Origin of the sequence: Pseudoflavonifractor sp. (genome assembly GCF_050943825.1) — a bacterium.
GTDB lineage: Bacteria > Bacillota > Clostridia > Oscillospirales > Oscillospiraceae > Pseudoflavonifractor.
Map to the genome: position 1 here is coordinate 54361 of NZ_JBMNPX010000004.1, position 55913 is coordinate 110273.

Sequence of the window (55913 nt, forward strand, 5' to 3'; positions counted from 1 at the left end):
AACTCGGTGCGGAACAGGCCGCAGCCGTCGGCGTACTCGGCGCCGGAGAGCTCATGGTCATTGGCGGCAGCCACGTTCAGACGGACGCTGATGTGGCGGCCGTCGGTGGTGACCGGCTCGGTGGCCAAATAGGTCTTGGTCTCCAGCAGTTCGGCTTTTACCTTCTCCGCCTTGGCCCGGTAGGCCGCCAGCTCCTCTTCGCCGGAGCCGGTGATCACCTCGCCCGTCACCGCGTCCAGCACCACCTGCTCACCGGCGGTCAGCTTGGTCATGGCGTTGGGGATGCCCAGCACGGCGGGGATCTCATAGCTGCGGGCGATGATGGCGGTGTGGGAGGTAGCGCCGCCCACCTGGGTGACGATACCCAGCACGTTCTCCCGGTCCAGGGACACGGTGTCCGAGGGATAGAGGTCGTCGGCCACCACGATGACCGGCTTCTCCAGGGAGGAGAGGTTCTGCTCCTTCTCCCCCGCCCAGCAGCGCAGCAGACGGGTCTTCACGTCCCGCAGGTCGGAGGCCCGCTCACGCATCATCTCGTTCTTGCTCTTGCCCAGCACCATAATGTAGGTGCTGTATGTCTGGTCGATGGCCGCATCAGGGCTCATCAGGTCATTCTGGATCAGGTTGCGGATCTCCTCATCCATGGCCGGATCCAGCAGGATCTCCCGGTGGGCATAGATGATTGCCGCCTTGTCCGGATCTCGCTCCAGCATGCGGGCTTCCAGCTCATCCAGCTCGGCCTTGGCCCGCGCCCGGGTCTCCTCATAGGCCCGGACCGCCTGTTCCACATTGCTTTTCTCGATGTAAGTCACAACCGGAGTGGCTTTGAAGGGCTCATAGAGCAGGACCTCTCCGATCACAACACCTTTGGATACGGGTTTCCCTACCAGTCTCATGTTAAATACCTCCGGGCCGCAGCCAACTGTCCGATCTCTGGTTCTATGAAAGGGACATCTGGCAAGCCGGTTGTGCGCGGACTTACCAGATGCCCTTCAGAAGCAGCGGGTTACAAATTACTCCGTACCGTTACGAAGAGCCGTTGTATATACTACCCTATTGCTGCTCAGATGTCCAGCGTGTAGCCGGGATTGAAGAGATAGATGGCGCGGGAGCCCTTGATGGGCACGCCCTCGGGATTCAGGGTGACGCGGAAGCGGATGAGCACGGGAACACCGGGATCCATGCCGAACAGCTCGGCCTCACGGGGCTCCAGGGTGGCCACGGCCAGCTCGTCCACGCCCTTGGCGGAGATGTGGCCGAACTTCTCCATGACGGCGAAGGTGGACTTGCCGCCCTCGAACATCTCACGCTCCACGCCGGGATAGAACTTGGAGGGCATGTAGGAGAACTCCAGGCCCACGACCTTGTCGTCGGCGAAGAGGAGGCGCTCCATCACGTTGACCTCGTCGCCCTCCTCCAGCTGGAGGCGCTTGGCAACCTGGGGCCAGGCAGGACGCTTCTCGAAGGTGAGAATGCGGTTGCCGGGCTTCTGGCCGCGCTTCTTGGCCTCGCCGGTGAAGCTGTGGTTGCCGGTCACCAGGCCCCACAGATAGGGCTTGCGGACGCGGACCTGATCGCCGGCGCCGGGAACGCGCTCCAGAGCGCCCTCGTAGACCAGGTCGCCGATGCCCTCGCGGACGGTCTTCTCGTCGCCGCCGAACTTAGCCACCAGAGTGGCCACGTCGGGCATAACCTCGTTCTCCTTGTACTCTCCCTTACGGATGGCATCGTACATCTTGACAGCAAGTGCGTTCATGTGACAGCTCCCCTTTATCGTTTCATTTTAATTGATATCCGCGTTTTTTCAGTCCGTTCTGCCATTCCTTCCCCCTGAAACAACCTTCAGGGGACGGGGCCGAACCCTCGTCCCCTGAAGGTTGCCATTCCGAAGCCTGTGCTCCGGTCCGGTCAGAGGTGTGTATGGATGGCACATTGCCAACTCCGGTAGCCGGTTTCAGGCTGCTCCGCCGGTACTGGAGGGTGGCTCACACATAGGTTGGCGCCGGCCTTAGGCCTGAGCCGCTTCCACGTTCATGTACTGATCAGCATACTCCTCGGAGGCGCCGAAGAACATGAACCAGCCCTTGCGGTGGGTCTTGAAGTGCCACAGAGCAAGCACATAAACCACCACACAGACGGCCATCAGGATGAACTTCATGGCGCCGGGGGCGGAGAAGGCCTTCATAACCACATAGCAGGGAGGAATGGCGGACACGCACCAAGAGGTGATGTAAGTCGCGCCCTCGGGCAGGGTCTGACCGGCAGTCTCAGCCATCTGAGTGAAGTAGCCGGCCGTATCAGTGGCGATGTAGTGGACGATGGAGTACCAGATGGTACCGGTGATGGTAGCGTTGAGAATGTTGCCCTTGAACACGGCGACAGCGCCGATGGCCATAAAGGGCATGGCAGGAATGTCAGCCACGGGGATGATGCGGTTGCCGGGCAGGAACACGGCGGTGATGATGAGGATGGGGATGAGCAGCAGGCCGGTGGTCAGGGTAGCGGTCTCGCCGAAGTAGACGGCGGGGTCGATACCGATGTTGAAGGCCTTGCGGTTCATCTTACCGCTGCGCACCCGGGCGTTCAGGGTCTGGCTGACGGGGATGAGGCCCTTAACAAACATACCGGAGACGGTGGGATAGATAACCAGCATGGCGGCCAGGGTCAGAGCGAAGGGGAAGATCTTGGTGCCCCAGGTGACGGTGCTGCCGATCTCGCCCCAGTAGGCCACGATGCCCATGAGCAGGCCCATGATGATGCCGATCATGGCGGGCTCGCCCAGGAAGCCCAGCTTCTCCTGGATCTTCTCGGGGCTCAGCTGCACTTCCTTGATGTGCAGCTTGTTGATGATCCAGCGGAGAAGGCCGGCCAGAATTGCGATGTTGGTAACGCATACGCAGGTACAGGTCAGGCCTTCATAGCCGTAGTACTCCTGGAGAGCGGGAGCAAGGAAGTCTGCGATGAAGAGCACGATCAGGTTCATGAACAGGCAGGCCAGCAGACCGATGACGAAGCTGCCGGTGACGAACTGGACCATGATGCCCCACACCACGAAGTAGTAGTAGTTCCAGATATCGGTGGGCTGGAAGGTATCGGTAACCCTGGTGAAGAAGAGCACCAGGTTCCAGACCAGGCCAACGATGAAGTAGGTCATGCCGAGACCGTTGCTGTACACGATGGCGGCGGCGGCAGGCCAGCCGATATCCACCACGTCAAAGGTCTTGCCGATGTTGCCGGAGATCAGCACCATCACGGTGTTGAGCTGTCCCCAGAGGATGTTCAGGATCAGGTTGAATGCGGTCAGGCCGATGGCCATGAAAATTGCTGCACGGGCGCCCTTCTTCGCGGGCACACGCAGAGCCAGACTCAGGATGAAGATAACGATGGGGACCAGGATGGTTACGCCGAAAACGTCCAGGAATTGATTCTTAAATATGGTTCCGGCTTGTACTAAAAAGTCCATAGTTTACCTCCCAATTTTCCATGTTGTTACAACCGCATTGTCAGGCAGCATGGAGAGGAGTGGGCGCCGCCGGAGGCGGCAGCCCATTCCAAGTCCTGGGTTTTACCCTCCCACGACCTGCTTAATGGTGTCGAGCAGCAGCTGGGAAAACTCCTCCTTGCCCACGCCGGTAAACATGGGCAGGCCGATCAGGACGGGAGCGCCGCTCTTGTTGGTGGCCTGTGTCTTGCCGGTGGCGACGATGATGTCAGTCTCCAGGTTGGGGATCTCCGTGATCTTGTGGGGCTCGATTTTGTAGGAGATCTTCTTGGACTTGAGCAGCTTCTCAATCTCCTCCGTCACCACCGAGGTAGTGAAAATACCGCCGCCGCAGCAAACACAAATCGTAACAGTTTTTGCCATACCATACACGCTCCTTTTTTTGTTTCAGTCATGATGTCTTTTGCTCGCTGTGTGAAATGGTCTTCTGTCTGTCAGCCGATATTCAGAAGTCCTTCCAGAATACCGTCCAGCTTTTTCAGCAGTTCGGCCTTGGACTGGGCGTTCAGCAGGCTCTCGACAGCAGCCTTGTCGGAGAAGGCCGCGGCAAACTTCCGCAGCACTGCCAGCTGGCTCTTGGGGTCGATGATGCCGAAGAGGAACACGATCTGCACCGACACATCGTCTCCCGAGCGGTCCATGGATTTGAAGATAACAGGCTTTTCCATGGTAGCGATGGAGACAAAGGGCTCGTTGCAGCCGTCCGCAATGTGGGGGATGGCCAGGGGGATGGGCATCTCCAGGCCGGTGGGGAACTCCTTCTCCCGCTCCTGAATCTTCTCGATGTAGAGGTCGGTGACCAGCCCCTGGGCCTTGGCCAGGTTGGCCAGGGTATCGATGGCCTGGGCAGAGTCCTCAAAGGTCTGGTGCAGGAGAATCAGGTCCTCATTGGTTCTCATTTTCAGCTCGCTCATGATACCACTCCTCCTCTTAGTACCAGCCCACGTCGTTGACGGCCTTGACCATCATGGCCACGTTCTCCTCGGGGGAGCCGGGGCCCACCTCGCAGCCGGCCATGAACTCGAAGCGGCCGGGCATGAGGGCCTTGCCCTTCTCGATGATCTCGCAGCTGGCCTTGTAGACCTCCTCGGGGGTGCCGTTCATGATGATGGCGGGGTCCAGGTTGCCGCAGATGGCGCAGTCGGGGAAGAACTTGGCGGCGTCCTCCAGAGAGATCTCCTTGCCGACGGAGAGCATGCCCCGCTTGCCGGGCTGATGGAAGGGAACCTCCGCCCAGTAGGGCAGGTTCAGGTTGTGGTCGCCGCACATGTGCATGTACACAGCCTTGGCGCCCATCTCCAGCACCTTGGAGTTGAGCTCCTTCACGTAGGGCATGGAGAACTCCTCCAGAATCTTGGGGGAGATGAGGGCGTTGGACTCAGTGGGAGACACGGCACGGGCCAGCACACGGCCGGGGCCGAAGGTGCCGATAAAGTACTCGGCCACCTGGAGGATATGGTCGGTCATTTTCCGCAGGGCGGCATGGGCCATGTCGGGGTCGATGAGCACGCACTCCAGGAAGCTGGGCACGCCGAACAGGTTGGCGGCGTGGGTGAAGGGGGTGCCGCAGATGAAGGCGATCTCGCTGCCCTCAGCCTCCTGCATCTTGGCGAACTCCATCTCGTGGGGGATGCAGCCGGCGGTCTTCACGTCGGGCAGCTGGAGGGAGTCGATGTCAAAGTCCTCCCAGTCCTTGATGGGCCGCTCGGAGACCTCGGGACCAAAGGCGTTCTCGTCCTTCTTGTACTCGATCTTGCCGCCGAACTCACCGGCGCCGTAAGCTACGAAGGTGTAGAAGGGGCCGCCGTCGAAGCCGAAGTCCTCATAGGTCTTCTTCTGGCACTCGAAGCTGGCTCTGGGGTCGCGGTACACCGAAGCCACGGGGATACCCACGTGCTTGGCGCAGAAGGCGTAGCCCTTATGTACTACAGGGACGCGGTCCTGGGGCTGCTTGTTGTAAAGGGCTTCAATGCGTTCATGGCCGGTCATTTCAGGCTTTCTCACGCTGATGTCCCTCCTTATATTTATTCCATCCAGGGCTTCAGAACCACCTTGATGGCCTCGCCCTGCTGGATCATGCGCACGCCTTCGGGCATCTGCTCCAGAGGCAGCGCGTGGGTGATGATGCGGGTATCGATGCGGCCGGCAGCCAGCAGCTCATAGCCCTTGGCGAAATCGGCGGCGGAGTAGGAGTAGGCGCCGAAGATACGCAGGCGCTTATAGTGGATGAGGTTGCCGTCCATGGTGGTCCAGGGGTTATCCTTGGCCAGACCGCCGAACAGGCACAGGCGGCCTTCCTTGCGCAGCAGCTCCACGCCCTGCTGATGGGGCTTGGCGGAGGGGCAGGCCACGATGCACACGTCGGCGCCGCGGCCGTCGGTGATCTCCATAACCCGCTGCACCAGGTCCTCCTGGGAGGAGACGATGAAGTGGGTGCCGCCGAACTCATGGCACTTGTCCAGGCGGTCCTTGTTCAGCTCAGCCATGATGATCTTGGTGGCGCCGTGGAGCTTGGCGATCTGAGCGTGGAGGCAGCCGATGGGGCCGGAACCCACGATGACCACGGTATCGCCCATGCCCACCTTCAGGTCGTCCTGGGCCTTCACAACGGAGGCCAGCAGCTCGGCCAGGATCATGGGCTCCAGGTCGGCGTCGTCAGGCACCTTGATGATCTGGCCGCGGGCCAGCATATCGCCGGGGAATACCATGTACTGGGCGAAGCCGCCGGGGAAGCTGGTGCCGGCCACCTGGATGTTGTCGCACAGGCCGGGCATCTTGTTGACGCAGTAGTAGCACTTGCCGCAGGGGATGGCGGGGTTGGCCACGACCTTGTCGCCCACCTTCCAGCCGGTGACGTTCTTGCCTACCTTCTCAACATAGCCGGCATTCTCATGACCCAGAATGACGGGGTAGTTGATCTTGGCAGAGCCTACGGAGTAGGTGCGCACGTCAGAGCCGCACAGGCCCACGGAGTCAATCTTGATGAGCAGACCGTCGTCCGGGCACTCGGGCACCGGAATGTCCCGCATCTCCACCTGAGCCTTGCCGGTGAGATAAAGAGCCTTCATAGTGGTATTCCTCCTATTATGTAAAGTTTTTAATTGATATTCAAGTCCTTTTCCTTCCGCTGGTGTCCGATGGATTACCAGCCCCGGCGAACCGCCTCGTCCACGATCTCAGCGGCGGCGCGGGTGCCCTGACGGGTGACGCCGGCCTCATAGTAGGCCATGAAGTCCTCCAGGGTACGGATGCCGCCGGCAGCCTTGACCTGGATCTTGGGGTCGGTGTGGGCCCGCATCAGCTTCACGTCCTCCAGCTTGGCGCCGGTGGGGGTGTAGCCGGTGGAGGTCTTGACGAAGTCCACGCCGGCGGCGTTGGAGATCTCGCAGCACTTGATAATCTCCTCGGGGGTGAGGAAATAGTTCTCAAAGATAACCTTCACGATGACGTTGCGCTTGTGGCAGGCTTCCACGATGGCGTCCAGCTCGGCCTTGGCGTAGTCATACATGCCGGAGCGGACCAGGCCGATGGGAAGCACGGTGTCCAGCTCCTCGGCGCCGTCGTCGATGTTGGCCAGAGCCTCGGCCACCTTCATCTTGGTGGTGCTGTTGCCGTGGGGGAAGGCGGCGGAACCGCCAACCTTAACGCCGGTGCCCTGAAGGCGCTTGGCGCAGTAGGCCACGTCGTAGCCCTTGGCACAGACAGACGCCATCTTGTACTTGATGGCCTGGTCAATGAGCTGGTCGATATCGTCCCGGGTAAACTGAGGCTGGAGCAGGGAGATGTCCATCATCCCGGCGATCTGGGCGGCAGTAAGCTGACTCATGATGTATGTTCCTCCTTACATATGTCCGGTACTGATACTTCCTGAGAGATTCAGAATTTATTGAACCAGAACTTGGGCATCCGGCCCTCTTTGATGTAGCCGTAGACCTCGTCGCAGGCGATGGTGGCGCCGATGATGGCGGCCTGCTTGGAGGCGCCGCCCAGGTGAGGCGTGGCGGTGACGTTCTCCAGCTCGTAGAGCTTGGAGGTCGCCTTGGGAGGCTCATCCTCGAACACGTCCAGACCGGCGCCGCCCAGGCGGCCCTCCTTCAGGGCGGCGTACAGGGCGTCATAGTCCACCAGCTGGGGACGGGCGGTGTTGATGAGGATGGCGCCGGGCTTCATCAGGGCGATCTTCTCGGCGCTGATCATGCCGGCAGTCTCCTTGGTGTACTTGGTGTGGAGGGAGATGTAATCACTCTGGGAGAGAACGGTGTCCAGGTCGGTGAAGACGTAGTCGGGATACTGGGCCCGGACTGCCTCGGGGATGTAGGGATCGTAGATGAGCACCTTGCTGCCGAAGCCGTTGTGCATGATCTTGGCCACCTTGCTGCCGATGGCGCCGAAGCCCACCAGGCCCAGGGTGCCGCAGGAGCACTCATTGCCCACATGCTCGTTGGCATACAGGTCGCCGCGCCACTGGTTCTGATAGCGCAGGCAGTAGTGGCTGTAGGCGATGTTGCGGCTGACCGACATGATGAGACCCACGGCGAACTCGGCCACAGCGCCGGAGTTACGGCCGGGTGCGTAGATGACGGGAATCTTCCGCTCGGTGCAGGCGGCGGTGTTCACGTTCACCGGGCCGCCGCGGCCCAGGGCGATGACCTTCAGGTTGGGCGCGTTGTCGATAACCTTCTTGGTAATGCAGCCGGTGTGGGTCAGGATAATCTCTGCATCCTTCACCAGGTCCAGCAGTTCCTCATCAGTGCCGGAGTACTCAGCGACCTCGTCGTTGGACTCCATGGGAACCACGGGCCACTGCAGCTGGTGAGCAGCGTACTCAAAGGTCATGCCGCTGTCTGCAAAGCGCTTCTCGAATGCCTCTTTCCAAATTTCGTTGGTAATAAAACGGTCACCTAACAGCAGGACTTTCATCTTGACCACTCCTTATTCGGCTCTCATCGAGCTTGTCATTCTCTACAAAAAATTCTATGTTTTTGCCCCCTTCTTATATAGAAAAATCATGTGGTTTTTAGGATTTTTATCGTCAGTTGTCAAACTGAATAAATTATTTTACATGGCCCCATCCCCTTTTGTGCGATTTGATTTTTCCTTGCGTACCAATGGAAAGAGGCCTCTGCCGTGTCCCGGCGGAGGCCTCTTTTGTGTTTGTGTGTCCTCACCTTACAATTTTACAAAACAGGGTTTTCTGTGGCGGTAGACTACACAGTAATCCCAGCCCAGATCACGCAGAAACTGGTACCCCTCGTTCAGATGGTCTCCCACCCATTTGACCTGATGGGCGTCGGACCCAACGGTGATGAATTCTCCCCCCAGCTCCCGGTAGCGGCGGAGGATGGCCGCCGTGGGTGTGGTCCGCTCTCCCATCCCATACCTCCAGCAGGAGGTGTTGAGCTCCAGTCCCTTTCCGTCCGCCACCGCCGTGCGGAGGATCTCGTCCACCACATCGGTGTACAGGCTGTCGCTGGGCACATAGGGCGCATAGCGGTCCAGCAGGTTGAGATGGGCCAGCACATCATAGTCCTTGAACAGGGTGATGCACAGCAGCACGTGCTCATAATACTGCCTAAAAGCCTGCTCCACACTCACCCGCTTGTCCCGGGCCAGCTCGTCAAAGGTCCGCTCCCGGGTGGAGTGGAAGGACCCCAGAATAAAGTCGTAGTCGTAGTCGCGGGCGGCAGCCTCACAGAGCGCCATGGTCTCGCCGGGCAGGATCCCCATCTCCAGTCCTCTGAATACCTCCAGCCGCCCCTCATAGTCCTGGGCCAGCCGCTCCATGGCCCTGTGATAGGCCGGGGTGGGCTGGCCGGTCCGGTGGACCGGATTGGGGTAGTCCGGATGATAGTGGTCCGTAATGGCGATGCCCCGCAGCCCCTTGCGGACCGCCTCGTCCGCCACGGCCTCCATGGGCGACTGTGAGTCAGTGGAAAAATCAGTGTGCAGATGCATGTCATAGGGGCGGAACATCTCCCCTCACTCCTCTCATCTTTGTAAAAATGTACACTTTTTAGGAATATTATTTTCCCTCTCTCCCTGTCTTCGCAACCGGATTGCTTTCCGGCATTCCTTCCGTTATAATTGGGATATATCCCAGAAGGCGCGCGGCAGGTTTTCTATGTGTTGTTAGTATAACCATTTCTTTCTCCCGCGTCAAACGGAACAGGAGGCATACTGATGCAGTTTTTCATTCCTGTCATTACCATGCTGGTCCTTGCGCTGATCATCCACTTTGCCCTGGCCCGTCCTCAGAGAAAGCGGGAGGAGCGGTACGCCCTGATGGTAGCGGCCCTGAAGCCCGGCTGCAAGGTCCACGCAGGCGGCGGCATTTACGGCACGGTTCTGGAGGTGCACAAGGACAGCTTTGTTCTCTCCTCTGCCCCTGGGAAAACCAAGCTGGAGTTTGATCTCCAGGCTCTGGAGGGTCTGGACGGCTTTGATGTCCGGAGCGAGCGCAGACGTCAGAAGGACCTGCGGAAGGCGCGTTTCCAGCGCCAGAACGAGCAGCCCTCCGGCACGGATCAGCGCCCCGATCCCTACGGACTCCGTTCGCCCAAAGGTCCTCATCTCTAAGCAATTCTGCCCGGGAGGCTGTTTGCCATGTATCACGCAGAAACCTTCGGCCGCAAGGCCATGATATTTGATATGGACGGTACCCTGCTGGACTCCATGCCCGCCTGGAAGGACAACCTGTATCAGGTGGCCCTCCGCTTCGGTGTGGAGCTTCCGCCGGATTTTTACGACCTGTACAAGCTCCTCATCTCTCCCGAAGTGGCCCAGCACATGGTGGAGCATTACCACGTCAAGGGTACGGTGGAAGAGGTGTTCCAGGCCATCAACCATGGGATTGTCTCCTACTATGCCAACTCCATCTCCCCCAAGCCCTTTGCCCGCGAATTGCTGGAGGCCTACCGCGCTCAGGGGATGAAGGTGGTGCTGCTCACCGGCACCGAGCGGCCGCTCATTGATCTGGTGCTCCGCCGCCTGGACTTTTTCCAGTATTTTGACCTCACCTGCTCCTGCCGGGAGGCGGGCGGCCCCAAATCCTCCCCTGTCCCCTTCCACTATGTGCTGGACAGGCTGGGCGTCAAGCCGGAGGAAGCCGTTATGTTTGAGGACGGTATCCACGGCGTCAAGTCCGCCAATCAATGCGGCATTTTTACCGTGGGCGTCCATGACAGCATGTGGGATGATGTGGCTCAGGAGATGGCGTCCGTCGCCGGACGGTATGTCCATTCTCTGAAGGAGCTTCTGACCTGATCGAAATAAGAAAAGCGGGGACGCGGCATATGCCGCGTCCCCGCTTTTTGATAGGGCAGTGCTTCGTCCTTCTGTCGGTTATAACCTCAGGAGGGTGTTACTGCATGCCGTTCTCGTAGGCCTGGATCATCTTCTTGACCATCTGGCCGCCCACGGAGCCAGCCTCACGGGAGGTCAGGTCGCCGTTGTAACCCTGCTTCAGGTTGACGCCGACCTCAGAAGCGGCCTCCATCTTGAACTTGTTGAGAGCCTCACGGGCGCTGGGGACAACAGCCTTATTGGAACTAGTCATAGCTTGTGCATCTCCTTGTGTTTTGTTTTTGTTGGATTGGGAATCCGAACATAGCTTTGCCCCGTGAGATTTTTATATTCGCTCCTGTTCACGCCAAATTTTTGCAGTACACACGCTGTTTCAATTTATTTATAATTTAAGATGCACAGCAATTTTCTTCACAGTCATTTCAGAGAAAAATACTGTTCCCGCCGGTCTCCGCCGCCGAAGAGATTGTTGTACTGTACCTGCCGGCACTGCTCAATCAGGCTGGTATATTCATTGTTCTCCAGGTGGCTGTACGCATGGCCGCTGGTATCCGTGTACCCCACGAAGGTCATGGCGGGCAGCTGCTCCTGCACGTCCCAGAGGAAGTTATTCCACGCGGTCCCCTCCAGACCGGCACAGCGCAGCACATATAGGGCCAGGAAATTCAGGCTGGTCACCTGGGGCACCTCCTCCGGCAGGGGATAGTTGGCCCACACCACAAAGGGCACCTGGTACTTGCCCATGTACTGCTCCATGGTCATCTCCCCCTGGGTGACGCCGTAGGCCTTGTCCAGGAACGCCTGCTCCACCGAGGGCTGGTGGTCGCCGAACATGACCACAATTGTGGGCTCGTCCAGCTGGGAGAGGTACTCAATCAGGGTCTGGAAGGCATGATCCGACTTGTTGGCCAGGGTGAGGTACTGCTCCGCCATGGGGTACTTCCCCGGCTCATCGGCCACCGTCACCTCTGCCGGGTAGTCCTCCACGGTGTAGCTGCCGTGGTTCTGAATGGTGACGTTGAAGAGGAAGAGCGGTTCCCCCTCCTTCTTGTGCTCCAGCTCCCATATGATCTGCTCAAAGTCCGACTGGTCGCTCACATAGCCGTGCTCCATGGTCTGGGGCACATCCATATCGTCGCCGCACTTGAAGCTGTCAAAGCCCAGCAGAGGATAGGCCCGGTCCCGCTGCCAGGAGGTACGGGTGCCCGGGTGGAAAGCCAGGGTGCTGTACCCCTGCTCCTTCAGCAGGGAGGCCAGGGAGTAGGTGGGCTCCAGCACATACTGCTGGTAGGGGATGCTGCCCGAGGGGAGGAAGGCCATGGAGTTGCCGGTGAGGAACTCAAACTCGCTGGCACTGGTGCCTGCGCCGAACACGGAGGTATAGGCGTGGCCGAACACCGCGTTGTCCAGGCTGCTGACATAGTCCACCACGCTCTCGCTCAGCTCCAGATTGCCGAAGAACTCAAAATCCGCCCAGGACTCGTTCATGATGGCGATCACATTGGGCCGCTCCGGGGCGTCTGCGGTCCCAACCGGCCCCGACACCTGGGACATGATCTGGTCCACCCCCTCGGGCGATGTGTCCGAGGGCTTGTCCACCTCCAAAAATTCGGTGTTGCGCAGGAACGTGGCCAGACAGCCGCCGGTGCGGTAGGACCCGGCGGGGTCCCACACGTCGGTGACCACCCCCAGCTCTCCCAGACGGCTGGTTGGGAACAAGAAGTACAGGCAGGCCAGTCCGGCGCACAGCCAGCCCAGCCGTCCCTTCCAGCCTGTAAGCCGGAGTCTGGTCCGCACCTGCTTCAGGCTCAGGACACACACCAGCCCGATCGCCAGCGCACCTGCCAGACACATCTGCCAGGTGGGGACAAAGCGGTAGCTCCCCGCCACGTCAGCGGCAGTACCCAGGGCGGAAAAGTCCCAGGGCAGAATGGGCGTGCCCCGGAAGAGGTTGACAAAGTAGTTGGCCGCGCCCCACAAGCCTGCCGCGATATGGATGCCGCAGCAGCAGAGCCAGACCCGGCCTGTCAGGCCGCAGAGCGGCCAGTAGAGCAGGGCGATACAGAGGGCATTTGCCGCTGCCACAGGCAGCGGCAAGGCCCACGGCGCTGCGCCGTAGGCCAGCTGCATCAGCCACACGGCGGTGAATGGAGTAAGCAGCAGGGCCGCCAGCAGGGGCAGCCACCGGCGTCCGGCCGTGAGGACGGCATCGCCTTTTTCCTGCTCCTGCGGTATCTCATAGGTTTTCTCTTTTCTCAGCAGTTGGTTCATTTGTATCAATTCCCTCAAAAAAGGTTGCGAGGTGCTATTATAGCGCAAGAATCAGATTCTGTCAAAAGCGGTCTCCCCTGTGGGGAGACCGCTTTTGCTCTGTCACAGGTCGGATACGCTTCATGCCTGTTCCGGCAGAATGGCCGCCCCGGCCGGTTCCAGCTTCATCACCGACACCTCAAAGGCAGTGCGGGTCAGGTTCTGTCCGTTTTCCACCTTGATGTACTGCCGGCTCTGGAGCCGGCCTTCCAGGCGCACGCCGTCTCCCACGCTGAGGGAGGCGCAGCGCTGGGCCAGGGACCCCCACACGATGCAGGGCAGGTAATCCGCCCGGCCGTACCGGCGGTTTACCGCCAGCATCAGGTCGCAGATGTCCCGCCCCAATGGGGTGCGGCGAAGCACCGGCGGCTTGCACAGCACCCCGGCCAGGGACAGGTCGTTGGCGTGCTCCCCCGCCCCCGGGCGCAGGCTGCGGGCAAAGAGGGTGATGACCAGCCGGCTGCCCCGGCCGCTCTTGTTGTTGAAGGAGCGAACCTCCCCCTCAATCTCCACCTCCGCCCCGGGCGCTACCGGGCACTGCTCCAGCTGCCCAGCGGAGACCACCACATTGATCTGGTCCTCCGCGCCGGACAGCCGCTCCACCCGCAGGGGGAAGGTCCAGTAGGTGACGCCCCGGTTCTCGTGGGAGACCACAGGCGCAGCCGCCGCCTCACCCCGCAGGAAGGCATGGTTCTCGTTCCAGTCTGTCTGCATACCAATCCACACTCCCGTGTCATTTCTCAGGATGTGAGATGTATATGCAGGTTTGTCCCCCGCTATGACCATCCCCTCAGGCTCCATACTCCGCGGCAAAGGCCAGCAGCTTTTCCCGGTCCCGGGGCGCCACCTTGAGGGTATAGAGTTCGTTTCCGGCGGGCACCAGACCCTTCAGCGTCTCCAGCTCAGGGGCACGCTCCAGGTCCAGGCCGTCCACATACAGCAGCACCCGCTTGCCGGTGAAGGGGTGGGTCTCCAGGTACCGGCGCAGGGGCCGGGCAGTCTCCCCCATGTAGACGGGGCTGCCGAACACCAGCAGGTCGTAGTCCCCGGGGGCATAGGGCAGGTCCTCCGAGGGGTGGTTCACCGTCACGGCGTAGCCCATCTCCGCCAGCCGGGTGGCCAGGGCCTCTGCCTGAGGTACGTTGCGCCTGGCGTTGGAGGGCTGGTACAGAAACAGGGCCTTCCGTGCCCCCTGCCCCAGCCGCTTCTCCGCAGGACGGCGGCGGCTGTCCCGAATGCTGATGGTCAGCTTGAAGAAAATCATCAGCCCCACTGCCGCTGCGGCCAGCAGGGACAGAACGATAAACAGAATATTGAGCAGCAGTTCCATGGAAGCAATCCTCCTTTTCCAGGTGCAGTCAAAGCATAACAGAGAGATCTTATTTCTTCCATGTGGGTTTTATTAAAATAAGTTAAAGTTTTGATATGCGGATGCCCAGAATGGGCCGGGGCTTGACATTCTCCCCCGCCCTCCCTATCATGGAAACAGTAACCTCCAAAAACCCGGCAGAGATATGTCAGGGAGGCGATGTTCTTGTCTCAATCCACACAGACCCGGCTCTCCGGTCTGGACGTCCTGCGCAACGGCTCCATGCTGATGGTGGTCCTGCTCCACGTCTCCGGCGTGGGCGGCCTGCTTGCCGCACTGCCCGCCGGTTCCCTCCGCTGGTGGGCTCTCTGGGGGCTGGAGGCCCTGTGCTCCTGCGCGGTAAACTGCTACGGTCTGCTCAGCGGCTACCTGGGCGTGGGACGGAAGCACCCCCTCTCCCGGCTGGGCTCCCTCTGGCTCCAGGCCGTCTTCTATTCCGCCGTGCTCACGGTGCTGTTCGGCCTTCTGGCCCCCGGTTCCCTCCGGGTGCGGGACATGATCGCGCCCTTCTTCCCGGTGCTCAACGGCACCTACTGGTATTTCAGCGTCTACTTTGCTCTCTTCCTGCTGATGCCCTTCCTGGACAGCGCCCTCACCGCCCTGTCCCCTGCTTCCGCCAAACGGCTGGTTCTGGCGCTGATCGCTGTCTTTTCCCTGGCCGATTTCATCTCCCCGGAGGAGATTTTCTCCACCCGGGGCGGGTACAGCGTGGCCTGGCTGGCAGTGCTCTATCTGCTGGGCGGCTGTCTGCGGCTCCATCCTCCCGCCCGGCTGCCCCGGCCCTGGCTGCTGCTGGCCGGGTACGTGGGCTTCTCCCTGCTGGCCCTGGTGGGCAAGACCTTCGGCGTGTCCCAGCCCGGCACCTTCTTCAAATGGGGGACCCTCCTCTCCTACACCTCCCCCCTCATTCTTGTGGCTGCATTGTGCCTGTTTCTGGCGCTGTACCGCCTGCCCCCTCTGCCCGCTCCCGTTGCCCGAGTCGTGTCCTTCTGCGCGCCCTTGTCCTTCGGCGTGTACCTACTCCACGCCCACCCGCTGGTGTGGTCCCACCTGCTGGCGGGCCGGACCGCCTTTCTGGCCCAGTTCTCCACGCCCCTGTGCCTGGCAGGCGCTCTGGCCATCGGCTTGGCCATCTTCGCCGTGGGCATCGGCGCGGACTATGTACGCAGCCTGATTTTCCGGGCAGGCGGACGTGTCATTGACCGCCTCCGGGCAGGCCGCAGCGCACCGGTAAATTGACTTTCCCCGCCGCATCGGATAAAATATAATACCTACTTTTTGAAAAGGCGGTGACTCCGTGACCTTCCTCACGCCGCAGTTCTTCTGCTTCTTCCCCGTGACGGCGCTGGTCTTTTTCCTGCTGCCCCAGCGGGCCCGCAACCCATGGCTGCTGCTGGCCAGCTGGTTCTTCTACCTGTGCGCCAAGCCCATATACCTCACCTTCCTGCTCTTCACCATCGCGGCCTCCTATCTGACCGGGCGGCTGCTGGAACGGAAAAAGAGCAAGGGAGCGTTGGCAGCCTGCCTGGTGATACTGGGTCTGCTGCTCTTTGTGTTCAAATACCTGAACTTCGCCCTGTCCCTGGTGGGTCGGGGACTGAATCTTCTGGGCTTCTCCTTCTCCACGCCGGTGCTGGATATCCTGATGCCGGTGGGCATCTCCTTCTATCTGTTCCAGGCCATGGGGTACGTCATCGACGTGTACCGGGGCAAGGTACCGGCGGAGAAGGACCTGCTGATCTACGCCCTGTTTCTCTCCTTCTTCCCCCAGATTGTCTCCGGCCCCATCGCCCGTGCCGACCAGCTGCTGCCCCAGTTCAGGACAGAGCACCGGTTCGACTGGGACGAGTTTCGGGCCGGTCTGTTCCGGTTTTTGTGGGGCGCGTTCAAGAAGCTGGTGCTGGCCGACCGGCTGGCCGTGCTGGTGAACACCATCTTTGCCGCGCCCCAGGATTTCGGCGCCCTCCAGCTGATGGGGGCCGCCGTGGCCTTCTCCCTCCAGCTCTACTGCGACTTCTCCTCTTACTCGGACATGGCCCTGGGCGCGGCCCGTGCCATGGGCTTCTCCCTGCTGGAGAACTTCCGCACCCCCTTCTTCTCCCGCTCCATCGCGGAGTTCTGGCGGCGGTGGCACATGTCCCTGTCCCACTGGTTCCGTGACTACCTCTATATCCCCCTGGGCGGCTCCCGGAAGGGCACAGTGCGGAAGTACCTGAACGTGCTCATCGTCTTTGCCGTCAGCGGGCTTTGGCACGGCGCGGCCATGACCTTTGTGGTGTGGGGCGTGCTCAACGGCCTGTATCAGGTCATTGGAGGCGTCACCGCCCCCCTGCGGGGACGCCTCCACAGCGTCCTCCGTCTGAAGGAGGACGGCTGGCCCCTGCGGCTGTGGCAGATTTTCTGCACCTTCCTGCTGGCCACGGCGGCCTTCGTGTTCTTCAAGGCCGGGTCGGTGTCCACCGGGCTGGACATGCTCTCCGGCATGCTCCACGGCCCCCTGTGGGTCTTTACCAGCATGGGTCTGGACCGTTGGGAGCTGCTGGCGGCCCTCTTCGGCCTTGTGGTGCTGCTGGCGGTGGACCTGCGGTCGGTCAACCACGACATCACCGCCGACTACCTCTCCGCCCCCCGGCTGGTGCGGTGGCTGGTGCTGTGGTTCCTGCTCTTCTCCTGCGTGGTGCTGGGCAGCTACGGCGCCGGGTACGACGCCCAGTCCTTTATCTATGGCTTCAGCTTCTGACCGGAAGGAGGACCCGGCTTGAAATCTCGTTTTCTCCGCAGGGAACTGCCGCTGGCCGCGGTTTTCCTGCTTATCACCGCTCTGCTGCTCAACTTTGTCTCTGATGTGCTCCGCCCCGCCCACACGGATTACGGCTCCACCTGGAGCGCCTTCCGTGCCGAGCCGGAGGACAGTCTGGACGTCATCTACCTGGGCAGCTCCTACGCCTACTGCGACTTCAATCCGTCCGTCGTCTACGACAACTCCGGCCTGACGGGATACGTGATGGCAGGCTCGGAGCAGACGCTGTCCATCACCTATTGGTACCTGAAGGAGGTCTTTAAGACCCAGTCCCCCTCCGCCGTGGTGCTGGAGGCCACCTCCCTCTTCTTCGCCCGGTACCAGAACTACACCCAGCTCAACATCGACCTGATGCCCTTCTCCCCCAACAAGCTGGGGGCCATCTTCACCGCCGCCGAGCCGGACCTGCGCACCGGACTGCTCTTTGACCTGTGGTTCTACCACGGCCGCTGGTCGGAGATCCGCCCGGCCGACGTCAAGCGTGCCCTGTTCCCCATCCAGCGGGACTACCTGAAGGGCTTCACCGCCATTGACGAGGTGAAGGAGGGCGTGGGCGTAGAGCCCTATGTAGCCGACCGGGAGATCTCCGACGAGGACTACGCGGCCAACCTGTCCTGGCTGGCCAAAATCCTGGACCTGTGCGCCGAGCACGGGGCCATCCCCATCATCACCTTCAACCCCACCTACACCCGCTGCACCCAGGAGACCTACGAGCGCATCGGCCGGGAGATTCAGGCCCTGGACGAGGACGTGATCTTCTGCAACTGGAGCGAGATGTTTGAGGAGATTGGTCTGGTGCCCACCGCCCATCTCTACGACGGCGGCCACCTGAACCAGGACGGCGCGGCCATCTTCTCCGCCTGGCTGGGGGAGTACCTTACCGAAGAGGTCGGCCTGGTCCCCAGGGAACAGACCGCCGACAACACCGCCCACTGGCAGGAATCGGCACAGTGGTGGGCGGAATATCTGAACAACTAGCAGCAGGGAGGCAAAGCCAGACGGCTTTGCCTCCCTGTTTTTGTCATATTCCCTCTATCCGCTCTCCTGTCTCCCGGTCAAAGAGGTGGAGCCGGTCCAGCCGGAGAGAGACCTCCAGCCCCTCTCCCGGGCGGCCCGGGAAATCGGCCCCTGCCGCCATGGTGAAGGTATCCCCGCCCTGTGATTCCAGGAACACCAGACACTCCCGCCCCGTATTCTCCACGGCGGTGATACAGGCCGGAAAAGCCGCCGGGTCATCCGGCCGTGCGGGGCATACGTGTTCCGGACGCACACCCACGGCCAGGTCACGCCCGAAGGCTCCCTGGGGCAGCCGGATCCCCTGCCCCAGGGAGAAGGCCTGCCCGGAGAGCTCCAGCCAGGTGCAGCCCTCCTGCCAGAAGGCCCGCCCATCCCACAGGTTCATGGGCGGTGAGCCGATGAACTGGGCCACAAAGAGGTTGGCGGGCGCGTCATAGAGGGTACGAGGCGTATCCACCTGCTGGAGCACGCCGTCCCGCAGCACGGCAATGCGGGTGCCCATGGTCATGGCCTCGGTCTGGTCGTGGGTGACGTAGATGGTAGTGGTGCCCAGGCGGCGCTGGAGTGCCACAATCTCCCGGCGCATATCCACCCGCAGTTTGGCGTCCAGGTTGGAGAGGGGCTCATCCATCAGAAAGAGCTTGGGCTGGCGCACCATGGCCCGCCCAAGGGCCACCCGCTGGCGCTGTCCGCCCGAGAGGGCGCCGGGCCTGCGGTCCAGATACTCGGTCAGGCCCAAGCTCTCCGCCACCTCCTCCACCCGGCTGCGCACCGCCTCCCTGCTCCAGCGGCGCATTTTCAGCGGGAAGGCCATATTGTCCCGCACCTTCATGGTGGGGTAGAGGGCGTAGTTCTGGAACACCATGGCGATGTCCCGGGCCCTGGGCGGCACCCGGTTGATGACCCTGCCGTCCATGCGGATGGTCCCGCTGTTCACCGTCTCCAGCCCCGCGATCATCCGCAGAAGGGTGGACTTTCCGCAGCCCGACGGCCCCACGAAGATCATGAACTCCCCGTTTTCCACCGTCAGATCCACATCCCGCACCGCGTGGACGCCGCCGGGATACCACTTGTTTACCCGCTCGATGGTCAGCCCTACGCTGCCCGCTGTTTCCGCCATGGTATCTGCTCCTTTTTCAGTCTTTCATGCCGGAGGCCGAGATGCCTGCCTCCAGATAGCGCTGGCCGAAGAGGAAGATCAGCAGCGCAGGGGTTAACATAATTACAGACGCAGCCAGAGAGGCTCCGGCATTCTCCGCCGTCACCGTGGGCAGGTAGAGGGAGAGGGGCCAGAGGGTCTTATCTTGAAGAAATGTGAGGGGCTGCTCCAGGGCGTTCCAGTACTCCAGGAACCCCAGCACCACGGCGGAGAGGATACCCGGCGCACCCAGGGGCAGGCCGATGTGGAGGAAAATGGCCAGAGGCCCCGCCCCATCCAGCGCCGCCGCCTCGGTCAGAGCGGAGGGGATGGCGGCGAAAAAGCGGACCATCAGAAAGACCGGGAAGGTGGACACCGCGCCGGGCAGGATGATGGCCCAGATGGTGTTCATCAGGCCCAGGCCGTCCAGCACCAGATAGCTGGACACCATGGTGACCTGAAAGGGCATGAGCATGAGGACAATGTACAGCCCGTAGAGGGCCTTCCGGCCGGGGAACTGGAACCGTGCGAAGGCCCAGGCCGCCGGTGCGCCGATGAGCACCTGGCCCAGCACCACGGGGAACACCTGGCGGCAGGAGTTCCAGAACATGGCAAAAAACTCCGGCGTGTCCAGCAGCAGCTCCACATAGGGCTGGAGGGTGGGGTACATGGGCAGCAGGGGCCACACCGCGTTTCCCCCGGTCTCCGACAGCACGGGGGCCAGGTTCTGCTCCACCTCCTCCGCCCCCATCAGGGAGCCGGTGAGCAGCATCCACAGCGGCACCCAAACCAGACAGGCCAACAGGGCCAGTATCATGCCGATGAACCATTTTTTCACCCTTCCATCCCTCCTTCCGCCCTGCCCCAGGCCCGCTGGAGCAGGAGAATCAACAAAAATACCGTCACAGCCAGCAGCACCGCCCCGGCGCACATCTTATCCACGTCCAGGCTGACAAACCAGTTGTTGAAAAGGTGCTGGAGCATGTAGATACTCTGGTTGGGGTAGCTGCCGCCGATGAGATAGGCCTCCCGGAACACCTTGAAGGAGTTGAGCAGGGAGAGCACCGTCACCGTAAAGAAGGTGGGGGCCAGATTGGGCAGGGTGATGCGGAAGAACCGGGCCGCTGCCCCGGCGCCGTCCATCTGGGCCGACTCATAGAGCGCGGGCGGGATGGACGTAATGCCCGAGAGCCAGAGAATCATGTCGTAGCCCGTGTTCTTCCACAGATAGGTAAACACCAGCACGCCGAAGGTCAGGCTGCTGTCCAGCCAGTCGGCCCCCTCCAGCCCCACCAGGGCCAGCAGCTGGTTGAACAGGCCGTTCTCATGGAACACCACCTTCCACAGCAGCACAATGGAGGCCACCGGGATGGAAAGCGGAATGAGAAAGCTGGTCTTGAAGATACCCCGCTTGTCCTCCACCGCGTGGATCAGCAGGGCCAGCAGCAGGGAGAACACCAGCAGGATGGGGATGCACACAGCGGCAAATTTGGCCGTATTGGCCGCGGCCAGCCGGAAGGCGTCGTTCTGGAGGACAGATATATAGTTTTTCAGGCCCACAAACTGCCCGCTCATGGCGGAGAAGAAGGACCGGCGCACCACATCCCCGAAGGGCACCAGCACCAGCACCGACACCGCCAGCAGGCTGGGCAGCAAAAACAGCCAGGGCACAGCCCTGTCCTCTGCCCGCTCCCCCTGCCGCCAGGGCGGAAGCCCTTTTTTGCGCCGTCTCACAGCCTCTCCTCCTCTCCCGCTGGCAGCGCCGGGCCGGGCGGTATGATGTCCGCCGTCAGCCACCCGTCATGCCACCGCAGCCCGTAATCCGCCGCCAGCCACAGCGGCGGCAGCAGCCACCATGTCCGCCCCGGCGCTCCGCCGCCCAACCGGGCAGACAGCAGCGTCAGCACAAACACGCTCCCCGCCGCCCCCAGACAGGCCAGCAGCAGGCCGGTCCCCGTCTCCGGGCGCAGCCGTCCGGCAGGGGCCAGCAGGGCGCAGGCCGCCAGGGCCCACACCAGACACCCCAGGGCCGCCGGCCAGAGAAGCCCGTCCCGGGCGCTCATGGCGCCAGACAGTGCGGTCCACAGCTCCTCTGTCAGCTCACCGGCCAACCCGGTCCAGAAGTCAAAATCAGACCACCGGGTGGGAATCAGCCGGTCGGGAATCTCCCATGGGAAGCCCAGCACCCAAAGGGTCAGCCCGCCCGCCGCCAGCACGGGGAGCAGGCACTGGGCGAGCAGCAGCGGACTGCGGCGCAGCCGCCACAGCCGCTCCCCCAGTCTCAGCAGGAGCACCACGCCCAGGGCCAGCCCCGGCAGGGCGGCCAAGCTGTTCAGAATCCAGCCCAGCAGAGGCAGGTCGGTCACCTGTCCCACCGGGAAGCCGTTCTGGCTCAGCCAGGCCGTTGTCTCCGTCCCGCCGCCTCCGTCCTGAAATTGGAGCATCGCCCGGTCCATGGCCTGCGTGCTGCTCTCCTCCGTCTGAATCAGGGCCAATCCATCGTCTCCCTGGAACACGCCCCGGACGGCATATGTATTCCCGTTCCACTCCACGGTCTCGCCCAGCACGTCGGCGCTGCCCCAGAGAGCGGCGGCCGCCGCCTCATCCAGAGCGATGCCCTGGATATCCCCCCGGACAGGCCAGCCGCCCCGGAGGAAGGCGCCCGGCCACAGCAGATCCGCCTGACCGAACACGGTGAGCAGCCGCACCGGGGTGCTCCGCTCCCCTGTCCGGTCGGTGAGAATCTGGTTCTCCTGTTCCTGCCACAGGACAAGGTCGGGAAAGGAGGTGCTGCCGTCCTTCGCCGCCCAGCGCTCCGCCTGACAGAGATCGGCGGGGCTGACGCCGGCACCCTCCCCTGTCCAGCGGACAGCCGCCCCCTGGGTCAGCGGACCGCACTGCTGGGCAAAGCAGAGGGCCGCCATCCAGGCGCAGAGAAAGAGCAGGGCGGGAAGCCACCGGGACAGCCTCCATGTATGTCTCTTCATCGCTTCACCCTCCGGTTACGCCGTCTCGTCCAGCACCCGCACCCGGTCCTCATGGTCGATGGGTTTGCTGCTGCTCACCACCACCTGGTCCTCCGGAAGCAGGCCGTCCGCCTCCACGGCCACCCGCTCGCTGTCCTTGGCCTTGACTGTGACGGGCACCTGGGCCACCGTCTGCTCCATGCCCATAACGGTCTGCTTCTCCCGCAGCACCAGCACAAACTCCCCGTTCCGGCCGCTGCGCAGGGCCCCCAGGGGCAGGGTGGTGTTGTACTGCTCACTGCGCTTGGTGATCTCCAGCTTGGCAGATGCGCCGCCGGCCCAGCCGGTTCCCTCCAGCGCCGCCGTCACGGTCACCTGTCCCTTGTCATCCGCCCCGCTGATGGAGGTGATGGTCACCTTGGCACTCTGATTCTTGCCCTGGCTGGTAAAGGAGAGGGAGCCCTCGTCCCCCACCGCCAGCTGCTCGGCCTCCTTCTGGTCCAGGGTGCCCGTAAACTGGTACCCCAGGTCGCCCCGGGAGAGGACTGCCGCCTGCTCCCCGGCCTGAGTCACGCCGGTTTCGGTACGGATTTTCTTCACCGTGCCCCCGATGGGCGCAGTGATCCGGCCCCCGGCCTCCTGGGCGGCCCGAAGGATATCCAGGGTCTCCTGCTTCTCCCGGCGCTGGCTCACATAGCCCAGGCGCTCAATCTCCGCCTGCCGGGCAGAGGCGGCATCGGTTCTCCTGTCGTTCTCCGCCTGCTGCTGAGCGCTCTCCAGCCCCCGCTGGGCGCTCTCAAGTCCCTGCTGGGCGGTCTCAATGGCCCGCTGGGCGGTGAGCAGCTGATCCTCAGTGGCGGAGGCGGCATCTTCTGACGCCCGCTGGGCGGTCCGGAGCCCCTGCTGAGCGGCGTCCAGGGCGGACTGGGCGGTGACCACCAGGGTCTCCTCGCTCACGTCGGTACGCTTCTCCGTCTCTTCCAGCTTTTCCTCGGCCGTTTTTACCTCCGCTTCGGCCTCCTCTATCTTCTCCGCCCACTTTTCCTTGACCTTTTTCAGGTTATCCTTGGCACGCTTCACCGCATTGTAGGCAGTGGAACTGGCGTCTGCCAGGCTGTTCATGCTGGCCTCTGCCTGGTCCTTGCTGCTCTGGGCCTGGAGGAGGGCAGTGCGGGCCGCCGCAATGGCCTCCTCGTCCCCCTGGGCCAGGGCGGCATCCAGATCCGCCTGGGCCTGCTTTTCCGCCTCTACCGCCCGGTTATAGGTGTTGACAGCAGCATAATAGGAGGTGTCCGCGCTGCTCTGCTGGTCCTGAGCCGCATCCAAACTCTGCTGGGCGGCATCTTCCGCCTCAGCCGCCGACTCCTTCACCGTCTCCAGGTTGTCCTCGGCCGTCTCCAGCGCCTCCTTGGCCGCCTTGACCAACGCCTCCTTGGCCTTGACCTTTGCCTCCGCCAGATCCGCCTCCGCCTGAGCTACCTTTTCCTGCGCCTCCGTCAGGTCCTGGGCGGCCCGGTCCTCCGTCACCCCACGGCTCTCGGTCAGCCGCTGGTAGTCCTCCTGAGCCCGCTCCAGGGTGGTCTTGGCGGTCTCCAGATTGTCCTGGGCGGCGAGAACAGCGTCCGTCCCCTCTGAAGTCTGCCCCTTCGCCGCGTTGGCAATCTTCAGGTCCAGCAGGGCCAGCTCCTGTTCCAGGATCTCCACGGCCCGGGCCAGACTCTCCTGGTCCAGCTCCAGCAGGGTATCTCCCGCTTGGACTGACTGTCCCTGGACCGCCGTTATCCGGCTGACCTCCAGTCCCTCCGGCAGGTTCACCGTCAGGTCGCCCATGGCCTGGATGGCGCCGGTTATGGTGCAGCGCTGGGTCAGGATACCGCTCTTGCTCTTCTCCGTCTCCACCCGGGCCACAGTGATGCCGTAGGCCGCCCGGGACAGAAGGGTCAGCACCAGCATGAGGATAAAAAAGCCGGCCAGGGCCTTGGCCGCCTTCCGCTGAAGGTTGTGCTTCATTCTGTGCTCCGGCGGGGTCCCTGTGGCCAGCCGCGCCCGCTCTTCCTGTATCCGTTCCGCCGTGTTCCACGCCATGGGTATCCCTCCGAATTCAAATCAGTGGAATAAGCATACAAAACCATTCTCTAAACTATCTGGAAATTTCACCTCCTGTTTTAAAACATTTTGTAAACCTCTTCCTCTGTTTTTTCCCCGTCTTTTCCCCAATTGTCCCGGTGAAAGATTGACTTTCCCTGCCAAATGCTCTATCATAACTCAATGTGTGTTTTCACGATATCTCTTATAAAGATGTAAGGAGGGTTTCCTGTGAATGAGAGAGAGACCTTTGCCTCCCGTCTGGGCTTTGTGCTCATTTCGGCGGGATGCGCAATCGGTTTGGGAAACGTGTGGCGCTTCCCGTACATTGTAGGCAGATACGGCGGCGCCGCCTTTGTGCTGATCTATCTGGCGTTCCTGGTGATTCTGGGCCTGCCCATTATGGCCATGGAGTTCTCCGTGGGCCGTGCCAGCCGCCAGAGCATCGCCACCAGCTTCCACAAGCTGGAGCCCAAGGGCACTAAGTGGCACTGGTACAGCTGGTTCGGCATGGCGGGCAACTACATGCTCATGATGTTCTACACCACCGTGGCCGGCTGGATGATTCTCTACTGCATCAAGATGGCCAAGGGCGACTTTGTGGGCGCTGACACCCAGGCCGTCCAGGACATCTACTCCGGCATGCTGTCCAACCCGGGCCTCATGCTGGTGTTCATGATTCTGGTCATCCTCATCGGCATGGGCGTGTGCTCTCTGGGCCTGCAGGACGGCGTGGAGAAGATCACCAAGGTGATGATGGTGATGCTGCTGGCCATTCTGATTGTGCTGGTGGTGCGCTCCGTCACCCTGGAGAACGCCATGGCCGGCCTTGAGTTCTACCTTAAGCCCAACTTCCACAACCTGATGTACGACGCCAACGGCAACTTCATCCTGGGCGAGGCCATCTTCGCCGCCATGGGCCAGTCCTTCTTCACCCTGTCCCTGGGCATCGGCGCCATGGCCATCTTCGGCAGCTACATCGGCAAGGAGCACCGCCTCATGGGCGAGGCCATCAACGTGGGCATTCTGGACACCTTTGTGGCCTTTGTGGTGGGTCTGGTTATCTTCCCCTCCGCCTTCGCCTTCGGCATCCAGCCCGACAGCGGCCCCAACCTGATCTTCATTACCCTGCCCAACGTGTTCAACGCCATGCCTCTGGGCCGTCTGTGGGGCGCGCTGTTCTTCGTGTTCATGTCCTTCGCCGCCCTGTCCACCGTCATCGCCGTGTTCCAGAACATCATCACCTTCCCCATGGACAAGTGGGGCTGGAGCCACAAGAAGTCGGTGCTGGTGAACATGGTGGTTATCTTCATCCTCAGCCTGCCCTGCCTGCTGGGCTTCAACCTGTGGTCCGGCTTCAACCCCCTGGGCGACGGCACCGTGGTCATGGACCTGGAGGACTTCATCCTCTCCGACAACCTGCTCCCCCTGGGCAGCCTGGTGTATCTGCTCTTCTGCGTCTCCAAGCACGGCTGGGGCTGGGACAACTTCCTGGCCGAGGCGGACGCCGGCGAGGGCATCCGTTTCCCCGCCCGGTTCCGTCCCTACTTCCGCTATGTGCTGCCTCTGCTGGTGCTCATCATCTTTGTCATGGGCTACTGGAACAAGTTCGGTGCCGCTCTTATGAAGCTTCTCGGCGCCTGAGTATGCAAAAACGCCGCGCTGCAAAGCAGCGCGGCGTTCTCTTTCTTCTTTTACAGGCGCAGTCGGAGCAGGAACACAGTGCCCTGGGGCGTGGTGCGCTCCACCGACAGTTCCCCGCCATGGAGCCGGGCCAGCTCCCGGGCGATGGACAGCCCCAGGCCGAAGTGGCCCTTGCCGGTGCGGGCGGTATCCGCCCGGTAGAAGCGATCGAAGATATGGGGCAGGTGCTCCGGTCCGATACCCGGCCCTGTGTCCGCTGTCCGCAGGCAGGCCCAGCGGCCCTCCACCGTCCCCGAGAGAGTAATGGTTCCGCCCTCCGGCGTATAGGAGCAGGCGTTGTCCAGCAGCACGGAGAGAATCTGCCGCAGCCGCTGGGGGTCTCCCGTCACAGCCGGAAGGGGCTCGTCGGGTACCTCCAGCGCCAGGGTCTGCCCCTTCCGCCGGGCGATGGGATAGAAGTCCTCAGCCGTCTCCAGCAGCAGGGTATCCAGGTCCACCCGCTCCCGCCGGATTGACCAGGTGCCCGCATCCATGCCCGCCAGGGAGAGCAGATCCTCCACCAGCCGGGCCATGCGGGCGCACTCCCGCTCGATGCCGTCGGTCAGGGTGTTTACCCGCTCCGGCTCCACACGCAGGGCGGAGGCGCTGGTGCGGATCACCGCCAGAGGCGCCCGGAGCTCATGGGAGGCGGCGGCCACAAACTCCGCCTGCCGCCGCTGGCTGGCCTCAACAGGGGCCATAGCCCGGCCTGCCAGCACCCAGCACAGGCCCAGCAGGGCTGCCACACCCAGGACCACCAGTCCGGCAAAGGCCGCCCGGAGCAGCAGCACCTGCCGCTCCGCTCCCGTCATGTCCCGGAGGAGCACCAGGCTCTGCCAGCCGTCGTGGGCCGGGATGAGCACCACGGCGGCAAGATACCGGTCCCCATGGTCCCCGGCCACCTCAAAGGGCGGCGTGGAGGTGGTCTCGATGACCGAGAGGGGCCGGGCGTCCACGTCCACACCTCTGACCGTGCCCTCCTCTCGTGCCCGCTGGATCAGCGTCTCCCGGCCGGTCTCCGGCGTCCAGGCGCCGGAGAAGCGCAGGGGCGCCCCTCCGTCCCACAGGGCGATGATGAGCCGGTCGGTGGCCTCTGTCTGGGCCAGCCATTCGGTGGAGATAATCCGGTCGGCCTGAATCTTGGCCACAATGGCGTTGATATTGCTCTGAAAGGCCGACTCCCGGCTCACCCGCAGCTGCTCCTCCGCGATGGACAGAGCCACCAGAGCCATCACCAGCAGCACCGCCCCGGTCAGTCCGGCGGCCAGCAGGGTCAGCCGGCGGCGCAGCCGGAGCAGAGCCTCCTGTCTGCGGGCGGCGCCGCTCATGCGCCCTCCTCCAGCCGGTAGCCCACACCCCGGACGGTGACAATCCGGGCACCGCTGCCCACCGCCGACAGCCGGCGGCGGAGAAAGTGGATGTAGTTGTCCAGATTGCCCTCCTCCACCGGCGCGTCAGGCCCCCACACCCGGGCCAGCAGCAGCTCCCGGGTCATGGTCTGTCCGGCGTTGCGGAGGAAAATCTCCAGCAGGCGGCTCTCCCGCTTGGAGAGGGAGCAGGAGCCGCCCGGCCCCAACAGGGTGCACAGCTTGGCGTCCAGCTCCAGCCCCCACCGGCTCAGGACGCCGCCCTGCTCCCACTGGACCGGTCTGCGGGCCAGGGCCCGAATCCGTGCAAGCAGCTCCTCGGCCGCAAAGGGCTTGGTCAGATAGTCGTCCGCCCCGGCGTCCAGCCCGTCCACCCGGTCGGACACCCCGTCCAGAGCGGTGACCATCAGCACCGGCGCGGTAATGCCCGCCTTCCGCAGCCTGGAAACCAGCTCCAGGCCGTCCATGCCCGGCAGCATCCGGTCCAGAAGAATCAGATCATAGGCGTTCTGAAGGGCAAAGTGGAGCCCGTCCTCCCCGTCGTGGGCCATGTCGGCGGTGTGCCCCACCTTCTTCAGATGGATCTCCACCGCGCTGCACAGGTCGGCGTCGTCCTCTACCATGAGAATGTGCAAGGGTTTCCCCTCCTTCCTTGGTATCAGTATACCAGCCGCTTCTCTAAGAAATCTATAAGAAGCGGCCATTTCCCTGAAATTTCATTCCCCGTCCCGCTTAAAGGTTTTTTACAGAAAGCCGTGCTATGCTGGCCTCACCACAACGGAAGGAGCTGACTTATGAAACGAATCATCGCACTGGCCCTGTCTCTGACTCTGCTGCTGGGACTGGCGGCGGGCTGCGGCCAGGAGAGCGGCAGCGAGACCGCCATGGGCCGCTATATTGAGGAACAGGGCCCCGTCCTGGAGAACATGTATCTGGCAGGAGGCCTCCGGCGGCAGGAAAACGGCGACCTCTCCCTGCTGGCCCAGACCGGAGATGAGAATGGGCTGGGATACTATCGCTATGTGTTCCCCGCCGACGGCGGCGAGCCCCAGCGCACGGCTCTGGAGGGCCTGCCCGCTCTGCTGGGCGAGAATGGCTATGTACGGGCCCTGACCGAAGGGGCGGACGGCACCATCTATGTCCTCTATGCCTCCGGCACGAAGAGCTCTCTGGTGGCCCGCAGCACCGACGGGGTAACCTTTGAGCAGATTGACATTCCAGACCTGGCCGCGCCTGAGCAGACGCCCGAAGGCGGCGCTGCCGGTGCAGCCAACTCCGCTGTCCTCGATGGAGTACCCGCCGATGTCTCTGTTTCGGAGGAGGGCGGCAGTGTGGTCACCTTTGACGGCCAGAAATATGTCTCCGGCATTGTCCCCCTCTCCGACGGCTTCCTGCTGATGTTCAGCACGCCCGGGGCCTCCCGCTACTCGACGGACGGTACGCTGGTGGCCGAATACCCCGGCATGCCCATGCCGGGCAGCACCGCTGTCTGGGAGAACACCCTCATCATGCTCAATCAGGACTCCAGCGCCCTGGTGACCTATGACCTGGACACCGGCAGGCAGAGCGGCACATACAGCTACGACGGTCTGGGCTTTCTCACCGCCGTTGGGATGGACGGTGACGGCATTTTCCTGGCCGACACTTCCGGCATCTACCGCCAGTCCCTGGACGGCAAGCTGTGGGAGCGGCTGGTGGACGGCGGCCTGACCACTCTGGTCATGCCCAACGTGACCATTGCCGGTCTGACGGGCGACGGCGGCGACGGCTTCCACGCCCTGCTCTCCACCGGCGAGAACAGCTACCAGCTCATGTACTATGTCTTTGACCCCAACACCCCCACCAACCCGGATACCGAGCTGACCGTGTTCTCCCTCAAGGACAACAGCACCATCCGGCAGACCATCGGCGAGTTCCAGCGCCGCAACCCCAATGTGCGGGTCAACTTCCGGGTGGCCCTGGACGAGAACGCCTCTGCCACCACCGAGGACATTATCCGTTCGCTGAACACCGAGATTCTCAGCGGAAACGGGCCGGACATTCTGCTGCTGGACGGCCTGCCTGTGGACTCCTACATCGAAAAGGGCGTTCTGACAGACATAACCGCTCTGATTGACCGCATGGTGGCTGAGAACGGGCTCATGTCCAACCTGATGGGCGCCTATGCCAGAGACGGGAAGATTTACGGCGCTCCCGCCCGGTTTACTCTGCCCGTTATGATGGGCAAACCCGATGAGGTTGCGTCCGTCACCTCCCTGGAGGCCCTTCTGAAGCTGACCGAGGCGGGAGAGAAGGACGATCCGCCCTTCCTGCGTGCGCCCCAGACCCTGTGGGACGAGGAGGGCACCGGTATGCTGATGGAGTTCTATGACGTGAGCGCTTCCTCCTTTCTCATCCAGGACGGCGTGGATGAAGCTGCCCTGGCCGACTATTTCCGCACCGTCCTGGCCCTGGATGAGAGTGTAAAGCGCTACACGCCTCAGTCGGACGACGCCGCCTTCACCATGGTGGCATCCGTCAGCTCCAACGGCGGCTATGAAATGCTGGATATGGGCCCTTACGATCTGCAGGCGGGACGGGCACGTTTCCACGCCTCCACCCTGTCCGGCATTTACGGCCTGGAGAATATCTGCTCCAGTCTGTCCCGGAACGGCTACGGGCTGGACAGCCTCTTTGGCAGGGGCCAGTACACCCCGGTGGGCGCTGTGGGCATTCTGTCCACCAGCAGCCAGCAGGAGCTGGCCGCCAGCTTCGTGGAGATGATGCTCTCCCCCACCGTACAGGACTCCTATCTCTCCGACGGCTTCCCGGTCAACGGCAGCTCTCTGGAGAAGCTGGTGCAGGAGACTCTGACATCGGAGGACGGAAGCGTGGTCAGCGACATGGGCTTCCTGGACCTGTGCGGCACGCTGGACACCCCCATCCTCACCGACCAGGTGGTGAAGGAGGCTGTGCTGGACCAGATTCCCGGCCTGCTCAGCGGCTCCCTCACACCCGAGGATGCCGCTGCGGCTGTGGTGGAAAAGGTATCCCTCTATCTGGCGGAATAACACAAAAGCGGCCGTCCGGCAAATGCCGGACGGCCGCTTTTTATGTTCTCTTTAGGTACCCAGGCTGTCGTAATAGACCACAAGCCAGTCCAGGTTGGAGAAATCGTCGTCGCTGAGATAGTAGTAACCGTCCTCGTCGGGCTGAACCTGCACCAGGATGGAGGTCTCCTCCATGTAGCCCAGGGAGGGAATCAGGGACTCCAGCAGGTCGGCCAGGCTCTGGCCGTAGTCGGCATCATAGGTATTCACATACCAGTCTTCCCACTCGGCGTCGGTCATGGCATTGGGGTCCACGTCGGCATACTTGGCCTCAAACTCCTCGCTGAAGTCATACCAGGCGCTGTTGAGCTGGTCGATGATGTCGATGGGCTTCACTACCACCTTGACGGAGTAACTGCCGTCGTCCAGCTTGCTGGCTTCCTGAACCGTGTAGTCCGCCTTGGCAAAGATCTGCCGGTAGAGGTCGGCGAAGCGGGCGGTCAGTTCCTCGGTGGGGTACTCGATGGCCAGGCAGCTCATCAGATACTCCGCCTCGGCGGTCATCTTGCTGTCATAAGCCTCCTGGCACTCCTCTTCTGTGGAGTCGGCCACCAGGTCCAGATAGCCCTGGAATTCGCCCTTGTAAATCACGTCCATCTGGGCTTTGACATAGTCCACCGCATCCTCCTTGGTGACGCCGCCGCCGAAGAGGTCGCAGCCGGTCAGGCACAGGACAAGGGACAGAGCCAGGGTGAGCAGGGTGAGCTTGCGCAGTTTCTTCATTCTCAGTTCCTCCATTCTCTGTATATGGTGCAACTTGTCCAGAGGGAGGCTCCGGCGCTTCAGGCAGGCCGGAACACTCCGCTCTGTCAATGCGCGGGACGGGGAATGGTTTTCTTTCCAGGCTGACGGGTTTCTCAGCCGCAAAGCTCGGCAATGGCCTGGGCGAAGATCTTGCAGGAGAGCACCAGGTCGGCCACGGGGATGCGCTCATTGGGGCCGTGCATCCGTGGATCGGAGCCGGGCAGCTCACAGCCGAAGGCCACGCCGCCGGGGATATCGTGGACATAGGTGCCGCCGCCGATGGCCAGGGGCTTGGCGTCCTTCACGCCGGTGTAGTTCTCATAACAGGTGAGCAGGGTGCGGACAAAGGGGGAGTTGGCGTCGGTGTGGTGGACGGTGGTCATGTCCCCGTCGCCGGTGACGGAGATGCCGTGGGCGGCAAAGGAGGCCTCGCAGGCCTTCTTGCAGTTGTCCTCGTTGGCGCAGATGGGGAAGCGCACATCAAACTTGGCGCTGAAGCCGGTCTCGTCCAGGGTCATGAGGGCCAGGTTCAGGGTCAGGTGGCCGGACAGCTCATCCTCCTGGGCGATGCCCAGGGCCTTGCCTCTGGTGTCCCCGTGGGGGAAGAGATGGTGCATGGACTTGATGGCGGCGGTGCTACCGCAGTCGGCCAGCTGGAGGTGAGCCAGCAGAGCCAGCAGGGCGGTGATGGCGTTGTTGCCGCCGTCAGGGCTGGCGGCGTGGGCGTTCTTGCCCGCGCAGAGGATACGGGTGCCGCCCTCCTCCGCCTCCAGGGTGAAGGTGGCCTCGGTCTCATGGCTCAGGTGCTCCACGTGGGGGCCGATATCGGTCACCAGCATGCCCGCCACAAAGGCCTGGGCCTCCGGCGGCACCACGTTGGTGCGGAAGCCGCCCTTCAGCTCGGTCACCCGGGGCAGGGCCTCGGATTTGGCCCAGGTGCTGCCGAAGTCGGGGTGATAGTGGCCCTTCTCGATATTGATGACGGGGAAGTCCGCGTCAGGGGAGAAGGTGTACTTGGCGTAGGGCTCGGTGGCGTAGTAGTGGGCAATGTCCTCGGAGCCGGACTCCTCGTCGGTGCCCAGGATCATGCGGGCCGAGTGGTTCAGAGGAATGCCCAGGTCCTTCACGCACTTCATGGCAAAGAGAGCCGCCACAGCGGGGCCCTTGTCGTCGGCCACGCCCCGGCCATAGAGCACGCCGTCCTTCTCCACAGGGCCGTAGGGGTCGGTGTCCCAGCCCTTGCCCTCGCCCACCACGTCCATGTGGGCCAGAATGTGGAGAATGGTGTCCTTGTCGTTGAGCTCGGCGGTGCCCACGTAGCCGTCGTGGTTCTTGGTGGCAAAGCCCAGCTCATCGCACAGCTTCAGGGCCTCGTCCAGGGCCCGGGCGGGACCCTCGCCGAAGGGCATGCCCGGCTGGGCCTCACCCTTCACACTGCGGATGGACACCAGACGGCACACCGCCGCCACCAGCTCCTTCTGCTTGGCGGGGTCATCAAAATAGGCGCGAATCTGCTCCTCGTATTTCATCATGGAAGTTCCTCCTTGTTTCCGGCCTGGCCGGGTATCAGTCTATTTTTCCTCTTCCTCTCCGCCGCCGGTCAGCTCCCCCAGGTATTTGTACACCGTGTACCGGGACACCTGGAGCCGCCGGGCCACAAAGGGCACCGACTTGCGGTAGGAGAAGGCGTTTTTCTGTTCCAAAAGTGCGATAATTTTCATCCGGTCCTTTTTGGTCAGGGCGGACACCGGCTTACCCACAGCGCTGACGCACTCGTCAAAGATGGCGGAGAGCTGGCTGTCCCCGCCCCGCCACATGGCGCTCTGGAGGTCGGCCTCGGCGCTCATCAGGTCCACCAGAATCCGGTTGGCGTACACCAGAGAGGTGTAGTCAAAGTTGATGCCCAGGGCCAGATTGTACCCGTCCCCGATGAGGTGGAAGGTACTGCTCTTGATCTGCTGGCCGCTTGGGGTGGTGGCATACAGGTTGACAAAGTCGGTTACCAGGGCTGTCTCGTCCAGCGCCAGGTCGGTGCCCAGGATGTCCATGGTGGATCCAACCGTCCGCCCGGAGATATGTCCGTTATAGATGGACAAAATCGGGTGGGTGGGATCCCCCATGTCGTGGACCAGGGTCTCGCAGGAGCTGCCGAACATCTCCGCAATGCCCCGGGCGGTCCGGTCCAGAAATTCAAACGCCTCTTCCCGCGTCATCGGGAGTTCCTCCTTCCGGAACTTTTGGAAACGGCAGTATACCGCATTTCACAGCTAAAGTATTCATATTGTACCCCGGGCTGACAAAAAAAGCAAGGGATTTGGACGCGCTCTGCCGGGGCCGTTTGACGGAAGACACCGCAGTACAGAAACAGGCCTGGCACCCGCCGCAGATGCGGGGGCGTCAGGCCTGAATGGCTCAGCTGTTTCATGGGTAGGCATTGGAGTAGCTCTCTCCGGACTCCAGTGAAATATGCCGGGCGGCGAACAGCTCCTCTACCGTGACAAAAAGGTAGCCCTGGGCGTGGAGCTGGTCCACAATCTGAAGGGCGGCGTCCACCGAGGCGGGGAAGATGTCGTGCATGAGGACAATGGCCCCGTCCCTGGCCTGGGCCGTCACCTCCGCTACCTCCCGGGGTGTGTTCTGGTCCCGCCAGTCCTCCGGGTCAATGGACCAGATGATGATGGGGCACTCCGCCCACGCCTTTACCGAGGCGTCCGTCATGCCGTAGGGCGGCCGGAGAAGAAAATCCCGGTGCCCCAGTATGCCCGCCAGCAGGTCCCGGGTGCGGCCCACCTGGGCATCAAAGTCCGCCCGGTTCAGTCCGGTCAGCTTTATGTGGTCATAGGTGTGGATGCCCACCTGGTGCCCCTCTGCCTCCATGCGGCGGACAATGTCCTCATTGCCCTCCACCTGGGCGCCGATGAGGAAGAAGGTGACGTGTACCCCCCGCTCCGCCAGCCCGTCCAGCAGGGCGGTGGTGGTGGAGCGTCGGGGTCCGTCGTCAAAGGTGAGGGCGATGAGCTTCTGCTCCCCGTCTTCGGACAGCACGGGCACCTGGGCGGTGCTCTCCACCGTGACGGCGGCAGGCAAAGCGGCCCTCAGCGCAGCCCCCGCCGTAAGGGCCAGCGCCAGGACCGCCGCACCGCTCAAAAGAGCAAATTTTCGCCTGTACTGCCTGTTTTCCATCCCGTCCGCCGCCTTTCTGTCTGTTCAAAGACAGTATGTGCGGCGGACGGCTTTTTTTGTGATGCAATTTTTTCTTGTTTACTGTCCGTCCCTGGGGTCCGGGTCCCCCTCCAGAGAGAGGAAGTAGCGGTAGTAGGGCAGGAGGAAGCTATACCCGTCCACCAGCACCTGGGGCAGCTCCGGCGTGAAGAGCACGCCGCCGTTGGGGCACTCCCGGGAGAGCACCAGCCCTTTCCGGTTGTACCAGGGGGTCAGCAGCGGGGTAGTCTGTCCCTTGGGGCGCTTGTACTCCTCCCCTTCCAGCACAAACTCTTTCTGCTTGTTGAAGGCCCGCACCAGCTTCTCAAAGGACTTGGGGTCCCGGTCCAGCCGGGCACGGAACTTGGCCATGGTCAGGGCGCCTGCGCACCAGTAGCCCAGGCCGTAGCTCCAGGACTCGGGGGCCAGCTCAAACCAGAACACCGGCCGGCCCGTCCACTCCTCGCCGCCCGGGCGCTCCATGGACAGCCACAGGTGGTCCTTATAGGGTCCCCGGCCGTGGAGCCGCCGGGCATCCCGGTAGATGCGGGACACCTTGAGCACCAGCCCCAGGTCCCCGTGCCGCTGGGTCATCTCGTCGAACACCTGCCGCCCCAGCTCCCGCATGGGGTTGTAGAAGTGGGTGAGGTACTCCTCCTTGTGGGCCTCAAACCAGGTCTTCTCGTTGTTGAAGCGGATGCCCCACATAAAATCTATCGTCTTGTCGCTGAAGCCCTGAAACACAGGCGTTCTCCTTTCTCTTTCCGAGGATTTCAGTTTACATAATTTATATTATGACTTCTTCTCTTTCACAGCAGCAGCCACAAAGTCCCGGAACAGGGGGTGGGCCTTGTTGGGTCTGCTCTTGAATTCCGGGTGGTACTGCACTCCCACAAACCAGGGGTGGCCGGGCAGCTCCACTGTCTCTACCAGACTGCCGTCGGGAGAGAGGCCGGAGAGTACCAGCCCCTTGGCCGTCAGGGCCTCCCGGTACTGGTTGTTGAACTCGTAGCGGTGGCGGTGGCGCTCGGAGATGACCTCCTGGCCGTAGGCCCTGCGGATCTTGGTGTCTCCCTCCGTCAGGCGGCAGGGATAGGCCCCCAGGCGCATGGTGCCCCCCTTCTCGGTCACGTTCCGCTGCTCGTCCATCAGGGCGATGACCGGATAGGGGGTGGCCGGGTCCAGCTCGGCGGAGTGGGCGCCGGTGAGACCGGCTGCATGGCGTGCAAACTCCACCACCGCCATCTGCATGCCCAGGCAGATGCCCAGGAAGGGCACGTTGTTCTCCCGGGCGTACCGGATAGCGGAGATTTTGCCCTCCACACCACGGCTTCCGAAGCCGCCGGGTACCAGGATGCCGTCACAGTCACGCAGCAGGTCTGCCGCGTTCTCGTCGGTGACCTGCTCGGCGTCCACCCACTTGATGTCCACCTTCACGCCGTTTTCAATGCCGCCATGGGTGAGGGCCTCGGCCACCGACAGATAGGCGTCGTGGAGGGCCACATACTTGCCCACCAGGGCGATACGCACCGTCCCCGCCGGGCGCTTGGCCCGCTCCACCATGGCTTCCCACTCGGTCAGGTCGGGGGCGGTATCCCCCAGGCCCAGACGGCGGCAAACTGCTCTGGCCAGGCCCTCCTGCTCCAGCATGAGGGGCACCTCGTAGAGGATGGGTGCGGTTAGGTTGGGGATCACATTCTCCGGGGCGATGTTGCAGAAGAGGGCGATCTTCTCCCGCAGGTCACGGGGCACCGGGCTGTCGCTCCGTGCCAGAATCACGTCGGGCTGGATGCCCAGGCCCAGCAGCTCCTTCACCGAGTGCTGGGTGGGCTTGCTCTTCAGCTCCCCGGTGCCCGGGATGGACACGATGAGGGACACGTGGAGGTACATCACGTCCTGACGCCCCACCTCCTGGCCCACCTGGCGGATGGCCTCCAGGAAGGGCTGGGACTCGATGTCGCCCACGGTGCCGCCGATTTCGGTGATGACCACATCCACCGCTCCGGACCGGCCCACCCGGTAGATCCGGCTCTTGATCTCGTCGGTGATGTGGGGGATGACCTGGATGGTGCCCCCCAGATAGTCGCCGCTCCGCTCCCGGCTCAGCACGGTCCAGTACACCTTGCCCGAGGTGACCGAGGAGTTGACGGTGAGATTTTCGTCGGTAAAGCGCTCATAGTGGCCCAGATCCAGGTCGGTCTCGGCGCCGTCGTCGGTGACGAACACCTCGCCGTGCTGGTAGGGGTTCATGGTGCCCGGGTCCACGTTTAGGTAGGGGTCGAACTTCTGGAGGGCCACCCGCAGGCCCCGCTGCTTGAGCAGCCGTCCCAGGGACGCCGCCGCAATGCCCTTTCCCAGTCCGGAAACCACGCCGCCGGTGACAAAGATATACTTCACTGCCATATTACAATTCCTCCCATCGTTTCAGATGGGACCCCATTGTCCCGGGACGCCCTTGCCCCTGCCTTCCTATTCTGTTTTCATTCCGTACAAAAAGCAAAACAGCCCTGGTACGCTGTACCCAGGCTGTCCGGTACGTTTTATTTTACTCGCTCTTCCCCGCTCCCGTCAAGACAGAAGGTCCAATTTTCTATCAGCGTTCTGTTGACATAAAACTGCAACGGTATGAATGGCCGGCCCGCCACCCAAGGAGACGGCGTGCGCGCCGGGAGACAGGCCGATTTTTGAGGCCACAGACGCCTCCACACAGAAGCCGCTTTTCCTGGTGCCGGTCTGCTCCGGGTCAAACAGGGCGGAGGACTCCACCACAGAAGCGGCATAGACCCAGGGAAGACAGAGCATCCAGTCCTGAACCTCCCGCTGAAGGGACTGGGAGAAGTCGATATGCTGGCCGGTCTGGTCCACCAGAAGCCAGAGCTGGGGCATGGAGGAGCGTTCACACCGGTAGAGCAGCCGGGAGATCAGCGCCAGGTCGGCCTCCTGGCGCTGGAGGGCCTTCAGGCGGCGGGTGAGGGACTCCAGCTCCCGCTCCGTCTCCGCCTGCTTTTCCGCCACCATGCGGCCCAGTGCCTCAGGCGTCTCACAGGAGAAAAGCGCGAGGGTCTCGTCCAGAGAAAAGCCCAGCTCATGGTACCGGCGGATGCTGTACAGCCATTTGAGATTGCGGGCCTGATAGCGCCGGGCGGTGCCGTCCTGTTGGCGCTCCGGAACCAGAAGGCCGTGCTGCTCATAAAACCGCAGGGCCTGGGGCGTGATGCCGAAGCGCTTTGCCAGCGAGCCGATTTTATAGTACATGAAATTACAACCATCCTTCCGCGAAGACGGGAATGCGCCGCTGAAGAGGGAGAGAAGCTGAGGGGCAGCCAGAGCGCCTATGCTCTAAATTATATAGTTTCTCTCCGAAATTTCAAGGCAAAGAGGAAATAACGGAGATTCTGGATAAAATTGTATGTTGCTGGCGCTTTTGGGGAGACAGAAAGGTGAGAGCCCCATCCCGCCTGCCGCCGGGCTTTTATGAACAGGAGGATTTCCACACCCCTTAATGCTTGCGGAACAGGGGAAAAAAGGATATAATGACTCAAACGCGTTATCGCGGCAAAGGAGTGAAGCCTGATGGAGAAAATCAAGATGACCACCCCTCTGGTGGAGATGGACGGGGACGAGATGACCCGCGTCCTGTGGCAGCAGATTAAGGACGAGCTGCTGCTGCCTTATATTGACCTGAAGACCGAGTATTACGACCTGGGCCTGCCCGAGCGGGAGAAGACCCGGGATCAGGTGACCATCGATTCCGCCGAGGCCACCAAGAAGTACGGCGTGGCCGTCAAGTGCGCCACCATCACCCCCAACGCCCAGCGTGTGGAGGAGTACAAGCTCACCGAGATGTGGAAGTCCCCCAACGGCACCATCCGGGCCATTCTGGACGGCACCGTGTTCCGCGCCCCCATCATGGTCAAGGGCATCTCCCCGGTGGTCAAGACCTGGAAGGAGCCCATCACCATCGCCCGTCACGCCTACGGCGACGTGTACAAGGGCACCGAGTACCGGGTGCCCGGCCCCGGCAAGGCTGAGCTGGTGTTCACCGATGAGAGCGGCAAGGAGCAGTTCCGCCAGACCGTGTACGACTTCGAGTGCGCCGGCGTGCTCCAGGGTCAGTACAACAAGGACAGCTCCATCTCCTCCTTTGCCCGCTCCTGCTTCCAGTACGCCATCGACACCAAGCAGGACCTGTGGTTCGCTACCAAGGACACCATCTCCAAGAAGTATGACCACACCTTCAAGGACATCTTCCAGGAGATCTACGACGCCGAGTACAAGGCCAAGTTCGAGGAGCTGGGCATCGAGTACTTCTACACCCTCATCGACGACGCTGTGGCCCGCGTGGTCCGCTCCAAGGGCGGCTTCATTTGGGCCTGCAAGAACTACGACGGCGACGTGATGAGCGACATGGTGTCCACCGCCTTCGGCTCCCTGGCCATGATGACCTCCGTGCTGGTCAGCCCCGACGGCAAGTACGAGTACGAGGCCGCCCACGGCACCGTCACCCGCCACTACTACAAGTACCTGAAGGGCGAGGAGACCTCCACCAACCCGGTGGCCACCCTCTTCGCCTGGTCCGGCGCCCTCCGCAAGCGGGGCGAGCTGGACGGCAATGCCGACCTGATGACCTTCGCCGACAAGCTGGAGGCCGCCACCATCGCCACCATCGAGGGCGGCGTGATGACCAAGGATCTGGTGGGCCTGTGGGAGGGCGAGACTCCCGCCAAGGGCGTCACCTCCCTGGAGTTCCTCCGGGCCATCAAGGCCAATCTGGAGAAGAGCCTGTAAAATAAGAAGCGCCCCGCGGCAGCCAGGCCGCGGGGCGCTTGTCTTGTTATGACAGTGGGATGGTCTCCCCGTTGAGGGTCACCGATTCCACCAGCGACAGATCAATGGGCTCGTTGAACTCCCACATCACCCAGCCCACCCGCTGGCTCCATACCTCGTCACAGTAGGCAGGGGCGAGGGTGGTACCGTCAGAGAGCGAGACGGCGAGGGACAGCTCTGAGCCGGTGAGCTGACAGGGGTATTCCTGTCCGTCAGGCGTAGAGAAATCGGCGCAGATACTGAGAGGAGAGACGGTCACCTGGTCCAGTTGGGCGTCCCAATCCCGGCCGTAGGGCAATTCCCCGTTCCGGGTATAAGGGAATAGCACTGTCTCTGCCGGAGCGGCGGTCCGCTGCTCCACGGCCTCCACGGGGACGGTAATTTCCCAATTCCCTTCAATACGTCCGCCGGCCACAGAGTAATGGGCGCGGAGCGCCAGGAGATTCAGATATGGCAGGGTATCCTCTGTCAGGCTGGGCAGGCACACGTCCCAGCCCCCCTCCACAGCGGTCCACACTGCGTCCCCCACGCCCTGGCTGGGCCAGCGGTTGGGGTCCTCCGGGTCATAGAGGTAGTATTCAACGCTGAAAACCGGTTGATCGGCGTACTCCGACGCATCGGCGGAGGAGACCTTCGCACTCTGAGCAAAGCGTATATGGTAGCGTCCGTCTGTGGCAAAGCCCATGGAGGAGATAAAGACATCCGGGTGGTCAGATTCTTCCACGGGACACAGTGTGTCGCCGGGAAGCTGCTCATTCCCTGCAATAAGCAGGGGCGTCTGGCCCGGCAGGAGCACGGTCGCGCCGCTTTCCGGCGTGGTGCTCTCCAGAGTGGAAGAGGGAATATCCGTGCCGTCCAGCGCAATGCGGGCCGACCGTTCCCCGGGGAGAAGGTAGGTCATATCCAGCTTTGCACGGGTGGGCGGCTCCTGGGAGAGCTCGTCGGTGCCCCGGCTGTACACCAGAGTGGCCAGATGCCGCTCCGGGTCGTAGTCCAGCACCTTCAGTCCGCTTCCGCCGTTGCCCCAGCTGAACGTCCCGCCGGTCTCCAGGGAGAGAAGCAGGTCGCAGGCGGTATCTTCATGAAAGAGCTCCCCGGTCAGATCTTCCATGGTGAAGTAGAGGCGGGTGAGGCGGCTGTCCGCCAGGGCGGCCTGCACCTCCATGCGGACGCCCTGGTCCTCACAGCCACCCAGCACCTCGGTGACGTAGGGGGCTCGGGACCCCAAATCCTCCTGAATGATTTTCCACAGGGTGGGGCCTGCCGCTGCGGCGGCAATCACCAGCGCGGCGCACACGGCCAGGGCGGCCGCAGCCCGGCGGGGCAGACCGGGACGGCGGACGGGATGTTCCGACGCCTGAAGCACCTGCTCCCGCATGTCCGCACGGAAGCGCAGGCCGTCCAGAGCCCGGTCCAGGGACTGAGCCATGTTATGCTTCTTCATAATACCACTCCTTCAGCATGGGCTTGAGCCTTTCTCTGGCCCGCATGAGACGGACCGACACGGTGCCGGTGGGAAGGCGGAGCATCCGGGCGATTTCAGGTGTGGAAAAGCCCTGATAGTAGTGAAGCACCACAATTTCCCTGTACTTTTTCGGCAGGGACAGCACGGCGCGGAGCACAGTGCCGTCCTCCGCCTGCTGCTCCGGCGCGGCCAGCTCACCCAGCGCCTCCCAGTCCACCCGGCGTCTGCGCCAGGGAGAGCGGAGCTGGTGGCGGCACACGTTGACGGCAATGCTGGTCAGCCAGGTTTTGACCGCCGCCCGCCCGTCAAAGCGGTCCCAGCTCTGCCAGGCCCGGAGAAAGGTCTCCTGGGCGGCGTCCTCGGCGGTGGCGCGATCCCGCAGGATGAGAAAGCACAGCCGCAGAATACAGTCCCCGTGCTCCGCCATGGTCTGCTCCAAATCCATCTGCCTCATCTCCTTTCCTCTGCCTATCAGAGCCATGAGCCGCCGGTTTTGTTTCACCTGTATAAAAATATTTTGTCAGGGCATCCTTCCCGTATCCATGATAAGGGAGGTACTGCCCATGTCCGTTTCATTTGACAAGAGCCAGACCAGAGAAAACCTGATGCGCGCCTTTGCCGGAGAGAGCCAGGCACGCAACCGCTACACCTTTGCTGCCGGTCTGGCCCGGAAGAACAACCTTCAGGTGCTCCAGGGGGTATTCCTCTTCACCGCCGGCCAGGAGGAGCAGCACGCCAAGGTGTATTACGACCTGCTGGAGCAGCTCTCAGGACAGACCGTCCAGGTGGACGGCACCTATCCGGTGGATATCTTCCCCGATGTGCTCCGCCATCTCCAGGCCGCCCGGCACAACGAGTACCACGAGTGGGAGCACGACTACACCGGCTTTGCCAAGATTGCCAAGGAGGAGGGGTTCCCTGAGATCTCCCACATTTTCTCCTCCATCGCCCGGGTGGAAAAGACCCACGGCGACCGCTTCGGCGCCTTTGCCGACCTGCTGGAGCAGGGTAAGCTCTTTGTCAGCGATGTGGAGTGCCGCTGGATGTGTCTCAACTGCGGCCACGTGGTGGAGGGAACCATGGCCCCGGCGGTCTGTCCCGTGTGCAAGCACCCCCAGGGCTACTTTATCCGCTGGGAGATGTCCCCCTACGCCGTGCCCCTGAAGTGACAAAAAATGCGGAGGCGTCTCGTCTGAGATGCCTCCGCATGCTGTTTATCAGGACATATTGCCGGAGATTTTCTCCTCCGTATCCAGGCGCATCTGCTCCCGCAGGGCCCTCAGGAAGGGATAGGGAGCGGCATCCTCCGTTCCGTAGGTGCGGTTGAGCTCGTATTCTAGGGGAATCCAGGTCTCCAGCGGGGCCTCATTGTGCTGGAGCACTGCCTCCATCCGGTCCAGGGCCTTGAACACCTTGGCCTCGGGGGTCTCTCTGGCCTCCATCTCGGCGAACAGGGCCGCCAGCTCACCCGAGAGGGGCTGGGGCAGGGAGGCCACCAGACCGTCAATGGCCTTTGCCTCGGTGCGCTCGTTGGCGTCGGTCTTTTCGAAGGAGGGGATGTCGCCGGTGATAGCCTCGCCAAGGTCGTGGATGAGGCACATGCGAAGAACCTTGTCCATGTCCACGCCGGGAATCTGGTCCTTCATGAGAAAGGCCATCAGAGCCAGCCGCCAGGAGTGCTCGGCCACCGACTCGTGCCGCCAGCTGGAGGTGTAGGAGTGGCGGGTATTGCACTTGAGCTTCTCGGCAATGTGGAGAAAGTCCAGCAGTTCATTGGGTTCCATGTCAGTTGACCTCCTGAAAGCGTACTCTGGGCCGGTCGGGGTGCTCACCGGACCAGCCTGTCTGGGGCATGGCGTTCAGCGCTGCCATATCCTTCTCGGTCAGGGAGAAGGAGAACAGGTCCAGGTTCTCCGCCATCCGTTCCGGGCTGGAGGACTTGGGCAGGGGGAGCACACCCCGCTGAAGGGCAAAGCGCAGGCAGATTTGGGCGGGGGATACGCCGTGCTCAGCCGCCAGACGGGCGAGTACGCCATTGCCCGCCAGCCGGTTCCGGCCCAGGGGGCTCCAGGCCTCCACCAGAATGTTGTGGGACTGGCAGAAGGCAACGGTCTCATCCTGGGTGTAGCCCGGATGGAACTCCAGCTGGTCCACCATAGGGGCCACGTTGGCTGAGGCCAGAATGGGCTCCAAGTGGTGGGGCAGGAAATTGCTCACTCCGATGGCGCGTACCAGACCGGACTCATACAGCCGCTCCAGAGCACGCCAGGTCTCCCGGTCCAGCTTGGCCCAGTCCTCCAGCTCCAGGTCCGGTCTGGGCCAGTGGATGAGGTAGAGGTCCAGATAGCCGGTCCCCAGCCGTTCCAGCGTGGCGTCAAAGGCCCGGAGGGCGGCGTCATAGCCCATCTCGGTTTTCCACAGCTTGGAGGTGAGGAAAAAGTCCTCTCTGGGAATATCACGCTCCGCGACGGCCCGGCCCAGAGCTTCCTCGGTGCCGTAGAAGGAGGCGGTGTCAAAGTGGCGATACCCCTGGGCGATGGCGTTGGACAGGACAGCGCCGTCCCCGTCGCCGGTCTTGTAGGTGCCGAAGCCCACGGCGGGGATGGACAAGCCGTTGGAGAGAACAAATTGTGTCGCAGGGCTGTGCATACGCGTACCCCCTTTTCGTTTGGGAAAAGGGTACCACGCCCGCTGGGAGAAGTCAACCGGCCTTTGCGGCGGCGGTGACCTCCGGGACGGAGGGATACACCGGCACGGGCGCAGGAATCCGGCCTCCTCTGGTGAGCAGGGGCACCAGGCCCATCAGCTCGGCCAGGGCGCATACCTTGTCCATGCAGCTGACCACCAGGGACTCCCAGCAGCGGTAGAAGCGATGGAGGGGCAGGGGCCACATGTGGGTGGCGATGATGTCCCGCTCGGTGTCGTTGAGGTCAAACCGGGCCTCAGCGTTGGCCAGGGCGTAGAGGGGGTGGTTGAAGGCGTGGTCTCCGCCGGAGCGGGAGCCGGTCTGCCAATTGTAGAGGAAGAAGTCGTGGAGCAGGCCGCCCCGTGCCGCCGAGCGGGCGTCCAGACCCAGGGCGGCGCAGATGCGGAAGCTGGAGTAGGCCACCAGGCAGCAGTGGTCGTAGGTGCTCACCCCTTTGGCGTGCTGGGGGAGGAAGCGCATGGACTGCACGTCGGGGTGGGCCTCCAGATCGGCCACACAGGAGAGGTATTGGGCGGTGTATTTGAAATTCCACATGGTGTTCATACTCCTTTGTTCATCCGTTTCAGCATGTAACCAGTATAGGAGAAAAAGCAAAAGACAGGCTTTGCGTCACCTTATGATTTTCTTAAGACTTGCGCAAGGAGCCATAAACAAAAGGGAAATCTATCCTCAGTGTGCCACGCCGGAGGACGGACTGCCACCAGGGCGGCGTATGATCTGTGCAAGAATCCGGTAAAATAGGCCTGATAGAAAACCGGCTGTCCAGCCCGCTTCCCGCCTTGATTTTTGCTGCGAACCGCTATATAATGGAATATCTTGTTCGGCGGCTTTTCGCCGCAAAGGAGTTCTGAGCCATGGAAAAAACCTACATTCCCCAGGGCTACGCCCCCTGTCTCAACCTGTATGATACCCAGAAGGCCATCGCCATCCTCAAGCGTCTGTTTGAGGACACCTTGGGCGGCGCCCTCCACCTGCGCCGTGTGTCCGCCCCCCTGTTCGTGGAGGCCAGCACCGGCCTGAACGACGACCTGAACGGCGTGGAGCGGCCTGTATCCTTTGATATCCCCGCCGCCGGGCACGACGCCCAGGTGGTCCACTCCCTGGCCAAGTGGAAGCGCATGGCCCTGTACCGCTACCAGTTCTCCGTGGGCGAGGGCCTGTACACCGACATGAACGCCATCCGCCGGGATGAGCAGCCCGACAACCTTCACTCGGTCTACGTGGACCAGTGGGACTGGGAGAAGGTCATTGCGCCCCGGGACCGGACGGTGGAGTATCTCCAGGCCACGGTGCGCACCATTGTGGACTGCCTGTGCAAGACCCAGTCCACCCTGCGCTCCATGTTCCCCCAGCTCACTGCTCTGCCCCTCATCCACTCCGAGGTGTCCTTTGTCACCACCCAGGAGCTGGAGGACAAGTGGCCCGACCTGACCCCCAAGGAGCGGGAGAACGCCTGGGTGAAGGACCACCCCACCACCTTCCTCATGGGCATCGGCGGCGCCCTCAAGTCCGGCAAGCCCCACGACGGCCGCGCCCCCGACTACGACGACTGGGCCCTCAACGGCGATATCCTGGTGTGGAACCCGGTGCTGGAGCGGGCCTTTGAGATCTCCTCCATGGGCATCCGGGTCTCCCCCGAGTCCCTGGATAAGCAGCTCACCATCGCCGGGTGCGACGACCGCCGCAGCCTCCCCTTCCACAAGATGCTGCTGGAGGGCAAGCTGCCCCTCACCATCGGCGGCGGCATCGGCCAGTCCCGGCTGTGCATGCTGCTGCTGGGCAAGGCCCACATCGGCGAGGTCCAGGCCAGCGTCTGGGACAGCGAAACCCTGGAGGCCTGCCAGAACGCAGGGGTTATCCTTCTGTAAGTCTTTTCCCCATCTGAATCATAACGGCACACGGCGCCTGCCTCCGGTTGATGGAGGCAGGCGCCGTGTGCCGTTTCTTGAAAGGGCCGCCCAGTGCGGCAATGAGGGAAGATGCAGGTTAATAGCAGTACTTCTCCAGAATCTTGCGTTTCTGGTCAATATAGTACTGGTAGTTGGCCATGCTTACGCCGGGCTGCACCCGGTGGTCCAGCGCGGGGATATATCCGCCCTTTTCCAGCAGAGGGGGCAGCTTGGCCAGCTCGCGGTCAATATCCCCTCTGTCGCCCATCAGGGTCAGCTTGTCAATGCCGCCGATGAGCGCCAGATTGGGATGCCGCTGACGGATCAGCTCCGGCTTGGAGCCCGAGTTGATCTCCAGGGGATAGTGTCCGTCTGCTCCGGCCTCCACCAGCAGGTCGGTCAGCGCCACGGTGTTCCCGTCCGAGTCGATGAGCACCTTCTGGATGCCCTTGCTGCGCAGATAGGCAATGAGCTCATGGTAATAGGGCATCATAAATTCCCGGAAAATCTGGGGCGAGACCAGTGCGCCGTGGTTGTACGCCATGTCCTCAAAGAAGCAGGCATAGTCCAGCTTGGTCTTGGTCAGGGCCATGTCCACAAAGCCCTTGACAAAGTCCGTGTGCTGCCGCTGAATGGCGTGAATCAGCTCCGGGTCATCGTAGTAGGCGTACGCCAGGTTTTCAATGCCCATCAGGATGCGGGGCCAGGCCAGATATCCGTCGATCCACAGTCCCACCGCCTGCCCCTGCTCCTTTCCCCGGCGCAGCATGGCCTCAAAGCCGGGCTGCACCCGGGTCGGGTCCCAGGGGTCCATGCGGGAGGGCACTTTTTTCAGGAAATCCTCCATGGTCTCCACAGGGTATTTGCTCTGGAAGCTCATGCTGCCGGAGAACTTGTGCTCCAGAATCCGGCCGCATTCTCCCTCATAGAGCCGGGTCTCCTCGGTCTCCTCCACCAGAATCTTGGAAAAGGGAGGCCAGATGCCCCACTCGATTCCCACCGGTCCGTCGTCGCCGAAGTAGTTGATCAGATTGGTCTCAAAGCCGCGGTCGCAGCCGAAATAGGCCTCCACCCGTTCCGTGGTATCCACATCGGCGGGCAGGCCCTGCTGGTGCCACTCGTCGATGGTCTCCCGCCAGTATCCAAAGTCCATGACCGGAATCCGGTCCACAGACTGAAAGGAGAGGGCGCGCATAAAGCGCTCTCCCGGCGTCATTGTTCTCATCTGTCTTCTTTCCTCCTTGTCACGCCAGCTGTGCCGTCCCGTTCTGCCGGTGGGTGCGCCACTCGTTCCACGCCACCACGGCGATGGTGAGCACATAGGGGATGCACTGCACAATCTCATTGGGCACGTTGATGGTCCCCTGGAGAGACATCTGCGCTGCGTCAGCCAGACCGAAAAACAGGCTGGCAGCCAGGACACCCAGAGGATGATAGCGGCCGAACAGAATTGCCGCAATTGCGATAAAGCCCCGTCCGCTGACCATATCCTTGATAAACATGTTCAGGTAGGAGATGGAGAGGTAGGCGCCCGCCAGACCGCAGCACAGGCCGCCTATCATAACCGCGATGTACTGCGTCCGCTTTACCGAGACGCCCATGACAAAGGCCGCTCTGGGATTTTCACCCGCAGCCATAACATGCAGGCCGAACTTTGTACGGAAGAGCAGGTAATTGGCCGCAATGGCAATCACAATCGCCAGAATGGTCAGGATTGAGATGTTGGAGAGCACCTCACCCAGCACCGGGATCTGTTCCGCCCCCGGCACCGTCAGCGCGGGCAGCTTCTCCACCGCCGCGGAAGTACCCTTGTTTCCAAAGAAGATATCCAGCATGTAGATGGTAAAGTTGGTGGCAAAAATATTGACCACCAGGCCAATGACCGTCTGATCCACGCCAACCGAAATGCAGAGGAAGGCATGGAGCAGAGAGATGAGCAGTCCGGTCAGGGCGCCCGCCAGCAGGCCGACCCATGGATTCCCCGAGAGATAGCTCCCCATGGCCGCGGCAAACGCGCCGAACAGCATGGTGCCCTCAAGGCCGATGTTGGTGATGCCGCTTCGCTCGCCGAACAGGCCGCCCACGCCGCCCAGTGCAATGGGGGTGGCAGAGGCCAGCATACGGGCCAGGATGGAGCCAATCATCACGTTCATGCCGTCCCCTCCTTTCTTCTCCGCCCAATGGCCGGCAGAGAAATCTTCCAGCGGCCCAGCACGGTGTTGCCCACGACCACAAAGGCAAACACCAGGCCGGTCAGTACATTGACCCACTCCGTGGGAACACTGGTCATGATGTTGATGTTCACGCCGCCGTAGCTCATCAGTCCCAGCAGCAGGGCCGTAACCAGAACGCCGATGGGATGATTGCCGGCAATCATGGCAATGGTGATGCCATCAAAGCCGTATCCGGGGGAGAAGTTGACCTCCATGTACCCGTAGGCACCCAGCACCCGCTCCATGCCCACCAGGCCGGCCACAGCGCCGGAGAGCATCATGGTCACAATCACCAGGCGGCCGGCGGGAATGCCGGAGTAGCGGGCCGCCTCCAGGTTCCGTCCCGCCGCGTCCACCTGCCAGCCGAAGGAGGTGCGGTTGAATACCACCCATGCCGCCAGGCACAGCAGCACCGCCAGAATCAGTCCCGTATTCAGATGCTCAGGTGGTTTGAACTGGAACAGCCGGGCGCTCTCCTCCACATAGGGGGTCCGCGCCGTCTGGCCCGGATTGCGGAAATATTTGACCACAATCAGGGAGACCACGCTGCTTACCACATAGTTGAGCATGATGGTGGAGATGACCTCATGCACGCCCAGCTTGACCTTTAAAATGGCCGGAATCCACGCGCACAGCGCGCCTGCAATCATGGCGCCGACAATACAGATCAGAATATGCAGCCAATGGGGAAGGCCCGTCAGCGCACACCCCAGATAGGCCGCGGTCAGTCCGCCCAGATAGAGCTGTCCCTCCACGCCGATGTTGAACACATTGCAGCGAAAGGCCAGGGCTGAAGCCAGGCCGGCAAAGATAAGCGGTGTGGCCTTGCCCAGAACCTTGACCAGATTGCTGGGCTTGGAGAGGGGCTCAATGAGCAGATAGTAGTATACCTCTGCCGGATTTTGTCCCTGGATCAGCAGCATAACCGCGCCTACCAGCAGCGCCATCAGAAAGCTGACTGCTACAATGGCAATTCCAAGCCCTCTGCTCTGTCTCTGCTTCATGTCTCCACCCCCTCAGGCTTCAGTCCGGCCATCATCATTCCCAGCTTGTCCACATCGGCGTCCTTCCGGTCCACAATCCCCATGATTTTCCCCTTGAAAAACACGGCGATCCGGTCGGACAGACGCAGCACCTCCGACAGCTCGGTGGACACCAGGAGCACCGCCTTGCCCGCTTTCTTCTGCTCCTCCAGCTGGTCGTACACAAACTCAATGGCGCCGATATCCAGTCCCCGGGTGGGGTTGACCGCCGCGATCAGGTCCGCCTCCCGCAGGCCGAACTCCCGCGCCAGAATGACCTTCTGCTGGTTTCCGCCCGACAGCTCCGACACGTTGGCCTCCACCGACGGCATCCGCACATCATAGGCCTTTGCCAGCGTCTCCACTTCCCGGTTCAGCTTCGCCTTTTTCAGGAAAAAGCCGTTGCCCAGCCGTCTGCTGCTCTCGCAGCCCAGAACTGTATTGCGGGTAATGGAGCTGTTCATCACCAGACCGTGCTTCTGCCGGTCAGGCGGGATCAGCGCCATGCCGCAGCGGCGGATTTTGGCGCTGGACAGATTGGTCAGCTCTTTTCCGCCCTTCCACACCTTTCCCTCGGTCACCCGCTCCAGGCCAAACAGGGCGCGGATCAGCTCATTCTGGCCGTTGCCGTCCACGCCCGCAATTCCCAGCACTTCTCCGGCGCGGATATGGATGGACACATGGTCCAGGCCGCTGGTATAGCGGGTGCGTCCGGTGCACAGCCCCTCTGTGCGGAGCACCTCCTGCCCCTTCTCCGTCTCCAGCGGCATGCCCTCCGTCCGGACAGCCCGGCCCACCATCATCTGGATGAGAGCGGCCGTATCCACTTCCGCTCTGGATACGGTGCCCACCTTCTCTCCCAGACGGAGCACAGAGATATCGTCCGCCACGGCCAGCACCTCCTCCAGCTTATGGCTGATGAAGATGATGGTCTTTCCCATGGCCTTGAGGCTGCGCATATTCTCCAGAAGGTTGTGGATCTCCTGGGGTGTCAGTACAGCAGTGGGCTCATCGAAGATGATGTACTCCGCGCTGCGGATCAGCACCTTCAGAATCTCCACCCGCTGCTGTTCGCCCACCGTCAGGGTTCCTACGGCCTGCTCCAGATTCAGCGGCATATCGTATTCCGTGCACGCCTGATTGAGGAGGTCCAGGGCGGCCCGCTTGTCAATTCTGCCCCGCTTTCCCGGCTCTGCGCCCAGAATGGCGTTCTGCCATACGCTCAGGCTGGGGACCAGCATGAAGTGCTGATGCACCATGCCGATTCCGGCCGCTGCCGCGTCCTGGGGGCGCTGAAAGTTCTGCACGCTGCCGTCAACCAGGATTTCTCCCCGGGTGGGCTGCAGCACGCCGCTCAAAATATTAACCAGTGTGGACTTACCCGCGCCGTTCTCTCCGATGATGGCGTGGATGGTCCCCTTTCTGATGGTCAGATCCACCTGCTTCAGCGCCGGCTTGCTGCCGAAGTACTTCTGGATGCCTCTCATCTCAATTCCTTGCAAGCTTTCTCCCTCCTCTGCATAAAACGGGCGCCCCGGACTGCTCCGGGGCGCCTCCTGCTCTCCTCGTGTTATGCCAGAATATTGGTCACCACGATTTCACCGGAGATAATCTTGTCCCGGATATCGTTCAGTGTCTCCTGCTCCTCGGCAGTAAAGAAGTCGCTCATAACAATACCGACGCCGTCATTGGCACAGGTCAGGACAGTCTCACCGGTGAGTACCTCGCCCTCCAGATAGCTCTCCACAAAGAGCTGGATGGCCACATCGCCTCTGGTCAGCGCGCTGGTCAGGACGGTCTCAGGCGCCAGGTGGGACTGGTCAATGTTCACGCCGATGGAATACACGCTCTTCTCGTCGCAGGCCTCAATCATACCAAGGCCGCTGCCACCGGCCGCGTGGAAGCACACGTCGGCGCCGTTGGCAATGGCGTCCAGTGTCAGGGATTTGGCCTGGGCCGGGTTGCTCCAGGCGTTGGCGTCGTTGCCCACGTACTTGGAGATGACCTGGGCGTCGGGGTTGACGTAGGCCACGCCCTCCTCGTAACCCTTCTGGTACTTCTGGATGGTGGGGATCTCCATGCCGCCGATGAAGCCTACCACGCCGCTCTCAGACTTCAGCGCAGCGGCAGCACCGGCCAGGAAGGCACACTCGTGGGTTGCATAAGTAAAGGATGCCACATTATCCAGGTCCACAACGGTGTCCAGGATCATGAAGTTGACCTCGGGGTAGCTGGGCGCCACAGCCCGCAGCGCCTCCTCCTGGCCAAACTCGTCCAGCACAATGAGGTCATATCCCTCTTCGCACAGGCGCTGCATGGCGTCCACATACATGGAGCTGTCGCTGCACTCGACCACCTTTGTCTGGACGCCGTACTCCTCCTTCACCGCCTCAAGTCCGGCGTTGGCCTGGTCGTGGACAGACTGGTCGCCCAGTGCGCCGCCCAGAACAAGGCCCACTTTGACATCAGCGGGATTGATCTCCCCGGTCTGAGCAGGTTCACCGCTCTGAGAGGGCTGAGGGCTTTCGCTTCCATTTGCAGGCGCAGGTGCGCATGCAGAGAGGAGCATCAGTGCTGCAAGACACAGGGAAAGCGCTGCGGTGGTAGCTTTTTTCATTGTGATTCCTCCTATTTTTTATATAAATTATCTCTTCCACACATCTTTTTGGATTTGTATTCCAATTTTTTCATTGACGATTTCGAGGCTTTTTTATATAATTGATTTAGGAGTTCGAACAACTCTTTAACTTGTCCAACAAGTTCACGACGTCATTATACAACCACATATTAGAATTGTAAACAATTATTTTTCTTTTTCGTTGTATTTTTTTATTATTTTCCCCATGCGGAGGTGTGTGCAGCATGACAATCCAGAAAATACGCAGTATGCAGGCCAACCCACCCGTGTTCGTCGGCGTTTATGAGGCTCTGTACGACGAGATTACCAACGGAACCTATAAGCCCGGAGAACAGCTCCCGCCCGAGACTGCGCTGGCTGAGCGGTATGGCGTCAGTCGGGGAAGCATCCGTCAGGCGCTGGCCATCCTGCGTGAGGACGGTCTCATATACAACCACCAGGGAAAGGGCAATTTTGTCAGCCAGAGCTATGAGCAGCTGCCCCAGGGCTTTGAACACCTGGATAACCCCGCCTTTTCCGCCGCCTTGTCCGAGTGCGACGAGGTTACCGTCTACTATAATTACAGTCCTCCTGCGGCGGTGGTACAGGAAAAGCTGAAGATCTCCGCCAGTGAACTGACCATCAACGGAAATCTGGTATACAGCCGCTGCGGAAAGCCCATCAGCCACGCCTTCATGGAGGTTCCCGTAAAATTCATTTCTGCCCACGACATCAATCTCTCCGATGACGACAGCGTGGAGCAGTTCCTGAACTATACCCTTTTCCAGCTTGCCGCTACCGCTGCTTCCCGCATCACATTTACTGTGGCAGAGGAGACTATCAGCCAGTTCCTCCAGGTCCCGCCCGGCACACAGGTTATCTTCATTGAGGAGATCCTGTACAGCAATATCGGCGAGGCCATCGGCCTGTGTAAGTACTATCTGCTCCCGGAGTACTATCACATCCATATTGTAAGAAAGCGGTAATTTCCCCCGCCGCCGTTTGACAACTGCCCTCCCTGCGGTTACAATGAATAGAGCCTATGTTTTATTCTGCCACGGAAGGAGCCAGTCAACATGCTCTTCTCTCATTACGATCGGTATCAGTATGCCCGCAGCCCCCTGGTGGAGGTTATCTGCCAGCTGCGGTTCCCCGCCATTCTCTCCATCAACGCCAATGACCCGGTGAACTTCCAGGAGGCCATCCGTCAGGAGTTCCCCCGCTTCAACAAGGCCCAGGAGCGTCCCGCACCCAAGATGACCATGGTGGACGGCGCGCCCAAACTGGTGCAGCCCGATCCCATTACCAACTACTCCTTTATCTCTGAGGACGGCCTGTGGAAGCTGAATCTGACCCAGAACTTCATCGCCCTCTCCACCCTGCGCTACCATCGCTGGGAGGACTTTGCCCAGCGGCTGGACCGCCCCCTGGCCCAGTTCATCCAGATCTACCACCCCACCTTCTTCGAGCGGGTGGGCCTGCGGTATGTCAACGCCTTCTCCCGCCGGGCCCTGGGCCTGGAGGGTACCCCCTGGTCCGACCTGATTCAGCCCGCCTTCCTGGGCGTCATGGCGGAGCCCGATGTGGATGAGTCCAAGATCGGCAAGTGCTCCCTGGAGGTCAATATGGCTCTGGAAGACAACTGCCGTATGAAGGTCCACGCCGGTCCCGGCCTGCTGGGCGGCGGCAAGAAGGACCCGGAGGTCAAGTTCATTCTGGACAACGATTTCTCCTCCGCCGGCAACATCGCCCCCGACAAGGTGGCCTCCGGCCTGGAGGACCTGCACTACCATGCCGTGCGTCTCTTCCGGGGCGCCCTCACCTCCGAGCTCCACACCGCCATGGGCGCCGAGCCCCTGGTCTGAACCTCTTTTCTTCCTGTTTTTCCTGCCCGCCGGTATGATACCGGCGGGCATTTTTTGTCTTTTTCGCCATTATATTTTTCCATTGTCATTTCTGACAAAAATGGAACACCCGCGATTTTTCCGTTGACAAGGCCGGTTAGCTTGTGTAAACTCATTCATGTTAGATGGTGCTAACCATCTGTTTTCAGGAAGCAGACCGCTTCTTTTCTTTTTGCCCAAAAGTTAGCTGTTGCTAATATCAGAGAGGAGACCTTCTGCCATGATGATCAACAAACGGCTCATCGGAATCGTACCCGAGAGCAAACGGTATATCGCGGGAAATGTGGCCTTCCAGTGGCTGGGTATGGCCAGCAACGCGGCCATGATTTTTTCCTTCGCCTGGGTGCTCCAGGGCCTGCTGGACAACTCCCTGCCCACCTGGGGCCTGCCTGCCGCCGCAGGTGTGGTGGTGCTGGCGGCGGTGGTGCGGTGGATGTGCGCCGTGGGGGCGGGCCGGATGAGCTTCCGGGCCGCCAAGGCGGTGAAGCAGGTGCTCCGCCGCCGGATCTATGAAAAGCTCCTGCGGCTTGGCCCGGCATACAGCCAGAAGTGCTCCACCGCCGAGGCGGTGCAGCTGTCCACCGAGGGTGTGGAGCAGCTGGAGACTTACTTCGGCGGCTACCTGCCCCAGTTCTTTTACAGCATGCTGGCCCCCGTTACCCTGTTCCTTCTGCTCTCCCCGGTGAGCCTGAAGGCGGCCGCCGCCCTGCTGGTGTGCGTGCCCCTCATCCCCGTGGCCATTGCCGCGGTGCAGACCCTGGCCAAGCGGCTGCTGGGCAAGTACTGGGGCCAGTACGCCGCCCTGGGCGACACATTCCTGGAAAATCTCCAGGGCCTGACCACCCTGAAGATCTATCAGGCCGACCAGGCCCGCCACGAGGAGATGAACCGGGAGGCCGAATCTTTCCGCCGCATCACCATGAAGGTGCTCACCATGCAGCTCAACTCCATCACCATCATGGACCTGGTGGCCTACGGCGGCGCCGCCCTGGGCATCGCCCTGGCCGTGATTGAGCTGTGGACCCGAAAAGTGGGCTTTGCCGGGTGCTTCGCCATTCTGCTGCTCTCCGCCGAGTTCTTCCTGCCCATGCGGCAGCTGGGCTCCTTCTTCCACGTGGCCATGAACGGCATGGCCGCCAGCGACCGGATTTTCGCCCTGCTGGACCTGCCGGAGGAGTCCTCCGGCACGGTGGAGGAGGCCCCTGAGGGCGAGCTGCGCTGCCGTGGGCTCCGCTTCTCCTACGAGGCTGACCGTGAGGTGCTCCACGGGCTGGACATGGACTTCCAGCCCAACAGCTGCACCGCCATTGTGGGCGAGAGCGGCTGCGGCAAGAGCACCGTGGCCGCCATCCTGTCCGGCCGCCTGCGGGGGTATGCCGGAGAGGTCACTCTGGGCGGCGCGGACCTGAGCACCCTGTCCAATGAAGCCCTCACCCGGGCGGTAACCTACGTGGGCTTCAACAGCTGGATTTTCCGTGGTACCGTCCGCGAAAACCTGCTGATGGCCAGGCCCGGCGCCAGCGAGAGCCAGCTTTGGGCCGCCCTGGAGCGGGCCAACCTGTCCGGTTTCCTCCGCAGCGAGGGCGGCCTGGACCTGGTCCTGGAGAGCCAGGGGGCCAACCTGTCCGGCGGCCAGCGGCAGCGGCTGGCCCTGGCCCGGGCTCTGCTCCACGACAGCCCGGTGTACATCTTTGACGAGGCCACCTCCAACATCGACCCGGACAGCGAGAACGACATTATGGAACAGATTATACTCCTGAGCCGGGAAAAGACGGTGGTGCTCATCACTCACCGGCTGGCCAATGTCACCGCCGCCCAGCGCATCTACGTCATGGACGGCGGGCGCCTGGCGGGCGCGGGGACTCACGCCGCCCTGCTCTCCCAGGGCGGGCATTACGCAAAATTGTGGGAGAGCCAGCAGGCTCTTGAGAAAATCGGAATGTGCGAAAAGGAGGCGGAGGCGGTATGAACGGTCAGAACACAAAACGGAGCGGCCTGGGCATTATGGTCCGGCTGATTGTACTGGTGGGGCCCCTGCTGCCCTTCATGGTGCTGGCTGTGACGCTGGGCGTGGCCGGGTTCCTGTGCGCCACCGCCATTACTGTCCTGGGCGGCTGGGCCATGCTGGATGTGATGGGGCTGAACGCCCCCATGTCCTTCATCCTGCTGTTCCACTTTCTGGCGCTGGCGGCGGTGCTGCGGGGGTTCCTGCGGTACGGCGAGCAGGCCTGCAACCACTTCATCGCCTTCAAGCTGTTGGCCCTGGTGCGGGACAAGGTCTTCGGCGCTCTGCGCCGTCTGTGCCCCGCCAAGCTGGAGGGCAGAGACCGGGGCGACCTCATCGCCCTCATCACCTCGGACATTGAGCTGCTGGAGGTCTTTTACGCCCACACCATCTCCCCTGCCGCCATCGCCCTCATCATGTCGGTCATCATGGCGGTGTTCATCGGCTCCTTCCACCCCCTGCTGGGCGTGGTGGCCGCCATCGCCTATGTGACCATCGGTCTGGTGCTGCCCTTCCTCATTTCCCGCAGCACCGGGGACGCAGGAAAGCGGTTCCGTGCCGGTGCGGGCGCCCTCAGCGGCTTTGTGCTGGACAGCCTGCGGGGCCTGCGTGAAATTCTCCAGTATCGCCGGGGCGCTCAGCGCCTGGAGGAGCTGGATAAGCGGACCGCCGCCCTCTCGGACACCGAGCA

52 protein-coding genes (2 of these 52 only partly in view) are annotated in these 55913 nt (G+C 62.0%); 14 read left to right on the plus strand and 38 right to left on the minus strand.

Going from position 1 to position 55913, the window contains the following annotated elements; genetic code table 11:
* The 10 genes from ptsP to ACOX7T_RS05635 form a co-directional block, all read right to left on the minus strand.
* On the minus strand, positions 1 to 896 hold the 5' portion of the coding sequence (ptsP, locus tag ACOX7T_RS05590; protein ID WP_294547598.1) for a phosphoenolpyruvate--protein phosphotransferase. 820 nt of this gene lie to the left of the window's left edge; only the first 896 of its 1716 coding nucleotides appear in the window; its start codon is at positions 894 to 896; the stop codon falls past the left edge of the window.
* Positions 897 to 1063: 167 nt separating this feature from the next.
* Positions 1064 to 1756, minus strand: a complete 693-nt coding sequence (locus tag ACOX7T_RS05595) for a GntR family transcriptional regulator (protein ID WP_433440693.1) — start codon at positions 1754 to 1756, stop codon at positions 1064 to 1066.
* Between the two features lie 252 nt (positions 1757 to 2008).
* Positions 2009 to 3463, minus strand: coding sequence for a PTS transporter subunit IIC (locus ACOX7T_RS05600; RefSeq protein WP_433440695.1), 1455 nt, complete (start codon positions 3461 to 3463; stop codon positions 2009 to 2011).
* Positions 3464 to 3565: 102 nt separating this feature from the next.
* Positions 3566 to 3865, minus strand: coding sequence for a hypothetical protein (locus ACOX7T_RS05605; protein ID WP_433440697.1), 300 nt, complete (start codon positions 3863 to 3865; stop codon positions 3566 to 3568).
* Positions 3866 to 3936: 71 nt separating this feature from the next.
* Positions 3937 to 4416, minus strand: a complete 480-nt coding sequence (locus ACOX7T_RS05610) for a PTS sugar transporter subunit IIA (RefSeq protein ID WP_433440699.1) — start codon at positions 4414 to 4416, stop codon at positions 3937 to 3939.
* 16 nt (positions 4417 to 4432) lie between these two features.
* Entirely contained in the window at positions 4433 to 5506 is a 1074-nt protein-coding gene (locus ACOX7T_RS05615) for a uroporphyrinogen decarboxylase family protein (protein WP_433440701.1), read from the minus strand.
* A 20-nt stretch (positions 5507 to 5526) separates the two neighbouring features.
* Positions 5527 to 6570 carry an alcohol dehydrogenase catalytic domain-containing protein gene (locus ACOX7T_RS05620; protein WP_433440703.1) on the minus strand — a complete coding sequence of 348 codons (1044 nt, stop codon included), beginning with the start codon at positions 6568 to 6570 and terminating at the stop codon, positions 5527 to 5529.
* 74 nt (positions 6571 to 6644) lie between these two features.
* Positions 6645 to 7328, minus strand: a complete 684-nt coding sequence (gene deoC, locus ACOX7T_RS05625; protein ID WP_433440705.1) for a deoxyribose-phosphate aldolase — start codon at positions 7326 to 7328, stop codon at positions 6645 to 6647.
* 50 nt (positions 7329 to 7378) lie between these two features.
* Positions 7379 to 8422: a 2-hydroxyacid dehydrogenase gene (locus ACOX7T_RS05630; protein ID WP_433440707.1), complete on the minus strand. Its 1044-nt coding sequence runs from the start codon at positions 8420 to 8422 to the stop codon at positions 7379 to 7381.
* A 249-nt stretch (positions 8423 to 8671) separates the two neighbouring features.
* Complete coding sequence (locus ACOX7T_RS05635) at positions 8672 to 9475, minus strand: histidinol-phosphatase HisJ family protein (protein WP_433440709.1); 804 nt, start codon at positions 9473 to 9475, stop codon at positions 8672 to 8674.
* A 207-nt stretch (positions 9476 to 9682) separates the two neighbouring features.
* Between ACOX7T_RS05635 and yajC the strand changes: the two genes are divergently transcribed.
* Both yajC and ACOX7T_RS05645 read left to right on the plus strand, forming a co-directional pair.
* A complete protein-coding gene (yajC, locus tag ACOX7T_RS05640) occupies positions 9683 to 10078 on the plus strand; it encodes a preprotein translocase subunit YajC (RefSeq protein ID WP_433440711.1) in 396 nt (131 codons plus the stop codon).
* A gap of 27 nt (positions 10079 to 10105) precedes the next feature.
* Positions 10106 to 10765 carry an HAD family hydrolase gene (locus ACOX7T_RS05645; RefSeq protein WP_433440713.1) on the plus strand — a complete coding sequence of 220 codons (660 nt, stop codon included), beginning with the start codon at positions 10106 to 10108 and terminating at the stop codon, positions 10763 to 10765.
* Positions 10766 to 10862: 97 nt separating this feature from the next.
* Here the strand turns inward: ACOX7T_RS05645 and ACOX7T_RS05650 are convergent, their stop codons facing one another.
* The 4 genes from ACOX7T_RS05650 to ACOX7T_RS05665 form a co-directional block, all read right to left on the minus strand.
* The gene (locus ACOX7T_RS05650; RefSeq protein WP_086005853.1) at positions 10863 to 11057 is read right to left on the minus strand and encodes an alpha/beta-type small acid-soluble spore protein; all 195 of its coding nucleotides are present in this window, start codon (positions 11055 to 11057) and stop codon (positions 10863 to 10865) included.
* A gap of 164 nt (positions 11058 to 11221) precedes the next feature.
* Complete coding sequence (locus ACOX7T_RS05655; protein WP_433440716.1) at positions 11222 to 13075, minus strand: LTA synthase family protein; 1854 nt, start codon at positions 13073 to 13075, stop codon at positions 11222 to 11224.
* Positions 13076 to 13195: 120 nt separating this feature from the next.
* Complete coding sequence (locus ACOX7T_RS05660) at positions 13196 to 13828, minus strand: single-stranded DNA-binding protein (protein WP_433440718.1); 633 nt, start codon at positions 13826 to 13828, stop codon at positions 13196 to 13198.
* Between the two features lie 76 nt (positions 13829 to 13904).
* A complete protein-coding gene (locus ACOX7T_RS05665) occupies positions 13905 to 14444 on the minus strand; it encodes a flavodoxin family protein (RefSeq protein ID WP_433440720.1) in 540 nt (179 codons plus the stop codon).
* Between the two features lie 204 nt (positions 14445 to 14648).
* On the opposite strand from ACOX7T_RS05665, the gene ACOX7T_RS05670 reads away from it, so the two are divergent.
* Genes ACOX7T_RS05670 through ACOX7T_RS05680 form a run of 3 tightly spaced genes read left to right on the plus strand, consistent with a single transcriptional unit; the run spans position 14649 to position 18261 of the window.
* The gene (locus ACOX7T_RS05670) at positions 14649 to 15722 is read left to right on the plus strand and encodes an acyltransferase (RefSeq protein ID WP_433440722.1); all 1074 of its coding nucleotides are present in this window, start codon (positions 14649 to 14651) and stop codon (positions 15720 to 15722) included.
* Positions 15723 to 15780: 58 nt separating this feature from the next.
* Entirely contained in the window at positions 15781 to 17223 is a 1443-nt protein-coding gene (locus tag ACOX7T_RS05675; protein ID WP_433440724.1) for an MBOAT family O-acyltransferase, read from the plus strand.
* Between the two features lie 18 nt (positions 17224 to 17241).
* Positions 17242 to 18261 carry a hypothetical protein gene (locus ACOX7T_RS05680; RefSeq protein ID WP_433440726.1) on the plus strand — a complete coding sequence of 340 codons (1020 nt, stop codon included), beginning with the start codon at positions 17242 to 17244 and terminating at the stop codon, positions 18259 to 18261.
* Between the two features lie 43 nt (positions 18262 to 18304).
* On the opposite strand, the gene ACOX7T_RS05685 is transcribed toward ACOX7T_RS05680, so the two are convergent.
* From ACOX7T_RS05685 to ACOX7T_RS05705, 5 genes are read right to left on the minus strand one after another with little or no spacing between them, the layout of a single operon-like run.
* Entirely contained in the window at positions 18305 to 19420 is a 1116-nt protein-coding gene (locus ACOX7T_RS05685) for an ABC transporter ATP-binding protein (RefSeq protein WP_433440728.1), read from the minus strand.
* 16 nt (positions 19421 to 19436) lie between these two features.
* Positions 19437 to 20276 (minus strand): carbohydrate ABC transporter permease, encoded by an 840-nt coding sequence (locus tag ACOX7T_RS05690; protein ID WP_006570597.1) that lies wholly within the window; start codon positions 20274 to 20276, stop codon positions 19437 to 19439.
* A complete protein-coding gene (locus ACOX7T_RS05695) occupies positions 20273 to 21172 on the minus strand; it encodes a carbohydrate ABC transporter permease (RefSeq protein WP_433440731.1) in 900 nt (299 codons plus the stop codon). The genes ACOX7T_RS05690 and ACOX7T_RS05695 overlap by 4 nt, the downstream gene beginning before the upstream one ends.
* Positions 21169 to 22425: a hypothetical protein gene (locus ACOX7T_RS05700; RefSeq protein WP_433440733.1), complete on the minus strand. Its 1257-nt coding sequence runs from the start codon at positions 22423 to 22425 to the stop codon at positions 21169 to 21171. The genes ACOX7T_RS05695 and ACOX7T_RS05700 overlap by 4 nt, the downstream gene beginning before the upstream one ends.
* Before the next feature lie 15 nt (positions 22426 to 22440).
* Complete coding sequence (locus ACOX7T_RS05705; RefSeq protein ID WP_433440735.1) at positions 22441 to 24489, minus strand: HlyD family efflux transporter periplasmic adaptor subunit; 2049 nt, start codon at positions 24487 to 24489, stop codon at positions 22441 to 22443.
* A 231-nt stretch (positions 24490 to 24720) separates the two neighbouring features.
* Between ACOX7T_RS05705 and ACOX7T_RS05710 the strand changes: the two genes are divergently transcribed.
* Positions 24721 to 26133: a sodium-dependent transporter gene (locus tag ACOX7T_RS05710; RefSeq protein WP_433440737.1), complete on the plus strand. Its 1413-nt coding sequence runs from the start codon at positions 24721 to 24723 to the stop codon at positions 26131 to 26133.
* Between the two features lie 50 nt (positions 26134 to 26183).
* Here the strand turns inward: ACOX7T_RS05710 and ACOX7T_RS05715 are convergent, their stop codons facing one another.
* Positions 26184 to 27500, minus strand: a complete 1317-nt coding sequence (locus ACOX7T_RS05715; protein WP_433440739.1) for a sensor histidine kinase — start codon at positions 27498 to 27500, stop codon at positions 26184 to 26186.
* A complete protein-coding gene (locus ACOX7T_RS05720; protein WP_433440741.1) occupies positions 27497 to 28174 on the minus strand; it encodes a response regulator transcription factor in 678 nt (225 codons plus the stop codon). Before ACOX7T_RS05720 ends, ACOX7T_RS05715 begins: the two co-directional genes overlap by 4 nt.
* Positions 28175 to 28333: 159 nt before the next feature.
* Here ACOX7T_RS05720 and ACOX7T_RS05725 point away from each other — a divergent pair, with 159 nt between their 5' ends.
* A complete protein-coding gene (locus tag ACOX7T_RS05725; protein WP_433440743.1) occupies positions 28334 to 30589 on the plus strand; it encodes an extracellular solute-binding protein in 2256 nt (751 codons plus the stop codon).
* A gap of 51 nt (positions 30590 to 30640) precedes the next feature.
* On the opposite strand, the gene ACOX7T_RS05730 is transcribed toward ACOX7T_RS05725, so the two are convergent.
* The 7 genes from ACOX7T_RS05730 to ACOX7T_RS05760 all read right to left on the minus strand — a co-directional run bounded on the left by ACOX7T_RS05730 (position 30641) and on the right by ACOX7T_RS05760 (position 37828).
* Positions 30641 to 31351, minus strand: coding sequence for a hypothetical protein (locus tag ACOX7T_RS05730; protein WP_433440745.1), 711 nt, complete (start codon positions 31349 to 31351; stop codon positions 30641 to 30643).
* A gap of 134 nt (positions 31352 to 31485) precedes the next feature.
* Positions 31486 to 32904 carry a M20 family metallopeptidase gene (locus ACOX7T_RS05735; RefSeq protein ID WP_433440747.1) on the minus strand — a complete coding sequence of 473 codons (1419 nt, stop codon included), beginning with the start codon at positions 32902 to 32904 and terminating at the stop codon, positions 31486 to 31488.
* A gap of 39 nt (positions 32905 to 32943) precedes the next feature.
* Positions 32944 to 33585 carry a helix-turn-helix transcriptional regulator gene (locus ACOX7T_RS05740; RefSeq protein WP_433440749.1) on the minus strand — a complete coding sequence of 214 codons (642 nt, stop codon included), beginning with the start codon at positions 33583 to 33585 and terminating at the stop codon, positions 32944 to 32946.
* 208 nt (positions 33586 to 33793) lie between these two features.
* Positions 33794 to 34555 (minus strand): polysaccharide deacetylase family protein, encoded by a 762-nt coding sequence (locus ACOX7T_RS05745; protein ID WP_433440751.1) that lies wholly within the window; start codon positions 34553 to 34555, stop codon positions 33794 to 33796.
* A 78-nt stretch (positions 34556 to 34633) separates the two neighbouring features.
* Complete coding sequence (locus tag ACOX7T_RS05750; protein ID WP_433440753.1) at positions 34634 to 35317, minus strand: DUF2461 domain-containing protein; 684 nt, start codon at positions 35315 to 35317, stop codon at positions 34634 to 34636.
* Positions 35318 to 35365: 48 nt separating this feature from the next.
* Positions 35366 to 36976, minus strand: coding sequence for a CTP synthase (locus ACOX7T_RS05755; RefSeq protein ID WP_433440755.1), 1611 nt, complete (start codon positions 36974 to 36976; stop codon positions 35366 to 35368).
* 165 nt (positions 36977 to 37141) lie between these two features.
* On the minus strand, positions 37142 to 37828 hold the full coding sequence (locus ACOX7T_RS05760; RefSeq protein WP_433440757.1) for a MerR family transcriptional regulator: 687 nt from the start codon (positions 37826 to 37828) through the stop codon (positions 37142 to 37144).
* 318 nt (positions 37829 to 38146) lie between these two features.
* Between ACOX7T_RS05760 and ACOX7T_RS05765 the strand changes: the two genes are divergently transcribed.
* Positions 38147 to 39361: an NADP-dependent isocitrate dehydrogenase gene (locus tag ACOX7T_RS05765; RefSeq protein ID WP_433440759.1), complete on the plus strand. Its 1215-nt coding sequence runs from the start codon at positions 38147 to 38149 to the stop codon at positions 39359 to 39361.
* Between the two features lie 46 nt (positions 39362 to 39407).
* Here ACOX7T_RS05765 and ACOX7T_RS05770 read toward each other — a convergent pair whose 3' ends face one another.
* Both ACOX7T_RS05770 and ACOX7T_RS05775 read right to left on the minus strand, forming a co-directional pair.
* Positions 39408 to 40844 (minus strand): hypothetical protein, encoded by a 1437-nt coding sequence (locus ACOX7T_RS05770; RefSeq protein WP_433440761.1) that lies wholly within the window; start codon positions 40842 to 40844, stop codon positions 39408 to 39410.
* Positions 40831 to 41310, minus strand: coding sequence for a sigma-70 family RNA polymerase sigma factor (locus ACOX7T_RS05775; RefSeq protein WP_433440763.1), 480 nt, complete (start codon positions 41308 to 41310; stop codon positions 40831 to 40833). Before ACOX7T_RS05775 ends, ACOX7T_RS05770 begins: the two co-directional genes overlap by 14 nt.
* A 118-nt stretch (positions 41311 to 41428) precedes the next feature.
* Here ACOX7T_RS05775 and rbr point away from each other — a divergent pair, with 118 nt between their 5' ends.
* Positions 41429 to 42034, plus strand: a complete 606-nt coding sequence (gene rbr, locus ACOX7T_RS05780) for a rubrerythrin (RefSeq protein ID WP_433440765.1) — start codon at positions 41429 to 41431, stop codon at positions 42032 to 42034.
* 48 nt (positions 42035 to 42082) lie between these two features.
* Here rbr and ACOX7T_RS05785 read toward each other — a convergent pair whose 3' ends face one another.
* From ACOX7T_RS05785 to ACOX7T_RS05795, 3 genes are read right to left on the minus strand one after another with little or no spacing between them, the layout of a single operon-like run.
* Entirely contained in the window at positions 42083 to 42649 is a 567-nt protein-coding gene (locus ACOX7T_RS05785) for an HD domain-containing protein (RefSeq protein ID WP_433440767.1), read from the minus strand.
* A gap of 1 nt (position 42650) precedes the next feature.
* Positions 42651 to 43514, minus strand: coding sequence for an aldo/keto reductase (locus tag ACOX7T_RS05790; RefSeq protein ID WP_433440769.1), 864 nt, complete (start codon positions 43512 to 43514; stop codon positions 42651 to 42653).
* Positions 43515 to 43566: 52 nt separating this feature from the next.
* On the minus strand, positions 43567 to 44106 hold the full coding sequence (locus tag ACOX7T_RS05795; protein WP_433440771.1) for a phosphohydrolase: 540 nt from the start codon (positions 44104 to 44106) through the stop codon (positions 43567 to 43569).
* 320 nt (positions 44107 to 44426) lie between these two features.
* Here ACOX7T_RS05795 and asnA point away from each other — a divergent pair, with 320 nt between their 5' ends.
* Positions 44427 to 45440: an aspartate--ammonia ligase gene (asnA, locus tag ACOX7T_RS05800; RefSeq protein ID WP_433440773.1), complete on the plus strand. Its 1014-nt coding sequence runs from the start codon at positions 44427 to 44429 to the stop codon at positions 45438 to 45440.
* Between the two features lie 118 nt (positions 45441 to 45558).
* Here the strand turns inward: asnA and ACOX7T_RS05805 are convergent, their stop codons facing one another.
* The 5 genes from ACOX7T_RS05805 to ACOX7T_RS05825 form a co-directional block, all read right to left on the minus strand.
* A complete protein-coding gene (locus ACOX7T_RS05805; RefSeq protein ID WP_433440775.1) occupies positions 45559 to 46686 on the minus strand; it encodes a uroporphyrinogen decarboxylase family protein in 1128 nt (375 codons plus the stop codon).
* A gap of 19 nt (positions 46687 to 46705) precedes the next feature.
* Positions 46706 to 47614, minus strand: coding sequence for an ABC transporter permease (locus ACOX7T_RS05810; RefSeq protein ID WP_433440777.1), 909 nt, complete (start codon positions 47612 to 47614; stop codon positions 46706 to 46708).
* The gene (locus ACOX7T_RS05815) at positions 47611 to 48678 is read right to left on the minus strand and encodes an ABC transporter permease (protein WP_433440779.1); all 1068 of its coding nucleotides are present in this window, start codon (positions 48676 to 48678) and stop codon (positions 47611 to 47613) included. Before ACOX7T_RS05815 ends, ACOX7T_RS05810 begins: the two co-directional genes overlap by 4 nt.
* A complete protein-coding gene (locus ACOX7T_RS05820) occupies positions 48675 to 50198 on the minus strand; it encodes an ABC transporter ATP-binding protein (protein WP_433440781.1) in 1524 nt (507 codons plus the stop codon). Before ACOX7T_RS05820 ends, ACOX7T_RS05815 begins: the two co-directional genes overlap by 4 nt.
* Before the next feature lie 68 nt (positions 50199 to 50266).
* On the minus strand, positions 50267 to 51313 hold the full coding sequence (locus ACOX7T_RS05825) for a BMP family lipoprotein (RefSeq protein ID WP_433440783.1): 1047 nt from the start codon (positions 51311 to 51313) through the stop codon (positions 50267 to 50269).
* 245 nt (positions 51314 to 51558) lie between these two features.
* Here ACOX7T_RS05825 and ACOX7T_RS05830 point away from each other — a divergent pair, with 245 nt between their 5' ends.
* The 4 genes from ACOX7T_RS05830 to ACOX7T_RS05845 all read left to right on the plus strand — a co-directional run.
* Positions 51559 to 52299: a GntR family transcriptional regulator gene (locus tag ACOX7T_RS05830; protein WP_433440785.1), complete on the plus strand. Its 741-nt coding sequence runs from the start codon at positions 51559 to 51561 to the stop codon at positions 52297 to 52299.
* 90 nt (positions 52300 to 52389) lie between these two features.
* Complete coding sequence (locus ACOX7T_RS05835; protein WP_433440787.1) at positions 52390 to 53178, plus strand: TIGR04255 family protein; 789 nt, start codon at positions 52390 to 52392, stop codon at positions 53176 to 53178.
* Positions 53179 to 53437: 259 nt separating this feature from the next.
* Entirely contained in the window at positions 53438 to 55186 is a 1749-nt protein-coding gene (locus tag ACOX7T_RS05840; RefSeq protein ID WP_433440789.1) for an ABC transporter ATP-binding protein/permease, read from the plus strand.
* Positions 55183 to 55913, plus strand: the 5' end (the start) of a protein-coding gene (locus tag ACOX7T_RS05845) for an amino acid ABC transporter ATP-binding/permease protein (protein ID WP_433440791.1). Its footprint extends 940 nt past the window's final position; 731 of the gene's 1671 nt are visible here — the first part of the coding sequence; it begins with the start codon at positions 55183 to 55185; the stop codon falls past the right edge of the window. The genes ACOX7T_RS05840 and ACOX7T_RS05845 overlap by 4 nt, the downstream gene beginning before the upstream one ends.

Excerpts from the sequence above, each read along its gene's own strand:
- deoC (WP_433440705.1), bottom strand. The coding sequence starts at position 7,328 with ATGAGTCAGCTTACTGCCGCCCAGATCGCCGGGATGATGGACATCTCC.
- ACOX7T_RS05660 (WP_433440718.1), bottom strand. The coding sequence starts at position 13,828 with ATGCAGACAGACTGGAACGAGAACCATGCCTTCCTGCGGGGTGAGGCG.
- ACOX7T_RS05665 (WP_433440720.1), bottom strand. The coding sequence starts at position 14,444 with ATGGAACTGCTGCTCAATATTCTGTTTATCGTTCTGTCCCTGCTGGCC.
- ACOX7T_RS05635 (WP_433440709.1), bottom strand. The coding sequence starts at position 9,475 with ATGTTCCGCCCCTATGACATGCATCTGCACACTGATTTTTCCACTGAC.
- ACOX7T_RS05600 (WP_433440695.1), bottom strand. The coding sequence starts at position 3,463 with ATGGACTTTTTAGTACAAGCCGGAACCATATTTAAGAATCAATTCCTG.
- ACOX7T_RS05775 (WP_433440763.1), bottom strand. The coding sequence starts at position 41,310 with ATGGATTTGGAGCAGACCATGGCGGAGCACGGGGACTGTATTCTGCGG.
- ACOX7T_RS05705 (WP_433440735.1), bottom strand. The coding sequence starts at position 24,489 with ATGGCGTGGAACACGGCGGAACGGATACAGGAAGAGCGGGCGCGGCTG.
- ACOX7T_RS05825 (WP_433440783.1), bottom strand. The coding sequence starts at position 51,313 with ATGAAAAAAGCTACCACCGCAGCGCTTTCCCTGTGTCTTGCAGCACTG.
- ACOX7T_RS05700 (WP_433440733.1), bottom strand. The coding sequence starts at position 22,425 with ATGAAGAGACATACATGGAGGCTGTCCCGGTGGCTTCCCGCCCTGCTC.
- ACOX7T_RS05745 (WP_433440751.1), bottom strand. The coding sequence starts at position 34,555 with ATGGAAAACAGGCAGTACAGGCGAAAATTTGCTCTTTTGAGCGGTGCG.
- ACOX7T_RS05605 (WP_433440697.1), bottom strand. The coding sequence starts at position 3,865 with ATGGCAAAAACTGTTACGATTTGTGTTTGCTGCGGCGGCGGTATTTTC.
- ACOX7T_RS05645 (WP_433440713.1), top strand. The coding sequence starts at position 10,106 with ATGTATCACGCAGAAACCTTCGGCCGCAAGGCCATGATATTTGATATG.
- ACOX7T_RS05715 (WP_433440739.1), bottom strand. The coding sequence starts at position 27,500 with ATGAGCGGCGCCGCCCGCAGACAGGAGGCTCTGCTCCGGCTGCGCCGC.
- ACOX7T_RS05790 (WP_433440769.1), bottom strand. The coding sequence starts at position 43,514 with ATGCACAGCCCTGCGACACAATTTGTTCTCTCCAACGGCTTGTCCATC.
- ACOX7T_RS05760 (WP_433440757.1), bottom strand. The coding sequence starts at position 37,828 with ATGTACTATAAAATCGGCTCGCTGGCAAAGCGCTTCGGCATCACGCCC.
- asnA (WP_433440773.1), top strand. The coding sequence starts at position 44,427 with ATGGAAAAAACCTACATTCCCCAGGGCTACGCCCCCTGTCTCAACCTG.
- ACOX7T_RS05650 (WP_086005853.1), bottom strand. The coding sequence starts at position 11,057 with ATGACTAGTTCCAATAAGGCTGTTGTCCCCAGCGCCCGTGAGGCTCTC.
- ACOX7T_RS05805 (WP_433440775.1), bottom strand. The coding sequence starts at position 46,686 with ATGAGAACAATGACGCCGGGAGAGCGCTTTATGCGCGCCCTCTCCTTT.
- yajC (WP_433440711.1), top strand. The coding sequence starts at position 9,683 with ATGCAGTTTTTCATTCCTGTCATTACCATGCTGGTCCTTGCGCTGATC.
- ACOX7T_RS05655 (WP_433440716.1), bottom strand. The coding sequence starts at position 13,075 with ATGAACCAACTGCTGAGAAAAGAGAAAACCTATGAGATACCGCAGGAG.
- ACOX7T_RS05815 (WP_433440779.1), bottom strand. The coding sequence starts at position 48,678 with ATGAAGCAGAGACAGAGCAGAGGGCTTGGAATTGCCATTGTAGCAGTC.
- ACOX7T_RS05630 (WP_433440707.1), bottom strand. The coding sequence starts at position 8,422 with ATGAAAGTCCTGCTGTTAGGTGACCGTTTTATTACCAACGAAATTTGG.
- ACOX7T_RS05725 (WP_433440743.1), top strand. The coding sequence starts at position 28,334 with ATGAAACGAATCATCGCACTGGCCCTGTCTCTGACTCTGCTGCTGGGA.
- ACOX7T_RS05795 (WP_433440771.1), bottom strand. The coding sequence starts at position 44,106 with ATGTGGAATTTCAAATACACCGCCCAATACCTCTCCTGTGTGGCCGAT.
- ACOX7T_RS05810 (WP_433440777.1), bottom strand. The coding sequence starts at position 47,614 with ATGAACGTGATGATTGGCTCCATCCTGGCCCGTATGCTGGCCTCTGCC.
- ACOX7T_RS05735 (WP_433440747.1), bottom strand. The coding sequence starts at position 32,904 with ATGATGAAATACGAGGAGCAGATTCGCGCCTATTTTGATGACCCCGCC.
- ACOX7T_RS05740 (WP_433440749.1), bottom strand. The coding sequence starts at position 33,585 with ATGACGCGGGAAGAGGCGTTTGAATTTCTGGACCGGACCGCCCGGGGC.
- ACOX7T_RS05765 (WP_433440759.1), top strand. The coding sequence starts at position 38,147 with ATGGAGAAAATCAAGATGACCACCCCTCTGGTGGAGATGGACGGGGAC.
- ACOX7T_RS05730 (WP_433440745.1), bottom strand. The coding sequence starts at position 31,351 with ATGAAGAAACTGCGCAAGCTCACCCTGCTCACCCTGGCTCTGTCCCTT.
- ACOX7T_RS05620 (WP_433440703.1), bottom strand. The coding sequence starts at position 6,570 with ATGAAGGCTCTTTATCTCACCGGCAAGGCTCAGGTGGAGATGCGGGAC.
- ACOX7T_RS05830 (WP_433440785.1), top strand. The coding sequence starts at position 51,559 with ATGACAATCCAGAAAATACGCAGTATGCAGGCCAACCCACCCGTGTTC.
- ACOX7T_RS05595 (WP_433440693.1), bottom strand. The coding sequence starts at position 1,756 with ATGAACGCACTTGCTGTCAAGATGTACGATGCCATCCGTAAGGGAGAG.
- ACOX7T_RS05685 (WP_433440728.1), bottom strand. The coding sequence starts at position 19,420 with ATGGCGGAAACAGCGGGCAGCGTAGGGCTGACCATCGAGCGGGTAAAC.
- ACOX7T_RS05840 (WP_433440789.1), top strand. The coding sequence starts at position 53,438 with ATGATGATCAACAAACGGCTCATCGGAATCGTACCCGAGAGCAAACGG.
- ACOX7T_RS05755 (WP_433440755.1), bottom strand. The coding sequence starts at position 36,976 with ATGGCAGTGAAGTATATCTTTGTCACCGGCGGCGTGGTTTCCGGACTG.
- ACOX7T_RS05835 (WP_433440787.1), top strand. The coding sequence starts at position 52,390 with ATGCTCTTCTCTCATTACGATCGGTATCAGTATGCCCGCAGCCCCCTG.
- ACOX7T_RS05610 (WP_433440699.1), bottom strand. The coding sequence starts at position 4,416 with ATGAGCGAGCTGAAAATGAGAACCAATGAGGACCTGATTCTCCTGCAC.
- ACOX7T_RS05770 (WP_433440761.1), bottom strand. The coding sequence starts at position 40,844 with ATGAAGAAGCATAACATGGCTCAGTCCCTGGACCGGGCTCTGGACGGC.
- ACOX7T_RS05785 (WP_433440767.1), bottom strand. The coding sequence starts at position 42,649 with ATGGAACCCAATGAACTGCTGGACTTTCTCCACATTGCCGAGAAGCTC.
- rbr (WP_433440765.1), top strand. The coding sequence starts at position 41,429 with ATGTCCGTTTCATTTGACAAGAGCCAGACCAGAGAAAACCTGATGCGC.